The sequence below is a fragment of the Streptomyces sp. NPDC045021 genome, assembly GCF_056432645.1.
The window spans coordinates 227,730-284,784 of record NZ_JBWKIQ010000004.1; the positions used below are offsets into that span (position 1 = coordinate 227,730).

The window sequence follows — 57,055 nt, forward strand, 5'->3', positions numbered from 1 at the left end:
CGCGACCGCGCGCACCGCCCCGCCCGGCGCGGCTGATTCGATACCGTTCGGTAACTTCGTTGTACCAGAGGGTGATAAACATGCTGCGAGACTGCTCGAGCATCAGGGGGTGGGAACCGCCCGGCTGGCTGCCACACAGGCTCGAGTTGCTGTTGCGTGTCCGTACGGAGCGGCCAGCGGCCCGGTGATCCCGGTCGCCACTGGTGGACATGGCCGTCCAGCCGTGGTGGGCGCGAGGCACGTGCGCGAAAGCGCCGTCGCCGTCCGCTGGAACGATCGGAAGGGGCATCGATGTCCACCAGGGGTACCGCGGGCGTGGGGAATCAGCACATGGGTCACAGGCCATATCCCAAGCTGCCGGGCACGGCCGTGCCGGAGAGGGCCGCCTCCCCGGAGCGCCATATGCCAGGAGCGCCGCCGGGCCGGGATCGCGACGAACGGGTGGAGGAGTTACCGGGCCGTGCGCATCCGGCAGTCGACGCGGATCCCGCGTCCGCCCAGGTCGTCGGCGAGAGCGGCCGCCAGGGGGAGATGGTGGCGGTCCCGTGGTCGCACGATGAGCACGGCGGCCCCACCCCGGTGGTGCGCGGACTCGCCGAACGGCTGCTGAGACAGCTCCCACACCTCGTGGAAGAGCTCATGGATCTGACGGTCGGCCGGGGGGTACGGCACCTGGACGTCGTACCGGGAGCCGAGATACGCCGCTCCCTCCACGAGAACGTTCTCGGGTTCCTGCGGATCCTGGCGGGGAAGCCGCCCGCCAACAGTGACCCGTTGGCCGTGCCGATGGCGTGGGGACGCTACCGCGCCCAGGAGGGGGTGTCGGTGGAGTCCCTGCTCCGCGTCCACCGGCTGGCCACCCAACTGCTGTGGGAGAAGCTGTTCGACGAGGCCCGGGCCCTGTCCCCGGAGGTGCTGCAGCGACTCCTCGACGAGAGCGGGCCCGTGTGGGAGGCGCTCGACAGCTACTCGCAGGCCTTCGTCGAGGGACACCGCGTGGCGGAAGCGGACGCCCAACGCCGCAGCACCGAACGGCGCGAGACGCTGATCGACGCGCTGATCGAGGGACGGGGCGTCGAGCCGGTGGTCGCGGCCGAGGCGCAGGTGACACTCGGCCTACCGGCGCGTGGCCGGTTCGTCGTGATCGCCGTGGCCGATGAAGGGGCCCCGGGGCCGAGCGCGGAGCATGACGGCGGCGGGGACGGGAGCGGGATGCCGCGAGCACTGCGTCATGCCCTGCCTCCCCACGCGGTGATGGCGGTCTGGCGCCGGCGGACCGACCGGCACATCGGAGTGCTGGAACTGGGCAGCACCTCACTGGGGCGACTGGTCGAGGGACTTTCGGCCGGTGTGGGCCGGCGCGTGGGAATCTCCTGCGAGGTCGACAGCCTCGCCGACATCGCCACCGCCTACCACTGCGCCGAGACCGCCCTGCAGACGCTGCCCCCGGCCACGGAGGGAGTCGCGGCTTTCGACGACCACCTGCTGGAAGCCCTCGTGGTGACCAGCCCGCACGTCGCCCAGCGGCTGGCCCACCACACCTTCGGGCGGCTGCTCGACTGCCCGCAGGACGAGCGGGACCTGCTGCTCGCGACGCTGGACGCCTGGTTCCGCGGTGGCTGCTCGGCCGCCAGGGCAGCGGATGAGCTGCACTGCCATCGCAACACCGTGCTCAACCGCCTGCGCCGCATCGAGTCGCTCACCGGCAGCATGCTCGATGACGACCGGCACCAACTCGCCTGCCGGATGGCCCTTGTGGCGGTGCGCTGCCCCTGACCGTGCTGACCTGGTGCGTTGTGCTCGGTGCACAGCCTGGTCGCGGCAATCCGCAGCAGACGACCATCGACTCAGGCGCCGCCGCGGGGGACCCTGGATGCGGGGGAACACGCACACGTGGCCGGCTTCACCGCCGGTTCATGGCCCGGCTTCCAGATGAGCGGCCGACCCTCTCGGGCCGACGGTCCCGTCTGCAAAGAAGCAGTCGGAGAGGACCGCGGCGCGGCCCATGGTCCCCGATTGCGTGCTGGGAGAAATGCTGTGACAGATGTATTCGTCGACTCGTTCGTCCATGCACTGGGTGAACGGAAAGCACATGTCAGCGAGACAGGCGCCGCCGGTCGCCTGATCTCCACCTCGCAGGACCTGGAGTCGGCCGGCTTCCGCTGGCACCACGTCTGCGAGCCCACGACCGGCGCATACGACCTGGCCAAGAACGTCACGGCGCAACTCGCCGACTCCGGCCGGCTGGGCGACGTCGACGCGATCGTCTACGCGACCTGCCTGCCCGGCAACGGCAACGCCGGGGATACGGCCGAATGGGAGCGCAGCCGGGATGTGAAGCACCTCATGGACTTCCCAGCCGGCCGGCTGCAGGCCGACTTCGGACTCGCGAAGGCCGTCGTCATCGGACTCAACCAGCAGGCGTGCACAGCGATGCTGGGCTCCCTGCGGCTGGCCGGGGCGATGCTCCACGCGGAGAAGGACTGGGAGCGGGTGCTGTGCGTGACGGCCGACCGCTTCCCGGAGGGTGCGCGGTACGAGCAGGCCTACAACCTGATCTCGGACGGCGCGGCCGCCTGTGTCGTCAGCCGGACGCCCGCCGCGTTCCGCCTGGTGACAGCACATCAGATCACCAACGGCGGCCTCGGACAGGCAGGTGACGACGAGACGGTCGGCATGTACTTCGCGTACACCCACCGTCTGGTGCGCGAGACCCTGGACCGGGCCGGGATGACGGCCGCGGACCTCGACTGGGTCGTCACCCAGAACACCAACGACAAGGCATGGCAGATCCTGGCTCGGCTGCTGGGCGTGGACGCAGGGAAGGTCTTCTTCTCGTCCATGCGCGACGTGGGGCACGTCATCTCCGCCGACAACGTGATCAACCTCGCGGAACTGATCGCTTCCGGCCAGGTACGGCCCGGTCAGTATGTCGCGCTCGTGATGGCCGGATTCGGGCTGAACTGGCAGTGCGTGATTCTGCAGGCCACCGAGTCCTCCACGGCGTGAGCCGGACGGGCGCCGCGGCCGGAGCGGCCGGGAGGCGGCGGGTGATTCCGCCCCGACACCCCGTCACCGGTACGCCCATGCACCGACAGGAAACGTCAGATGAGGATCGTGTGTGAGTAGTCCATCGAAGGCCCCGAACACCCCGACCCCGAATACCCCGAATGCCCCGAAGGCCCAGCTGGCAGAGGCGATCGCCTCGCTCGGCGACACAGTGAGCAGGCTCAGCCGCCTCTCGAAGCGCTCCTACCAGAACCCCTACACCACGCTGGAGCAGTGGCCGCCGGAGGTCCGCCGCGAGGAGGAGTGGTTCACCTCCCCCGAGTACGTGAGCCTGTACGGCACTCCGTTGTGGGAGACGCTCGGCGAGCCCGCCAGGCGGCGGCTGTCCTTTCACGAGGCCGTCAACTTCTACAGTCTCAACATCCACGGCGAAAAGGGCCTGATGCAGGGCCTGGCGCAGCGGCTGTACCGCAAGGACCTGCTGGACGTGTCGGAGTACCTGCATCACTTCCTCGACGAGGAGAACAAGCACAGCATCTACTTCGGCGGCTTCTGCACCCGGTACGCGAAGGTGTACCGGAGCCGTCAACTCCCGGTGCAGGAGACCCGTCCGCAGAGCGTCGAGGACTTCCTCTTCTTCACCAAGACCATGATCTTCGAGGAGATCGTGGACCGCTACAACTGGGTGCAGGCCCGGGACACCCGGCTGCACCCCGTGGTGCGTTTCATCAACGACAACCACCACTTCGAGGAATCGCGGCACCTGGTCTTCGGCCGCCAGCTGGTAACGGCCCTGTGGGAGGCCTGCGTTCCGTCCTGGGACGACGCCACGGTCACGGACCTGCGCCGCCAGCTGGAGCAGTTCTTCGTCGTCAGCTGGCGCGAGTACTACAACCCCGACGTGTACGCCGACGCGGGGCTCGACGATCCCTGGGAGGTCGCCGAAGAGGCATGGTCCGCTCCGGGCCAGCGCGCCCACCGCCGCGAGGTGTCGACGAAGGTCATGTCCTTCCTCACCGCCGCGGGAATTCTCGACAAGGAGCCGGCCGATGCGTTCTGACCAGGAGATCCGGGACCTGCTGCGTTCCTGGGTCCTGACCAAGGCCCCCGACCTGTCCGCCGACGCGTTCACCGACCGGACGCCCCTGTTCGAGGAGCGGCACCTCCGGTCCGTGCACCTGCCCGAACTCCTCCTGCTCCTGGAACGGTTGCGCGCCGAACCGATCGAGGTGGAGGACCTGCGGCCCGGGGACTTCCGTGACATCCACACCATGGTGGACCGGTTCGGCGGCTCGGGGGTGACGCTGTGACGCCCGCCGAGGCGAGCGGAGCCGGCCCCGACCGGCTCGCCGCTCTGCACCGCATCGGCCTTTCCTGGCAGCCGTCCGGGCAGGCGGCCCTGCGCGGCCCGCTGTTGCGGCTCGCCGAGGACTGCGACCGGGCCTTCCTGCGGCTCGCCTCCCTCTGGGACGCGGAAGAGGAGCGGCACCCCGCGTCGCTGCCCGCCGAACGGCTGCAGCAGGCCGGCTACCTCCGCTCCTTCCCGCACCAGGCGGCCTTTGTGGCCCGGCTGAGCCCGGAGGAGCCGAATGTCGACGCGTTCCTCGACGGCCCCGTGACGGACGAGGACGGCCGCGTCGTGCTGTCCGGGCTCTCCCCGGTCACCGAGGTGCTGACCCCGGCGGCCTGCTATCACCTCTACAGCGGCCACCAGGACGAGGATCTCGACCGGCCGATGTACCTGACGACCCGCAACACCTGCTTTCGCCAGGAGACACACCACGTACCCCTGCGGCGGCTGAGCAGCTTCACGATGCGGGAGATCGTCTGCCTCGGCACCGCCGCCGAGACCGTGGCCTTCCTCGACGAGGCCCGGTCGGCCCTCGATCTCTTCTTCGAGCTGCTCGACCTGGACCTGGAGTGGCTCGCGGCCACCGACCCGTTCTTCCGCCCCGAGGAGAACCCGCGCCACCTGCTGCAGCGCGTCCAGCCGGTGAAGCACGAGGCGACGTACGGCGGTGACCTGGCCATCGCCTCGGTCAACCGTCACCACGACCACTTCGGGACGAGTTTCGGCCTGTCCCGCGACGGCCGGGCCGCCGATAGCTGCTGCGTGGCCTTCGGCATCGAGCGCTGGCTGTTCGCGATCAGCGACCGGCACGGCCTCGACCCGGCTTCCTGGCCCGTCCTGGAGGACGCCGCGACGACGGTCCGGGCGAAGCTGCGGGGAGGCACGGCGTGAGGGGAACCACCGTCATCACCGGCGCGGACGGATACCTGGGACGCCGGCTGGCCGCCGCTCTGCTCGACGCAGGGGACGACGACCTGATCCTGGCCGTCCGTGCCGCCTCCGAAGCCGAACTCGGCGGGAAACGGGAGCGGCTGGCCCGGGAACTGGGACCGGGCGCCGACGGCCGGACCCGGTGCGTGGCGGCGGACGTGCGCCACGACGGCCTGCTGGCCGAGGTCGATCCCGGCGTGGTCACGCGCATCGTGCACGCGGCGGCCGTCACCCGTTTCAACGTCGAGCGGGACGTCGCCGACGGCGTCAACGTGGCGGGCACCGTTCGGCTGCGGGCCTTCGCCGCCCGGTGCGAGCACCTTCAGCGGTTCACCCTGCTGTCCACGCTGTACGCCGCCGGCAGCCGTCAGGGCGACATCGCGGAGGAGCGGCTCGAACCAGCCGGCTTCGCCAACCACTACGAGTGGTCGAAGTGGGCGGCCGAGGAGCAACTCCTGGGAGCGTCCGGGGAGATGCCGGTCTCCGTACTGCGGCTGCCCACGATCGTCGCCGACGACGACAGTGGGCACGTCACCCAGTACAACGTCTTCCACAACACCCTCAAGCTCTTCCACTACGGGCTGCTCTCGCTGCTGCCGGGGGACGAGAAGACGCCGTTGTCTCTCGCGACCGCGGCCTTCACCGTCGCGGCGGTCACCCGCCTGCTCGATCCCGCGGTCGCCGAAGGTGTGTACCACGTCTGCCCCGATCCGGCGCAGACGCCGACCCTCGGCGAGCTGGTCGACACCGCCTTCACCGTCTTCGAACGCGACGCGGGCTTCCGCCGGCGCGGCCTGCTCCGGCCCGTCACCTGCGACCGGGAGAGCTTCGAGCATCTGTTGCACGCCGCCACCGGGCTACGTGCCGGGCCGATGCACCAGTCGCTCGCGTCGGTCTCTCCCTTCGCCGCACAGCTGTACCTGCCGAAGACGTTCCGCAACGAAGCGCTGCGCGCGGCCTGGCCCGACTACGCGGCCCCCGACCCTCACGCGCTGACCGAGGCCACCTGCACCCGGCTGGTCGCCTCGCGGTGGGGCCGCCTGCCCGAGGAGGCATCGTGACCCTTTCCGAGAACGACCTGTGGCTGCTCAGCTTCTACCGGTCCTCCGAGATCAACGGCGCCCTGTTCTTCGGCCGGGTCGCCCGCACCCTGCGCGGCGGCCCGCTCCAGGCGAACGTGACCCACCACTTCGCCGACGAGGCCAACCACGCGAAGTACTGGACCCGTTGCATCGAGGACCTCGGTCACCCGGCGACGAAGCTGCCCGGCGGCTACCAGGACCAGTACCTGGAGGCAGTGGGCCTGCCCGCCAATCTCATGGAGGTCATGGCGATCACCCAGGTCTTCGAGAAGCGGGTGATCACGCAGTACCGGCGCCACCTGCGGGCCGGGGACACGCATCCGCGGGTCAGGCAGACCATCGAGACGATCATGGAGGACGAACGCTGGCACGTGAAGTACGTCAGGGACGCCCTGGAGGAGATGGCAGCCCGGTACGGCCAGGAGTACATCGACTCCACCCTGGCCCGCTTCACCGCGGCCGATGAAGAGGTCTACGCGAAGACCCTCGCGGAGTACGGCGAACGCATCACGTTCCTCGGCGGCCCCGATCTGCCCTTCGAGGACCTGCCCTTCGAGGAGGACACGCCGTGACCGGCCCAGCCGCGCCCCCGGCCGGAGGCAGGACGAAGGTGCTTGCCGTATGGACCCGGCGGCCGCTGCACCCCACGTCGCTGACCGGACGGGAGAGCGCGCGGTTCGCCGCGCTCACCGGCCGGGTGCAGCGGCAGCAGTGGCTGATCTCCCGGCATGCCCTGCGGACACTGCTCGGCATTCTGGGGCTGCCCGCCGACACGACCGCGTACGCCTTCCCGCACCGCCGGCTGTCGCTCTCCCACATCCGGGGAGCAGCCGTGGCCGCGGGCCTGGCCGTCCCCGCCGGGGACGTGGCGGGCCTCGGCGTCGATCTCGAAACGGCCCGCGAGGCGCGCGCGGGGACCGCTCGCTTCTTCCTCGACGACCGCGAACGCCGCTGGCTCGACAGCGTCCCCGAACGCGCCCGCGCGGCGGAGCACGTACGGCTGTGGACGGTCAAGGAGGCGTTGTACAAGGCAGATCCCGACAACCGCCACACCGTCCTGCGTGACTACACCACCGACGACCCGGCGGCCGGATCCGGCCGTGCCCGGCGCCGGCAGCCGCACGACACCGTCTTCGGTTACACCGCCGGCCTGTTCGGCAGTGCCCGGCTCTCCGTGGCCGCGGCTTTCGACCGCCCACCGATCACCCCCGTAAGGACCGCCACCGTGCCCTCCGTCACCTTCGACGACGTCGCCCACCGCATCAGCGCGACGCTCTCCGTTCCCGTCGACACCCTCACGCCCGAGACCAACCTGCGGGATCTCGCCGCCGACAGCTTCCTTCTCGTCGAGATGGCCGTCGACCTGCAGGAGGAGTTCGACGCGATGTTCACCCAGGCCGATCTGCGGGAGGTGACCACCCTGGGGCAGTTGGCGGGGCTCGTGGGCGCGCAGCCCTGACCCGGAGCCGCTTCTCCCGCCCCGGGCGACCGCCCGGCCGGCGCGGAGGCGGCCCCGCAGAACCCCGTCCCGCGAGCCCGTGCCACCGTCCGAACCCTCCTGGCCCACCCGACCCACCGGAGTGCGCAATGTCGCAGCGTCTGAGCCAAGCCCTCCACCGGTTCCGCGGACCCTTACTGGCCCTCTGGCTGGTGGCGCTCGTCGCGGCCGCCGTCGCGGCTCTGCCGCTGGCCGACCGGCTGAGCGGCGGCGGCTGGTACGTGCCCGGATCCGACTCGCTGCGGGCGGTGCAGTCGATGCGGTCGGGATTCGTCGACCGCGGCGCCAGCAACCTCACGCTGGTGGTCACGGACGAACGGAACGTCGCCGGGAGCCCGGAGTTCGACCGCCGGATGAGCCGGGTCATGCGCGAGGTCACCGCCGACAAGCGGCTTCAGACGTCGGGAAGTTACGGCTGGCTCACCCTGTCCGGCGACTCCCGCAACGCATTCGTGGGCAAGGACCACCGGACCGCTATCACCATGGTCGGGCTGGCACTGGACGACGGGACGGCCCGTCGAGTCCTGCCCGACGTGCAGAAGGAGCTCGACCACCGCTACGCGCCCCAGGGGCTACGGGTGTCGATGGTCAGCGCCGGAACGTTCTGGGGCGAGATCAACAAGCTGAGCGCGGAAGGCCTGCAGAAGGCCGAACTCATCACGTTCCCGCTGGTGCTGCTCATCCTGCTGCTGCTCTATCGCGGGGTGGTCGCGGCGGTGGTCTCGTTCGTGGTCTCGGTGACCGCGATCGTCCTCACCTTCGGAGTAATGTCCGTACTGGCCGGGCAGTACGAGCTGTCGATCTTCGTCCAGAACGCGGCGACCATGATCGGCCTCGGTGTCAGCGTCGACTACTCGCTCTTCATCATCTCCCGCTATGTCGACGAGCTGACCGCCGGACGCGACCGCACCACGGCACTGGCGATCGCGCTGCGCACCAGCGGTAGAACCGTCCTCTTCTCCGGGCTGATCGTTGTCCTCGCCATGTCCAGCCTCTTCCTGGTGGACCTCAACGTCATACGCTCCATCGCGTTGGGCATCGTCGTCGTGGTCGCCTTCGCCACCCTGGCGAGCGTCGTGGTCCTGCCCGTCGTGCTCCACCTGATCGGCGACCGCATCCTGTGGGGACGCCTGCCCGTGCGGCGCCGGACGCAAGGGGATCACCGCCGGACGCTGGGGGAACCAGGACACCGCTGGGGGAGTGTGGCGCGCCAGATCATGCGCCGTCCCGTGCTGTTCCTGACGCTGGCGAGCGCCGCGCTGCTGGCGCTGGCCGTGCCCTCTCTCGACCTGCACACCTTCACCCCCGACGCGCGCATCGCGCCCTCCTCGTCCCCGGTGCGCCAGGGCTTCGAAGCCGTGCGCGAGCAGTTCGGGCCGGGCACGGCCTCCCCCCACCAGGTCGTCATCACCTCGCGGACCGCACTGTCCGCGGCGCCCGACGCCGGAAAGGTCGCCGCCCTACGGGACGACCTCGTCCGGCTGCCCCACGTCACCGCGGTCCGCTCCCCGCTGGACGTCCTGCGCACGGTCAGCCCCGAACGTCCGCTGGCGGGACTGGCCGCGGCCACGTTCTCGCGGTTGCCCGCGGACGCCCGCGGCACCGTCGACCACTACGTCTCCGCCGACCGCCGCACGATCGTGCTGGAGGTCATCGGGGACGACTACGCCTCCGCCGACCGGTCGCGTGCGTTGCTGGCGTCCATCCGCTCGGCCGCGGACGCGATGGACGCCCCCGGCCTGCACGCCGTGGTCGGCGGCGAGACCGCCGAAGGCACGGACGCCAACACGGCGATCGGCGACGCCCTGCCCGAAGTGGTCGCCGTGATGCTGGCCGTTCTCTACCTGATGCTGCTGGTCACCTTCCGGTCCCTGCTGCTCCCGATCAAGGCCATCGCGATCAACCTGCTGTCGCTCGGCGCGACCTACGGTGTGCTGGTCCTGGTCTTCCAACGCGGTCTGGGAGCGGCCGTCTTCGGCTTCGACCGGTCCGACCACCTCCAGAACTTCGTCCCGATCCTGCTGCTGGCGATCCTGTTCAGCCTCAGCACCGACTACGAGGTGTTCCTGCTCCGCCGCATCCGTGAGGAGCACGACGCCGGCGCGGACAACACGAGCGCCGTCGCCACCGGAATGGCCCGCACCGCACCTCTCATATCCGGGGCCGCGCTGCTGATGGTCGCGGTGTTCGGCGCCTTCGCGCTGACCGGCATCATGCCGATCCAGCAGCTCGGCCTCGGCCTCGCGCTGGCCATCGCCCTGGACGCCACCGTCATCCGGCTCATCGTGGTGCCCGCCGCCATGCGGCTGATGGGCAGCTGGAACTGGTGGCTGCCGGGCCGGCGCCGGACCGCGGCCATCCCGTCCGAAAGAGCCTCGGAACCCTCCGAGCCATCGGGCCGTGTGTGAGCCCGGACAGCACCGCTGTCGGGCAACTCCCGTACGTCCCTGTGTCATTCCTTGAAAGGACATCGACCCCGTGAACGAACCCGCCCTCTTTCTTCTTCTGTTGAACTTCGTCGTCATCGGAGCGCTCCCCAGAGTCTTCTTCCGGTCCGACGGCCGCTTCAACATGAAATGGTGGCTCACGGCGCTGCCCTTCGGCCTCAGCCCGCTGTTCGTCGCCGGGTCCGCCGCTGTCGGCTGGGAGCCGATCACCCCCGACGCGTGGCGTACGGGGCTGAACCTCGCGGCGGTGGTACTGAACGCCGGCTCCATCGCCCTGACCTTCCTGACGCTGGGCACCCACCGGATCCCCGTCGCGCTGTGGCACCAGGACAACGACGACCCGCGCCACATCGTCACCCACGGCGCCTACAGTCTGATCCGGCACCCGTTCTACGCGGCGTTCCTCCTGGCGTTCCTCAGCGGAGCCGTGCTCTTCCCGCACCCGATCACCCTGGCTCTGTTCTGCTACGGGGTCGTCGCGCTCAACGCGACCGCCGCCCGGGAGGAACAGCGGCTCAGCGGCTCGGAGTTCGGAGTGGAGTACCGGAGGTACCTCGCCCGGACGGGACGCTTCCTGCCCCGTCCCCGTAGGACCGCACCGGCGGAGACCAGCCGGGTCGGGGGCCGGCCGTGAACGTCCTTCCACCGCTCACCGCCTGGTTGACGGACCCGCACCCCGGACGGGGCGTCCGCTTTGCCGACGACTCGGGCGGCTGGACGTACGTCCCCTATCCGGAGCTGGCCGCTGCCGCCCGCCGGGTCGCCGCCGAGATGCGGTCGGCCGGTGTCCGCCCCGGCGACGTCGTGTGTCTGCTGATGCCCACCGGCCTGCCGTGCCTGACCGCACTGTTCGGCGCCTGGGCGGCGGGTGCGACGATCTCCCCCCTGCCGCCGCCCTCGTTCCAGACCGATGACGCGTACGTCGAGCACATCGCCGCCGTACTGGAACAGGCCGCACCCGCCCTGGTGGTCGCGACCGGGGAATTCGCCCCGCTGGCGGCCCGCGCGATGACCGGGGCGGGGATTGCGGGCCGTCCGTGGACGCCTCAGGAGACCGGCGCCGCGGTCGTATCCGAGGCAGCCGGGTCCGAGGGCGCGCCCCTGGCGCTGCCGGTGGTTCCGGGAGCGGAGGGCATCGCCCTGCTGCAGTTCACCTCGGGTTCCACCGGCCGGCCACGCGGTGTCCGGATCTCCTGGCGGAACCTCACGGCCAACCGTGCCCTGCAGAGCCGCCTGATCGGATGGAAGGACGGGGACGGATTCGCGTCCTGGCTGCCGCTCCACCACGACATGGGTCTGATCGGCTGCTGTCTCTTCCCGGTCGCCTCGCAGAGCGACCTGTGGCTGATGCGCCCCGAACAGTTCATCCGGGACCCGGCCCGATGGCTGGAGTGCTTCGGGCCGGGCCGGGCGGCGCACTCGGCGGCGCCTTCGTTCGCGTTCGCCTACGCGGCCCGGCGGGTCCGGCCACGGCGGCTGGACGAGCTGGATCTGTCCGGGTGGCGCAGCGTCTGCGTCGGCGCCGAGGCGGTCGACCCGGCGGCGCTCGCCGCGTTCGCCCGGTTCGCCGAACCGGCCGGGTTCTCCGCGGACGCGTATGTGCCCTCCTACGGCCTGGCGGAGAACACGCTGGCGGTGACCGGCGCCGCGGCGCCGGTCCTGATCGCGCGCCCGGACTGGGCCGCACTGCGGATGGGCCGGGCGGTGACCGTCGAGGACACCGCCCGGCTGGGTGATCGGTGCGTCGAGCCGGGGGCCGGCTGGCTCGTCGGCCACGGCTTTCCCCAGGACAGTGACGGGGTCGCCGTCCGCATCCTCGACGAGGACGGCCGGCCGGTCCCGGCCGGCCACCTCGGGGAGATCGCCGTGTCCGGCACCTCGGTGGCGCCCGGCTACCACGCAGGACGGAACGGCGGTCCGCACTCCACCCGCTTCGTCGACGGCGAGCTTCGCACCGCGGACGCCGGTTTCCTGCACGCCGGCCAGCTCTTCGTCCTGGGCCGGATGGGCGACAGCCTGAAACTCCGCGGGCGCAGCGTCTACGTCGACGATCTCGACGCGAAGGTCGCGGCCGTGGCCGGGCTGGACCGGGACCGCGCGGCGGTGGTGGCACTCAATGACCGCGGGCGGGCCGGTGTCGCGGTCTTCGTGGAGGCCGCCCTCGGCCCCTGGGCGGAGAAGGTGACCGAAATGCTGCGTGCCGAGCTCGGCCCCGAGCCCGCTCTCACCCTCGTCGCCGGCCGTCGTGGCCTCCTCAAGCGCACCACCAGCGGCAAGCTGCGCCGCCGCCATATGTGGCAACTGCTCCAGGAAGGCAGGCTCGAGGCGGTGACGACCAGGCTGTGACACGAACCCGGTGCACCGGATGCGGCTGCCGGTGGCCGCCGTGAGCCGGAAGCCGTGAGCCCGGAGCCGCTACTACGATGAGCGCCATGGGATCGCTCCTTCACCGGCTTCCGGCGGATTTCTGGACCGTCCCGTACGCCGGTTCCCGCTTCCCGGGCTCGGCGGCCGTGGCCGCCCGGCCCGGCCTCGCGGCGGGCGCCAACTGCCAGCTGTTCGCCTACGAGGTGCTCAGGCATTTCGGTCTGGCCCCGCCGGCCCTGCGCTCCAGCGACCTGTGGGACGACACGGAATCCACGGTCCGCGTCCTGGTCCCCGAGCCTCTCGACCTGCTCCTCTTCAATGCCGCTGATGATCCCTACGGTGCCCATGTCGGCGTGTGGATCGATGACGACGCCGTCGTCCACCTGTGCGCGGAGATCGGGCGCCCGGCCGTGTGGGGGCCGGCCGACTTCGCGGCGCGGAAGCGCTATCGAGTCCTGGTCGGCGCCAAGCGAGTGATGAACCCGTCTGCGGGGTCCGAAGCAGAACAAAATAGACCATAAACGGATACTCTCCCCTCGGATGGCACCAGGGACTGCTACCGATGGAGAGCGATGCCGGCGAATCAGCGCACCACCGGTGTGACCGCGTGGCAGGTCCTGCGCAATCCCAAGATCTGGGCTTTCCCGGCGATCGTCATCGGGCTCGTCGCCCTGCTGCTCTCCCTGGTCTACATGGGAGGCATCCTCAACCCCAACGGCAATCTGCATCACATGCCCATCGGCCTGGTCAACGCCGACCGGGGCGCGGTGGTGGCGGGGCAGCGGACGAATCTGGGCGAGCAGATCACCGAGGGCATCGCCGATGCGGCCAGGTCGCAGCAACAGGCCTCCTGGCGCCGACTCGACGCGGCGGCCGCGCGGGACGGACTCGCCTCCGGGAAGCTCTACGGCGTCCTTGAGGTACCGGACGGCTTCACCAAGGCCGTCGGCGCGCTGGGGGTGTCGAGCCCGCAGCCACCCGCGCGGCCGATCATGACCGTGTTGACCAACCCGGGTGCGGGCAGCCTGGCCTCCTCGTTGGCGAGCTCCATCTCCCAGCAGACGGCGCACGCGGCGTCGGCGAAGCTCGGCGCCTCACTCATCGAGCGGGTGCGTCCCGCGGGCGGCGCCACGACCAACGCCGAACGGCTTCTCCTGCAGGATCCCGTGACGGTCAAGGTCGCGGTCGGACATGCCATCGGGTCGCACAGCGGTCTGGGCCTGACCGCCTTCTACTACACCCTGCTCCTGGTCCTGTCCGGGTTCCTCGGGGCGAGCGTCATCAGCAACGGCGTCGACGTCGCTCTCGGCTACGCGGCCAGCGAGCTCGGGCCGGTGCGAACCCAGCGGCCCACGGTGCCGATCAGCCGGACCCGGACCTTCATCGTCACCTGCGTGATGTCGCTGGGGCTCTCCGCGCTGACGTCGAGTCTGATCATGCTGGCGACGGTGGCGATCCTGGGCATGGACGCATCCCATCTGCCGCTGTTGTGGATCTTCTCGTTCTGCGCGACCGCCGCGGTGGGGCTCGGGGTCCAGGCCCTGCTGGCCGCCTTCGGCGGGATCGGGCAACTGATCAGCATGTTCGTGTTCATCGCCCTCGCCCTGCCGTCCTCGGGCGCGACCATTCCGCTGCAGGCGCTGCCAAGCTTCTACCGCGTGCTGTCCGAGTTCGAACCCATGCGTCAACTCGCCGACGGCGTCAGGTCGATCATGTACTTCGGCGCCCAGGCCGACGCCGGCCTCACCCGCGCGTGGGTCATGATCGCGGTCGGAGTGGTCGCCGCCCTGGTCTTCGGCTTCGCCATGACCGGCTACTACGACCGCAAAGGCCTGCACCGCATCGTGCCCGAACACGCCTGACATCCAGTTCCGCGCACGGTGGGTGACCTATCCATTTCTCACTGAATGCCGCCATTGGTACCTGTATGACACTTGTGGTGGTGAACGGTACCTGCCGCCACGGACAAAGTAATTTCGCCCCGGCACCGCCTCCGGACCGCCCCGCTACCCCCTCCGCGCCGGCGACAGGCCCTACCGCCTGGGAAGACTCCAGCCCTGCTGCCAGGCCGAGCAGAGCGCCAAACTCCGTGGATCTTGCCGTCAACACCTGCGCGGCACAGGGTGGGCGAAGATGCGCCGGCGGCGCTGAGATAATGGCGGCGGACGGCCTCGAAATCGCGCGCTGCCTGACATCGACCCGAACCGGGCCGCTGATTCCATCGGAGACACCATGACGACCCTGACCACGGCCCCGGTCACCGCCGCCGTCGCTGTCCCGGCCGAGGTCGCCTGATGGGCGCGCTGGAGCCCGTCGCCCTGGTGTTGGACGGCTACCTCGAGGACGCCCCCACCCCGGTACGCGGTGATGAGAGCGGGTCGACAGCGGCGTTCCGTCTGATCCATTCCCCCACGGACCACGCCGCGGACGAGATGCTGCTGCCCTGCCTGGTGACCGACCGGACCCTGGCCAGGACCGCCTTGAACGAACTGGAAGAGGGCGACCTGCTGCGGGTGGAAGGCTTGCTGATGCTGCCTTCCGGCACTTCCGACGGCGTGCTGCGCCTGCAGGTGGAAACCATTGAGGTCCTGTCCGCGGCCCCGGTACGCGAGATCGAGCCCGACACGGTCGAGCGCCACGGCCCGTATGTCATCGTCAACGGCACCACGCACAGTACCGGCGCCGACCCGGTCCAGATGTGGACCGACGCCGGCGCCTGGGTCGGCATCGCGCCCGGGCCCGCCGCCGTGCAGGACGTGATCACCGCTTACGAGGCCCGCACCAACGGCACCTGACGCGCACGAGCCTGAAGTCGGTGGCGTCGGCTCTCACCTCGACGGCCAGGACGCTGATTCCGGCAGCATGGGGGATCTTCGTGCGAGCAGGCCGGCCAGTCGGCCGACGGGGTACCGAGTGTGTGGCCCGATGGGCAGTGCTTCCGCGAAGGCAGGATGGCTGAGCCGGAAGGCGCCGCCTACCGGTACGAGTACGCCCACACAGACCGCACTGACGAGGATCTGCAGGTCGGCTGCCGCGGAGTAGCTCACCGCCCGGCCGATCAGGATGCGGGGATCACCTGCGAGAGGGTCCCCGAAGTGGTCACAGATGGTCTGTTCCACTCGTGACAGATGTTCCCAGGTCGCAGCGATCTCCTGCTCGAGACGCTCCCGATGCGTCAGCCACCACAGCGGCTTGGTCGGCAGGAACAGGCCGAGGTAGTACCGGACTCCGACGCTGGGACCGAGGCCCAGCAGCGCCACACTCACCAGGACCGTCACGGCGACCGAGGGCGACAGTGTCATCCCGCCCAGAATGATTGCCGCGGCCGCGCCGAACGAAAGCGTGAGCAGACAGGACCAGCGTGCGTCGTCGGCGAACATGGCGGGTGCCGTCACGCATTGGGTGTCGTCGACCGGCTGCGTCAGCTTGTGGGAGACGGTCAGGTATGCGGCGCACAACCACCCGCCGATGACAGCGGCGACGGTCCCCGTACCTGTGGTCAGGTAGTCGGAATCGTGTGGTATCCGGGACACAGCGAGGCTGCTGAGAATGACGCCGGCTGCCAGCGCCGCCGCAGTGGCCAACAGGTTCGGCGGATCCGAGCCCATCGACGAGGACGGGCGCACGGCCTGCCCAGGGGCGGGCGGTGGGCGGCGTGCTCCCGACTCCGGGCGACGCCTCCGGTACGCCGGCCGCGGGCGCCCCCGGCGGAACAGCGCCCGTACGAACAGGGGCAGAGCCACCAGGAGGAACGCCGCAGCCCAGCCCGCAACGACTACGACGATCATCAGCGCCACCACCGCGAACATCGCGGCGGGCCGGGGCGAGGTCGGAGCGATCGCGGTCGGGGCGATGAGCAGCGGATCATTGGCTCGGGGAGCCGCACGTGTAAGTACCGCGTGCAGGGCCGCCAGACCGATCGGCGCAGGCCCGCCGGTTGCCTCCTGTGCCCCGTACCGGACCGCGAGATGGTGCTTCACCAGGTGGGCGCGCAGAGCGGCGGCGTCGGGGAACTGTTCGCGGTCCAGGAGCGTGTCGGGGGAGGCGTAGGCGTGCAGGTAGCGGCGGCGTGCGGTGGCCGCGAGGAACGGCGTCGCGCAGACCTCCTGCAAGGACACCGTGCGAGGGTCGCCGGCGTGCAGCGCGTCGATGACGTTCTGCCAGGAGCGGCCCTGGCGGGCTGCCCCCGCAGGCAGGAACGCGGCGAGTTCGGTTGCGCCCAGCGGCTGCACATGCACCGCGGCGGAGCGGCTGACCACGGTGCGGGATCGTTCGACCACCTCCGTGTAGGCGCTCATCCGGCTGGTCAGAACGACCGGCCGGCGGGGGTCGAACGCGTTGACCTCCTCCACCACTTCCACGCGTCGATCGAAGCTCAGGTCGTGCAGACCGTCGAGGATCGGGAGCAGCAGATGGTGCTCGTTGAGGTGCTGCACCGCCTCGGGGCCGAAAGCACGAGCGGCGTGATGGTCGATCCATTCCTGGAGCGGCCCACCGGTCCACGTCATCAGGGGCAGCAGCAACGGAACGGGTCGCAGGGCGTTTTCGGCTCGCTCCACCAGGCCCAGGCCCAGCCTGCGGACCAGATTGCTCGCGCCCGCCCCGGCAGACCCGAGCACGATCAGCCGACCGGAGGCAACGGTCTGGTAGATGTCCGTGATGTCGGCGCCGCGCCCGCCCAGCGACGGCACCGAGGCGTCGGAATGCCCGCTGATCACGTTCCAGTCGTCCTGGAGGTGGGCGCCGGCGGCGCTCCAGCGGACGTCGATCCAGGGAGCGTTGCGTCCGTCCTCGCCCATCGGATCCTGCGGCACAAGCCGGCGGCGTGCGGCGGCCCGGACCGCGGCGTACCACTCGGGGACCGGCGTGGTCTCCGTCGGTGCTGAGCTGCGCTCGGCTGCGTCCTCGGCCCGCTTCCAGCGTGCGCTCCACACCTGCTCGATCTCGTTTTGCGGAATACCGGCCGCCTGCAGGATGTCTTGAACGCGGTTCCAGGGCGGCAGTGCGCGCCCCCGGGTGTCCCGCGACAGGGTGCCCGGGGCGTATCCGGCCCGTCCGGCCACCTGACGCTGGCTCATCCCACTGGTCCTGACTGCGTCACCGAGCAGTTGGGCGAACTCGGCCACCAGAGCGTGCGGTGCCGGGCCGGGGGCGCCACCCGACGGTGCGGCAGCCTTGTCCGTGCCGGCGTTCTTCACGGCGCGATGCGCGCGCTCCCAGCGTTCGCGCCATTCGGGCTCGTCGGCCTGGGCGTCGCAGGCGCGGGCGTAGGCCCATGTCACCTCCCAGGACGGCAGCCGGCGACCTGCGGCGGCCGTGGACAGTGTGGTGGGAGAGAAGGTCACCGCCTCGGCGAGACCGGCCAACGTCAGTCCCGCCGAGCCCCGCACGGACCGAAGGGTCCGTGCGAGGTCGACGAGCGCGGGGACGCCGTCCTCGGGAAGCGGGGCTTCCCCGCGGGGCATTACCGGATCCTTGTGCGGAACGCCTGCGGGGCTCCGAGGAGCCGGCCGGCGATTTCCGCGCCGGCGCCGCCGACGACGATGGCGATTCCGGCCGCGGCCTGCGCGTCCTGACCGGTGGCGCTCAGCACAACGGTGAACAGCACGATCACGATCAGGACGACGATGCGTCCTGGCGTTCCGGCGATGCCGGTACGCGGTGGCGGGTTGGTTCTCATGGCAGAGACCTCCGAGATGTACGAGCCCGGACAACGTGCCGTGACCGACCAGCAGTTGGCGCTGCAATGAGCAGAAGGTGACGGCGTATCAAGGATGCCTATTCCCGGCCTCCGGAGGAGGCGTTCCCGCCCGTTGGAATGCCCCTGATGACCGTTTCGTTCGCGGTCGGAAGAACCACGCCCCGCGTGCAACGGCAGAACAACGACCGCACAATGCCGAACCTCGCAGGTCAACCGGCCGGAAGTCGCGCCGTGCGCAGCCCGCCCCGTCGACGTGGCAAACAACCGCGCGCGCTCCCACAATGGATGCCGAGGCAGAAAGTACGAACAACTGCCGCAGGCAGTCTCCGACCCACGAGCCCGGACGGCAGCCACCGACCGCCCCGTTGGCGCGGGGCGGTCCACCCGGCGTCGGGCGCCGCCGACCGGTCAGAGGCCGAAGGCGCCGCCTTCGACGAGGATGAGCAGCCCGATGGCGATCAGCACCAGGGGCAGCAGAACGTGCCCCCACCGTGCGAGCGCCCTGGCGATGACCGGCCGGGTGGCGAAGAACCTGCCGCCGAGGCACCACACCCCGACCAGGATCAGGAAGACGACGGCGTACACGCTCATGCCGGCGACACCGGCGGTGGCGAAGACGGGGACGTACACGCCGATGTTGTCGCCACCGTTCGCGAACGTGACCGCTGCCACCTCCCACGGGCCGGGCCCCGCGTCCCCGGCGTCGCTCTCCTCCTGCTCTGCACTGTTGTTGCGCCTGCGCCACGCCTGCCAGGCGGCCTTGAGGCCCAGGGCCAGCGGCAGCACACCGAGATAGGGGATGGCGGACTCGGGCAGGAACGTCGCACCGAACGCCGCCGCGACGGCAACGGCCAGGATGCCCGCGAAGCCGAGGTACTGCCCCAGCACGATGCGCCGGCCCGAACCCCGGTCCCCGGCTCCCTGAGCGAAGAACAGCGACAGGATCACGATGTCGTCGATGTTGGTCACGGCGAACAGACCGGCCGCCTGCCCGATGATCGCCAGATCCACTGCCCGCGCCCCCGCTTCGCCTCGTCCTGTGCAAGGGGCGACGTTACCCGCTCTCCTGCGTGCCGCGCAGATGGGCACTCGCCGGCTCGCGAACCCGGTTCTGGCTGAAGCCGCGCCCATGGCCCGCAGTCCCGGCACGCCGTATGCCGGCGCCGGGAGTGCGGGATCGGCTCGTTACTTGAATGCCGCGGCGTGGCGCTCGGCCCAGGCGGCGAAGGTGGCCGGCGCGCGGCCGAGAATCGCCTCGACGTCGGGGCTGAGCCGCTGCTCGGCGGGGAGTGGCGTGCCCAGGATCGCCAGGGTGCCTTCCACCACTGGTTCCGGCATGACCTGGAGCATCTGCTCGCGGGCCTCCTGCCGTGTCTGTTCGATGAACTGGACCGGCTCGCCCAGCGCGTGAGCGATCGCCCGAGCCCGCTCGCGGGGGGTGATCAGTGCCGGGCCGGTCAGCTCGTAGGTGCGGCCGATGTGCTCGTCGGCGCGGAGCACGGTGGCTGCGACGTCGGCGATGTCTGCGGGGTCGATGGGCGGCAGCCCGGTGTCTCCGAACGGTGCGGGAGCGATCCGCCGGGAGCGGATCGGCTCGGCCCACGCGTAGGCGTTGGTGTGGAAACCGCCGGGCCGCAGCACCGTCCAGTCCAGTCCCGAGCCGCGCACGGCCTCCTCGAAGAGGGCCGGGTGCCGGTACACGTCCGGGCGGGTGCCGGCGCCCTGGGACGACAGCAGGATCACTCGGCGGACCCCGCCGGCTTTTGCCGCGTCCAGGAGGGCGTGCGGATCATCGCCGGCCACCAGCAGGAACAGCGCGTCCGCGCCGTCCAGGACCGGCCGCATGCTGTCGGGGTCTGCGAGGTCCGCCACAACGGCCCGGACTCCGTGGGGAACGTCGGTGTCGGTGATCCGGCGCGAGACCGCGGTCACCTGCTCACCCGCATCGGCCAGCCGCTGCACGAGCATCTGTCCCACATTGCCGGTCGCACCCGTTACTACGATCATTTTCGTCTCCACTGGAGTGAGTTAGTTGGCTAACTGAAAAGGGACTGTAGCGGGATGGGCGATGGCTGTCTACTATTAGTCAGGTGACTAACTCAGAGCGGGCTGTGGGCAGCCCGGACCGCCCCAGGGCGGGCAAGCGGCAGCGCCTGATGGCCGCCGCCGCCCAGGTGCTGCACGAACAGGGCGTGGAGAAGACCACGATCGCCGACATCGCCGGCGTCGCGGACGTGCCCGTCGGCAACGTGTACTACTACTTCAAGACCAAGGACCAGCTGGTCGAGGCCGCGATCGAAGCGCACGCCCAGCGACTCCACGAGCTGATCGCCGTGCTCGACCAGATCCCCGAACCCAAGGAACGCCTCAAGGCACTGCTACGTGGCTGGGCCGACGAGCGCGACCTCGCGGTCCAGTACGGCTGCCCCTTCGGCACCCTGGCCTCCGAGCTCGACAAGCGTGCCGACGGCCTCGACCGCTCGGCCGCCACCGTCATGCACCTGCTCATCGACTGGATCGACCGGCAGCTCCAGGACCTCGGCCACGCCGACTCCCACGACCTCGCCCTGACACTCTTCGGCGCCTACCAGGGCATGTCGCTGCTCACCAACACCTTCCGCGATCCCGAGATCATGACCGGCCAGCTCAAGCGCCTGGAGACCTGGCTCGACTCCCTCGAACCGGACCCCGTCTGATCCCGGCTCGGGCATCACGTGGAGGCGGATGAACCGTCGCGCCGGCGAGGCAGGAGCGCGTCGGCCCGGTCGCGGGCCACCAGGCCGAGCAGTACAGCGGCGACGAACGTGCCGCCGACCTCGCCGATCAGCTTGGTGTCCGCGGTCTGCACACCCACGGTGGCGTACACCAGCACCAGCAGGATGCCCAGCAGTCGGGCGGGGACGGCGAAGGGCGGAACGGTGCCGATGGCGGTCGTCCGGTCGGTCCATGGCGACCTCCCGGCTGGCGCGCGGCGACGCCCGCATTACGCGTCCAGGCCGCCGTCGATGCGTTGGAGGAGGCCGAGCAGGGTGGCGCGGTCGGTGGGGGAGAGTGCGGAGTAGCAGTCGGCGAGGACTTCGTCGGCGATGCGGTGTCCTGCGTTGAGGACCTCCTCGCCGGCCGGGGTGAGGTAGTGCTCGATGCGTCGGCCCTGGCCAGGAAGGCGTTCGATGAGGCCGACAGCCACCAGCCGGCCGGCGAGCGTTCCGAACGCCTGCTCGCTCTGGAAGGTCGCCACCGCCAGTGCGCGGGCCGGCGCTCCGGGTGTGCGGCTGATCGCGCGCAGCGCGTCCCACTGGGCCAGCGTCGTACCGGCGGCGGCGAGCCGGCTTTCGAGCGCCCGGTGCTGCTTGTACTGGGCCTGCTTGACCGCTCTTCCAAGGACCTGCAGTTCATCGGGCATGAACCCATTCTAGAGCATGACCAAGCTTGTTTATATAAACATGTTTAGTTAGGGTGTGGGCATGACCACAGACCACACGGTTGCCGTGTACCCGGACCTGTCCCTGACCATGACCGAGGCCGGAAGCGGCCGGCCCTGCCTGATCCTGCACGGCGGCGGGGGACCGGCCACGGTCGCCGGACTCGCAGGTCACCTGGCGCAGACCACGCGCACCATCACACCCACGCATCCCGGCTGGAACGGCACTCCTCGCCCCTCGTGGCTGACCGGTATCGACGATCTCGCGCTCGCCTACCTGCACTGCCTCCACGATCTGGAGCTGAGTGACGTGCTGGTGATCGGCTCCTCGCTCGGTGGCTGGACTGCCGCCGAAATGGCCGTGCGGGACACCGCGGGACTCATCACCGGGCTTGTCCTGATCGACCCGGCCGGCGTCCACGTCGAGGCCGAGCCGATCACCGACTTCTTCGCCCTCGACGCTCGCGGCGTCGCCGAGTACGCCTGGCACGACTCGGCCCGCTTCTACGTCGACCCCGCCGATGTCCCCGCCGAGCAGCTCGCCCTCCGGGAGGCCGGCCAGGCCACCATGCGAGTCATCGCGGGCGACCCCTATATGCACGACCCCAAGCTTCTCCGCCGCCTGCAGCGCGTTGACGTCCCCACCCTCCTGCTGTGGGGAGAAAGCGACCGCATCGTCACTCCCGCCTACGGTGCGGCTTTCGCCGACGCCTTCGGCAACGGCCGACTCCAGGTCATCCCCGAAGCCGGCCACCTGCCGCAGATAGAACAGCCGGCAGCCACTTTCGCCCTGATCGACTCCTATCTTCGCCAGGAGAGCGCGGCCTCCGACGACGGCCGCTGACCGTAGAGGACCAGGCACCTTTCCACCGGCTGCACCGGCCACCCACAGGCGCGCCCACCGGTTCCGTCCCGCCAGAGACCGCTGACACCCTGCCCGCCCCCGCCCCAACCCTGCCGCCTGCGTCGTCGCGGGTCGGGGCGAGGTGGGGGCGGGCCGTTTTTATGGCCCCGGGACCCCGTATGACGTGAGCCCGGGCACAGGACGTACGTCACGTCCGACGCCGCTTAGTGGACGATTTGTTCCATTTGGTCGGGCTGCGCACAGCCCCGGACAGGACCCTCCGACCCTCCGTACTAAGACGAGTAGTACGCGGGGTCTTTGCCATCGCTGACGCACCGCGTTAACCATGGTTCGAGTCGCACCGATGAGCGCAGCGCCCACTCGACGTATCAGCGAGAACGGGCCCGCCACCTGGTCCTCACGCCGCCACCGAGGCCGGCCGTCCCCTGACACCGTCTGGAAGAGGTTCATCCCGCATGCCCGCACCCACCCAGTTCTCCACCCTGCGCGCCTTCCGCCCCACCAAGCGCCACAAGATCTCCGCCGTCGCACTCGCCGCCGCCGGCTGCACCACGGCCCTCGCGCTGGCCGGTACCGCCACTCAGAGCACCGTCGCCGCCCCCTCCACGGACGTCGCGAAGGTCTCCTCCGTCAGCCAGTCCGGGGCTCAGGTCAACGGCCTCACCAAGCAGCTCGTCACCCCGCCGCTCGCGGGCCACGTCTACCAGGAGCAGCACGCGGCCAAGCCCGCCGCGAACCGCTCGACCGACCGCTCCTTCCCGGCGTACGTCAAGCAGCACGCGGCCAAGCCGGCCGCGAACCGCTCGACCCCCCGCAAGGCCATCGTCCACAAGCCCGTCGCCGTGGCGGCTCCCAAGTACGCGAACAACCTGGACGGCTGGATCCGCGAGTCGCTGGACATCATGAAGAAGAAGGGCATCCCCGGTAGCTACGAGGGCCTGCACCGCAACATCATGCGCGAGTCGAGCGGCAACCCGAACGCCGTCAACGACTGGGACATCAACGCGATCAACGGCATCCCGTCAAAGGGTCTCCTCCAGGTCATCCAGCCGACCTTCGACACCTACCACGTCAAGGGCACTTCCAAGAGCCTCACCGACCCGGTCGCCAACATCACCGCCGCCGCCAACTACGCGGCCCACCGGTACGGTTCGATCGACAACGTGAACTCCGCCTACTGATTCACCCCACTCGGCCGGCCAAGGCCGGCAGGGTCCGATCATTCGGGCCCGGACGAGGGGCAGTTGGCGGGACCGCTATCCCGTGAGCGACTGGGTGCCGAGCACAGCGAGGAGCGCGAGCCGTTCGGCGTCCTGAGTGTCGGGCTCGGCCGTGTAGATCATGATTCGCAGGTCGCTGCCCGCCACGCTGAGCACGTCGCAATCCAGCGTCAGAGCACCCACCTGCGGGTGATCGATGGTCTTGCGTGCGGCTTGGTGCCGGCCGACGGCCCCGGAATCCCACAGCTCGGCGAACCGGTCGCTCTTCGCGCGCAACTCCGCGATCAGACGCCGCAGTCGCTGGTCCGCGGGATACCGGCTCGCTGCCGCACGCAGCGCGGCGACCTGCGAGGCCTCGAGCGCGCGCTGGGACTGCGGTGTGTGGCGGACGCGGCTGCCGGAGCCGAGGAAGGTGCGCCACACCGCGTTGCGCTCGCTGCCGTGATGCTCACCCATCAGTGCCGCGTACAGCGGGTTGGCCAGCAGCAGTGTCCACGCCGCGTCGGAGACCGCGACGGGCGTCCCGTTCAGCCGGTCCAGCATCCGCTGAACGCTCGGAGTGATGTACGCGGGCACCGTGCCCTGCCCCGGCGGTACGAGCCCCGCGACATGGAACAGATGGTCGCGCTCGGCCGCGGACAGGCGTAGCGCCCGGCCCAGAGCCTCGACGACCTGCTCCGACGGGTTGCTCGCCCGACCCTGCTCGAGGCGGGTGACGTAGTCGACCGAGATCCCGGCCAGCAGGGCGAGCTCCTCGCGGCGCAGCCCGGCCGCGCGCCGATGGCCGCCGACGGGTAGCCCGGCCGCCTCAGGAGAGACCCGGTCGCGCCAGCGCCGCACCGTATTCCCGAATTCCGTGGTCGCCATGACTCCACTGTGCACTGCCGCGCGCGGATCTTCCTGGTACTGGCAGTCCCAGGAAGACGGGACTCCTGGCTGTCCGTGCGGCCGTGCCGCAGCGTGGAGGCATGACAACAACTCTGATCACCGGAGCGAACAAGGGTCTCGGTTTCGAGACGGCCCGCAGGCTCATCGCCGCGGGCCACACCGTCTACATCGGAAGCCGCGACGCCGAACGCGGGCGCCGGGCCGGCGAGCGGTCGGGGGCGCGGGTGGTCCAACTCGACGTCACCGACGACTCTTCCGTACAGGCCGCGGTGAAGGCCATCGAGGCCGACGGCGGGTTGGACGTACTGATCAACAACGCCGGCATCCAGCACGAGATGAGTGAGACCAACGTCGTGATCGGCGCGGCGGATCTGACCGCTGAAGCGGTGCGGAAGACGTTCGATACGAACGTCGTCGGTGTGGTGCGCGTCACCCACGCCTTTCTCCCGTTGCTGCGGCGTTCCGCCGCCCCGGTCGTGGTCAACGTCAGCAGCGGCCTGGCGTCGCTGACCCGGGTCACCACGCCTGGCCCCCTGACGTATGCCTACCCGGGCGTCGCCTACCCGGCGTCGAAGGCCGCGGTCAACATGATCACCGTGCAGTACGCGAAGGCGTTCCCGAACATGCGGATCAACGCGGTGGAACCGGGATTCACCAAGACCGACCTGAACGCGAACACCGGCATCCAGACCGTCGAGCAGGGCGCCGAGATCATCGTCCGCATGGCGCAGGTGGGCCCTGACGGCCCCACCGGGGGTTACTTCGACGCCGAAGGCACCCTTCCCTGGTAATCCGAACCGGGCGCCGTTCGGTCTGTCCGGCGTGTCGGGCCGGTGGCCCGAACGTCAGCTTCTGGTCAGGCAGAACGGATGCCCGGCCGGGTCGGCGAAGACCCGCCACCTGTCGCCGCCCGGTTGGTACTCGGGCTTGACCGCGCCCAACTCCAGCAGCAGGGCCTCGGCCTCGTCGAGGTCATCGACGGCGAAGTCGAGATGGAGCTGTTGCGGCGAGGCCTGCTCGGGCCAGCTGGGCGCCCGGTAGTCGTCAACCCGTTGAAAGCCGATGAAGAGTCCGTCCTGGCGCCTGAGTCCGGCGAAGTCACCGTCGGATCCCTCGGCGAATGCGAGCCCGGTGGCCTGGTGATAGAACGCGGCCAGCGCCTGCGGATCGGAGCAGTCGAGTGTTATCGCCGTCAGCTTCATCAGCGGGGGCATGGCATCTCCGTCACGATCATCACGCACTCGGGCAGGTTGGCGTCACACCCTACTGATCAACTCTGCACGTCGCCGACCGACAAGGCGGTGACTTTGCCTTCAGAGGTGGGGTGCTGTGGACTTGTCAGTCCCTGGGAGCGCGGGCGAAGGAGGGCGTCGCCGATGGTCGTCCCTGAATGCCCGTGCTGCGAGCGGAAGTTGACCGCACTGGAGGTCATGCTCCGCCGAAATCGCCGGGGCGGTGGCGGGCCGGCGCCGAGGTCGGAACTGTGGTGGCTCTGAGGCAAGGGTGATCGCTAGCCATGCGGGCTGCAGTGCACGGAAGAGCTCAGATCTCGCTCAGCACCGCCTGGATCACGTGGCGGGCGTTGTGCGCCATCGCCGGGTTCGTTCTGCGGTAGTAGGGGAGGGCGATCAACGCCTGCGAGAGCGTCCGGCCCCGGCCGCGGTTCCAGGTCGCGTCGTCCACGCCGAGCGCGTCGCGGAAGACCTCCCGGCCGTCGGCCGGCAGCAGATTCCACGCCGGGAACAGATCGCAGGCCGGATCGCCCACTCCCATGCACCCGAAGTCGATCACCGAGGTCAGCCTGCCGCCGCCCACCAGCAGATTGCCCGGCATCAGATCGCCGTGCAGCCACACCGGCGGCCCGTCCCAGGCCGGTGCCCGCAGCGCGTCCTCCCACACGGCAGCCACGGCATCACAGTCGACGCCCTCCTCTGGGATTCCGCGCAGTTCCTCGATCGCCGCCCGGGTCGACGCGTCGAGCGAGCCGACCGGCCCACCGCGGTGAGCCGCCGGCGCCCCCGGCAGGGTGACGCTCCGCATCGCCGCCACGAACTCGGCCAGATCCTTGGCCAACAGCACGGGCTCGCTCAGCGCGCCCGCCTCGGGGTTCTGTCCGTCCAGCCACCGATACACCGACCACGGCCACGGATAACCCTCGGCGGGCTGTCCTGCCCCGAGCACCTCAGGGATGGCAACAGTGGGCAGCCGGGGCGCGAGGCGGGGCAGCCAATCCTGCTCCATCGATACGTCGTTCGCACCGCCCTTCACCAGCGGCAGCCGTACGACCATGCCCGCACCCAACCGATACATGGCGTTGACCGTGCCGCCGGACGGAAACCGCTCCACTGCCAACCCCGCCCACTGCGGGAACTGCCCGGCGATCAACCGCCGTACAAGGTCGTCGTCGATGGGGTGCAGGTCCGGATGCATCTGCCCTGTGCTCATGGGGCGCCATCCGATCGTCGGACGCATGCCGGCGTCAAGAGCTTTTCGGCGCTTGGTGCGGCCGGCACATGGGGCGGTTCGGATCGGTGGAAATCGGGTGGCCCTTCAGACAGGGCTGAATGTCATGGCCCGGTTGAGCAGGGCGGCTTACGTTCGTGGGAGGAGCCCTCATTCGGCAGGTTGGGCCGCTGATTCGGCTGCCTGGCGGCTCAGTGGGTGCCGACTGGAAACTGAGAGCCGGGACCCACCGTTGGCCTGCTGCCTTCGCCTTCCGGATGAAGTGGGGAACCACCTTCATCCTGGACGCCAGGAGCAGCGCGCCTACAAGCTGAGGGCATCCTCCGAGTTGTTCATCCACGCAGTCACGGAGTTCTTGTCGGGCGAGACGTACAGGCCGGGAGTCGAAGCCTTGAGCGGCGTCTGCTTCAGATCGGACTCGGTGTTCATCGTCATCGCGATCGAGTTGACGGTCTTGCCCTTGCCGTCCTTGGTGCCGCCCATGAGACCGGCGTAGGCCGACTCGCCCGGCTTCAGCCTGAGTGCCTTCTCGATGCTTGGGGCCGCGCCCCGCTCCGTGGCTGTTCCGTCCAGATCACCGAAGGTCACCACCGGAAAGTCCAGTGCCTTGCACGCCTTGGTGCCCTTGTTGGTGATCTTCAGCAGGTAGCTGCTGGTCGTGGGCTCCGCCAGGGTCGCGGTGAACTTCAGGTCGTACGTGCTGCACGGGAAGACGTCGTAGTCGGGGTCGGACGACGAGCCGCCGGTGCCGCCGGATGAACCCTTGCCCGGCTTCGCAGCCGGCTTCGCCGGCTTCGACGGCGTTGCGGCCTTCGACGGCGTCGCGGATGTCGTCGGGCTCGCGGTCGGTCCCTTGCCCCCGCCGGCCGCGTCGTCCTCGGCGGGCCCGCAGGCGGTCAGGGCCAGTGCGGATACGGCGACGAGGACGACGGCGGCTCTGTGAACGGTGCTCATGTGGTGTTCCCCCCGAATGAGTAGCGCGAAGTCCGCTGGGCTGAGCACAAGCCTCCCGTAGAAACTTCACAGCTTGGTGACGGAGATTTGCCGAAACCACCACGGTTGCCGACGGTAGCCGACCGGTCTAGTAAAGGATGGTCGACCGGTCGTACACTCGCTCCATGGGACGGACCAGCGACGCCAGGGAGAAGATCCTCAGAGCCGCGCAATCGCTCATCGAGCTGCGCGGTTACTCGGCCTTGGGTGTGGCCGAGATCTGCAAGACAGCCGGTGTCCCCAAGGGCAGCTTCTACTACTTCTTCGAATCCAAGGAAGCCCTCGCGCTGGCCGTGATCGACGAGCACTGGACCGGCCAGAAGGGCACCTGGACGCGCATCCTGAACAGCGACGCGGAACCACTGGAACGGCTGCGCCGCCTGTTCGAGGACACGGAGGCCGGCCAGCGCGCCGGACAGCAGAGTTGCGGCACCGTCTCAGGCTGCCTGTTCGGGAACCTCACCCTGGAGTTGAGCAACCAGACCGAGGCCATCCGCACGCGACTGCAGGAGATCTTCGACGCTCAGGTCGAGATGGTCGACTCCGTGGTCACCGAGGCTCTCGAGCGCAAGGAGGTCACCGTGGCCGATACCCGGGAAGCCGCCCGTTCCGTGGTGGCCCAGCTCGAGGGCCAGGTGCTGTTCGCCAAGCTCTACAACAACACCCACCGGCTCGGCCCCCTGTGGGCGAACTGCCTGGCCCTGCTCGGTGCTCGTGCGCCGCGGGAGGCCGTGGCCGGCGTCTGACGCCCGCCCACCGCGTGGCGCGGTGGACGGTACGTGGAGCGTAAGACCCAGCGGACCCGGCGGACCGATCAGGCGGATCAGTCGCATCAGACGGATCTGACCGTCAGAAACGGTCGACGTCGACGACCGCCTCGGCGAAGGACTCGGGGGCTTCCTGCGGCGCGTTGTGGCCGATGCCCTTCAGCGTCCGGTGGTCGTATGCGCCCGTGAAGTGGCTGCGATAGCCGACGCCGTCGCCGGGGGCGTGAAGGGATCAACTCGCCGTCAAGGGTGATGGTGGGCGTCGAGATGGCGGGGCTCTGCGCGAGTCGCCTCTCGAGGTGGTCGAATCGCGGTTCGCCCGGCCTCGAACAGTACAAGCACGATTTCGCGAAGCTCATCTGGAAGAACGTCTCCCCGTCCGCCCACGTCCCGCGTACCGGGCGCTACGTCCTCGTCACTGGCCCCGCCAGATGTTGTCGAAGGCCGCGTCTTCGATCTTTCGCCGTTGCCGTACGGCTTCCAGTTCCGTCACCGCGTCATGGACGGCGGCCAGCACGGTCACGACCGCGTCATCGGCGAGGTTCGCGACCTCTTCAGTCGGCTCGTCCTGGATGCCCACGGCGGCCGCGAGGCCGGCGAGGACGGGCTCGCCCGACGTCCAGCGCTCAGTCGCGTGGCGACGGGCCGGTGAGTCGGTCAGCGTCGTCGCGCCGGTTCGGAGGGGAATCCAATGGTGGCGCGGCCGAGTGGCATGTCCTTCCGCCTCCAGGGCAGCGCGATAGGCCGAGGCCAGCCCACGGCCCCGGCGCCACAGCCAGTCCTCCACGGACTCGTACGGCGGCTGGCGGACGAGTGACGACGCCGCCTCGTCCAACAGGCGGTCATCCATGGCGCTCTGCAGGCTGGGCAGGATGCGGTCGTCGTCCAGGGTGGCGGCCTCGGCGCCGGTGAGGTCGATCAGCTCGGCTCCTGCGAGAGCCAGTGACAGTTCGCCCTGCTCGACGGGACGGCTGGACTTGACGTCCATGGTGGTGATCAACAGGTCCCACGCGGTGGTCATGACGGGCTCCACATCAGAGGCATCGGTGGCGATACGGTGCCGGGGGGCCGGCCCGGCATGAGGGGCGAGAGCGGTTGGATGACCGCTGCTGCGCTCCTCACGCACTGAGTCTGCCCGGGTCCGGGGTGGTTTCGCCGGTGCAGACCGTCGCACCGGGTCGGCATGTCGCATTACCGCCAACCGGTGCGGCCGGGGATCTGGCCGCAGCCGCGGGGGTGTGCGCGCACGGGGTGTGCCGTTACGGCGTGGCGTCGGTCCGGCCCGGGTCGTTGGGGTGCGACTCGAGCGCGGTGACGGTGAGCGTCATCCACGGGCGCAGCGGCAGCGTACCGAGCACCTTCTCGTGGAGCTCGTCCTCGTCGGCGGCCCGCCAGATGCCGATGCTGCGCAACTCGCCGACCGGGCGCCACAGCCGCGCCAGGTTGCCGGTGGCGGCCAGTTCCCGGGCGCGGACGGCTTCGGCGGCGCGCCGCCGGTCGACCTCCTGGGGGCTGGTGCCCTCGGGGACGGTGGTGGTGATCTCGACCAGGAACTCTCGCATGGCCCTGTTCCGCTCGGTGGGACGTCCGGCGAGGACCGGAACGCCACAGGTGGTCATGGTGACGTGTGTCTTCCGACATGGTCCGCCCCCACCAGGGGAGACGCCACGACCGGCTGTCTCTCTGCTGGGAGGCGTGGGCTCTCACCGGCGTAGCATGACGACCATGGAGCTGCGCCAACTGCGGTACTTCGTGGCCGTTGCCGAGGAGCTGAACTTCGGCCGGGCCGCCGGGCGCCTGCTGATCGCGGGCCCCTCCCTGTCGCAGCAGATCAAGGCGCTCGAACGCGACCTGGGGGTGCGGCTGTTCGATCGTGACCGCCGCTCGGTGTCTCTCACCCCGGCCGGTTCGGCCCTGCTCCCGCCCACTCGCGCCCTGCTGGAACGCGCCGATGACCTCCAGCGGCGCGCCGGTCGGTTGTCCGGGTCGGAACCGGTTCGGCTCGGTTACGTCAACTGGCTCCCGCCCGACCTGACGGCTCGCGCCGCGGCGGTGGCCCAACTCCACATCGACGCGTGGATCGCGCCTTCGCACACCCAGGCCGCCCGGGTCGGGGACGGCAGCCTGGACCTCGCGGTGTGCTGGGTGCGGGCCGAGGACCTGAAACAACGTGGCCTGCACGCCCGGCTCCTCGGCACCGACCGGTTGTACGCCGTCGCCACGGGCGACGACACGAGCAATGTGGCCGCTCGGGACACCGCTGTCCTCCTCGACAACGACACCACCTCCTGGTCGTCCTGGAACACCTACGCCGAGCTACTGGCCCGGGACACCGGGGCCCAGGCGGTACGTGTCTCCGACGGCGGCATCACCGGACCCGCGTTCTTCGACCATGTCCGCCGCAGCAGCCGTCCGCTCATCAACTCCCCCAAGGGCCAGACCACCCCGCTCCCGCCCGACCTGGTCCAACGCCCGGTCGTCGCACCGGAGATCTACTGGACCTGGTCCCTGGTCCGGCGTGAAAGCGAGGAGCGCCCTGCGGTCCTCTCACTCGTCAACGCCCTCTGCGACGGTGTGGGCGACCTCGGCATCGACACCCCGGACGCCTGGCTGCCCGACGGCGACCCCTACAAGCACTAGTTTCCGCAGCGCCAGACGGCCTCGCCACAGGCTCCGGCCCTTCCGCGGCACCGCCCTTCCAGCCCTGTCCCGCTGACATGGGCTGGAAGGCTGCGCCTACGAACAGGGAGGAAACCGGTCCCGTCCCGGACCCTGTTGGCCTTTGACCTCATCTCGGCGAGCCACCTAGGCTCCGATTAGTCGACCGGTCGGCTAGTCCGGATCGGCCGAGAGACCCCACCTCATATCGGAGAAGGTCATCATGAGCACTCACGACCGGAAGGTCGCAGTCATCACCGGCGCCTCGCAGGGCATCGGCGCCGGCCTCGTCGACGCCTACCGCAAGCTCGGCTACGCCGCCGTCGCCACCTCGCGCACGATCGCTCCCTCCAACGACGCGGGCATCCTGACCATCCAGGGCGACATCGCCGACCCCGCCACGGCCGAACGCGTCATAGCCGCCGGCGTCGAGCGATTCGGCCGCATCGACACCCTGGTCAACAACGCCGGGATCTTCACGGCCAAGCCCTTCACCGACTACACCCGGGACGACTACGCCGCCGTGACCGGCGTGAATCTCGGCGGCTTCTTCCGCATCACCCAGCTGGCCATCGAGCAGATGCTCGCCCAGGGCGGCGGCCATATCGTCAACGTCACGACCAGTCTGGTCGACAACGCCGACTCCAACGTCCCCTCCGTGCTTGCCTCGTTGACCAAGGGCGGCCTGCAATCCGCCACGAAGTCCCTCGCCATCGAGTACGCCACGCGCAACATCCGTACCAACGCCGTCTCGCCAGGCACCATCAAGACTCCCATGCACCCCGAGGAGGCCTATGAAGCCCTCGCCGCCCTGCATCCGGTCGGCCGGATGGGCGAGCCGAGCGACATCGTCGAGGCCGTGATCTACCTGGAGAACGCGCCGTTCGTCACCGGCGAGATCCTCCACGTCGACGGCGGCATGAGCGCCGGCCACTGATTCCACCGAGTAGGAGACCTCTGATGACCAGCACGACAGACAGTGAAGTGATCCTGCGCGGCGTCCTCGACCAGTGGAAGGCCGCCGTCGACAAGCACGAACCGCAGCAGGTCGCTTCCCTGTTCACCGAAGACGCGATCTTCCAGGGACTGCACCCCTACAGCGTGGGAAGGCCGGGCGTCGCCGCGTACTACGACTCCCAGCCCATCGGGCTGACGGCCGTCTATCGGATTCTCGAAACCAGGCGTCCCGCCGACGACCTCGTACTGGGTTACCTGGACGTCGACTTCTCGTTCATCGACCGACCCACCCTCAGCGTCAACCTCGGCGTACTGGTGCAGCGCATCGCGGAGAGCTGGTACATCAGCCACTACCAGGTCTCCCAGCTCGACTAGGGCCTGCGGCGCAGCCGGTCGGGCTCAGGCCGTCCGGGCATCGAAGGAGGCGAACATGTCCACCAGCGGCTGCGGGGCGCGGTCGTTGAAGATGACGTCAAGGCCTTCCGCGGACTGCTGAGCCGTCTGCTCGCTGCGGGGGAAGAGGACGTCCTCGTAGGCGGCGAGCGCTGTCTCGACGTCATCCGGATACGTGGCCAGGCAGCGCCCCAGATCCGCGCCGTCGATCATGGCGAGGTTGGCGCCCTCGCCGGCGAACGGGGACATCAGATGGGCCGCGTCGCCGAGCAGGGTCACGCCCGCTACCCGCTTCCAGGAGTGGCCGATGGGCAGGGCATGGATCAGCCGGGGGATGAGTGGGCCGTCCGCGTCGGCGACCAGCTGTCGCAGCGCGGGCGCCCAGTCGCCGAAGTGCTCCAGGACGGCTGCCTTGGCGGCGGCCGAGTCGGTGAAGTCGATGGTGGACAGCCAGTCCTCGGCGGCACGCCGCGCGGTGTAGATGTGCAGGCTGCCGTCGGTCTCCCGGTGGCCGAGGAAGCCCTTGTCGTCGCCCAGCGCGAAGAACATGCCGCCGCCGATCAGCTGCGCTGCGTCGGGGTGGCGGGCGTCGGCGTCCAGGAGGTCCACCTCGACGAAGGCGATCCCGGTGTACGCGGGGGTCGCGTCGGAGAGCAGGTGGCGGGTGCGGGACCACGCGCCGTCGGCGCCGATGAGAAGGCCGGTGGTGAACTGGGTTCCGTCGGCGAGGGTGACCTCGTGCCGTCCGTCGCCCAGCGAGCGGGTCGAGGTGACCTTGGCGTCCCAGCGGACGGTGCCCTCAGGGAGGGAGCCGAGGAGCAGGTCGCGCAGGTCGCCGCGGTCGATCTCGGGCCGGCCGTTGGTGCCGTCGTCGGCTTCGTCGCGCACCAGGTTGGCGTGTTTGTCGAGGACGCGGGTGGCCTCGCCGCCTCGGTGGACCTTGGCGAGGAACGCCGCGTGCAGGTGCGCGGCGTGCAGTGCGGCCTGCCCGGTCTCCTCGTGGATGTCGAGCATGCCGCCCTGGGTGCGGGTGTGGGAGGAGGCGTCGGAGTCGAAGACGGCTGTGTCGATGCCGTGGACGTGCAGGACGCGGGCGAGGGTGAGGCCGCCGAGGCCGGCGCCGATGATGGCGATGGGGTGGTGGGGAAGGGTGCTCATGGTGAGTCTCGCTTCTCGTTGGGGCGGGGCGGCGCCGGATGGGCGGACGGGTCAGGGCGCGGTACGCGCAGTGGTGAGGGTGCCGTTGATCACGCTGTGGAAGATCCAGTTGAGACGCTGCTCGGGTGTTCCGGAGACGAGGTCGTGGGCGAGCGCGGCGATGCGCGGATGCGTGTCGGGGGAGGCCTCCCGCAGTGCGGTGACGAGGGCGTTGTGTTCGTCCGCACTGTCGACGGCGTGCGAGCGGGTGGAGTGTTCGGCGGCGGTCGCGGTGGCCACCTGGAGCAGCACGTCCACTCCCCAGGCGGCCCGCGGGCCGGGCACGCGGCCTTCGTGCAACAGGGTGAGGACGGCCTCGACCAGAGCCAGGTAGTTGGGTCCTGAAGGCCGGGCGACCAGGGCGGAGTGGGCCAGTGCCGAATTCTCGAAGAGCATGCGGGTGTAGGCGGTGAGCACCTGCGTCAGCCGGTCGCGCCAGTCGCCCTCGCCGATGGCGGGCGAAAGGTCGATGGAGCCCAGCAGCTCGTCCAGGATCGCCGCGTGCAGTTCGGCCGTGTTGGCCACGTACACGTAGAGCGAGGCAGGGCCCGTGTCGAGCTCCTGGGCGAGGCGTCGCATGGTGACGCGCTGCAGTCCTTCGGTTTCCATGAGGCGGACCGCGGTGTCCACGATGCCTTCGAAGGTGAGGGCGGGCTTGGCGGGCCGCTCGCGGCGGCTGCGGGGGGAGGGGGTTCGCGGCGTCACTGGACCAATATAACGAACATGTTCGTTACGAACAAGTTCGTTTACGCCGTTTGGCGCGCCCGCGCCTTCCCCGAAGCCCGGAAGCCGACGATCCCGGGCTGGACCGCCGGCTGACGCGTCATCCGCGGTGTTGCGTTGCCCGGACGCTTTCGACTACTCCGCGACCCGTGAGAACGACATCCGCCAGTTGTGGATCCAGGTCACGCCCTCGTCCCACGAGAAGGCCTGCTCCCAGGTGGCGGTGTCCGCGTCGAGGACAGTCCAGTCGAACCGGACCCTGACCGCCTTCCCTCCGACGACATCCTCGCCGTGGAATACCCCGCGCCCGTCCTCGAATCGCCCGGAGACCGGCGGGTCCAGGTGCCCGGGGGCGGCATCCGACGCCCACCAGATCCTCCACACACCTGCCTCGGGGTCGAACAGGCGCAACGACATCCCCTCGTAGGAGCTGCCGTCGGGCATCCGCGGCACGGAGAAGGTGTCGACGTTGCCGAGGCCCCCCAGCGTCGTGCGCATCCAGCCGACGGCCTCGAACTCCACCCATTGGTCGCACTCGGGGTCGGCCATGTCGGCGAGCTTGCGGTTGTTGATCCGCCAGCTGCCGACCAGGAAGTCGAAGTCGTGGCGGGCATCGTCCATCGTGTTCGTCATGGCCCCATTTTCGGGATCATCACTGACATCTTCTGTCAGTGGACACCCGCAGGCTGCCCCCTCACCCGATGCCGGGGTGGGAGGAGGTCACCGGTTCGCCGCGGGTGGCGCCTGGAGGCGACGCCCGGAGGCTGGGCCCGGACGCCGGGTCCGGAGGTGGCGTTCGCCGCGGCGAACCGGTGTTGTGTCAGCTGTCGATGCGGTGCTGGGTCCAGAACGAGGTCAGGTCCGTGGTCGTGGCCGCTTGGGCGGCTGCCTTGAACTCGGACGTGGTCGAGACGCCGTACCAGTGCGAAGTGGCGTAGTCCTTGAGGAGCTTCGCCATGACGCTGTCACCGAGGACGCGCCGCAGGTCGTGCAGGGCGCACTTGCCATAGCCGTAGACGACGGTGGAGTACCGGGACGAATGGGCGTCCCAGTAGGCCATGGAGTTGGTGATCTTCTCCGCCGTCGAGGACCACGAGACGCTGCTCCAGCAGTTGGTGCCGGTCTTGTTCTGCGCCAGGTCGGTGGCGTAGTCGGTGAACGCCTCATCGAGCCACGGGTTGTTGTACTCGTCGTCGCCGACGATGCCGTACCACCACTGGTGCCCGATCTCATGGGTGAGCGCCGTGGTGCTGACCAGGTCGAGGACGAACCCGGGGTATTCCATGCCGCCGAACCAGAAGTTGTTGTCGATCACCGCGTCCAGTTCGCCGTACGGGTAGGCGCCGAACCTGGCTGCGTGGGTGTCCACGGCGGTCTTCGCGGTGGTGAGCATCGACTGGGCGTTGGTTGAGCTGATGCCCGAGACGGAGTAGATGTTGACCGGGGTGCCGGAGGTGGAGGTGCCGGAGATCTTGCTGAACGGGCCGGCCGCCCAGGCGAAGTCACGGACCTTGGACGCGGTTGCCGTGGTGATCGTGCGTCCGCTGGAGCCGGGGGTGTCGACCGAGCCGCCGGTGGCCGGCACCAGCAGGGTGCTCGGGTGGTCCAGGGTCACCTTGAAGTCGGCGGCCAGGGAGTAGAACGACTCGCCGTTGTTGGTGTACGGGTCGAGGTGCCAGCCTGCCGCGTCCCTGATCGCGAGTACCGGCAGGGCGTTGCCGATCATGCTGAAGGCACCGTCGTAGCCGAAGCGGTCGGCGCCGCTGGGCACGGTAATGCCCAGGTCGTAGCCGATCGTGGCGGTCTGACCCTGGGTCAGTGGCGCCGGCAGGTCGATCTTGAGGGCCGTGCAGCCGACCGAGAGGGCGCCCGCGGTGCCACCGGTGACGTTGCTGACCGTGATCGGCATGGCGGAGCAGGTGCCGTGGTAGTTGTCCCACAGCCTCAGGTACACCTCGCTGAGCGCGGTGGACGAGGCGTTGGTGAACGTCGCACTCTCGTGTCCGGTCCAGGCGGTGCCGCTCGTGTTGCTGCTCAGGGTGACGGTGTACGAGGGCGCGGCCGGGGTGCGGGTGGAGTCCGGGGGCGGGGTCGTACCACCGGAGGTGTCGAGGGCGACGTCGTCGACGACGAAGCTCGTCTGGAGGCTGGAGTCCTCCGTGCCGGTGAAGGCGACGTTCACGCTCTGGCCCGCGAACGCCGACACGTCGAACGACTTCTGCACGTACCCGGTGTTCTTGTCGAGGTTCGAGTACGTGGCCAGCGTCGTGGTGCCGATCTTCGCCGTCAACTTGTCGTACTTCGTGGACGAGGTCGTCTCGGCGGTGTCGATGTGCAGCCAGAAGGTGAGGGTGGCGGTGCTGCATCCGGACGGGATCGTGACGCTCTGGGAGAGCGTGTCGGTGTGCGTACTGCCGACTCCGTTCAGCCAGGCGAAGTGGGTGCCGCCGTGGGCGCTCTGACCGGCGCGGTTGGTGATCACGCTGGTCGACGACTGGGTCCACGGTGAAGTGCCGCTTTCGAAGCCACCGTTGGTGACCACCTGGGCCGGGGTGCAGGCGGCGGCCAGGGGGGCCGTGGCCGGCGCGGCGGCCGCCGGGGTGGCGGGGATCGAGGCAGCGGCCAACGCGGCGACGGCGAACACGGTCGCGGCGAGGGCCTTGTGGGGGGAGGGTCTCACACGAAACTCCTTTGAGGCGGCCGGGATTCCGGCCTGCTCGGTGGCCGCCCGGCCGGCTTGGGTGCGCCGGAGGGAAGCCGCGGGCTGTGCGCGTTGCTTGCACGATCGTTGAGGTGAGATTTCTGCTGTCGCCCTGGGGTCAGGGCGACAACTCCGGGAAGCTTGGCAGATGTGACCGGAGCATGCCATTGGGCGTAGGTAAAGTGTTCGTGCTCAGGACACGCCTCGGTGTCCGTCCACGGCATCTGGAGTGGCTACATGCGCGTACCACGGCCGCCACTCGCCCCGCCGGTCGTCGCGGTGACACCTGGGCGTGACGAAGTCGTCCTACGAGCCATCCGGCTCTGGATACACACCACTTGGGTTCGTGCTTCGCGCTGATCGCGGCCGGAGCGGCCGGAGCGGCCGCGGTGTCTGTGGTGGCCGGTCTTCGTCGGCCGCCTGGCCGATGGTCAGTGCGGTCGGCGCAGTCCTGCGATGAGGAGCTCGACCAGTCGACGCGCGTCGTAGCGGGGATCACTGTCCGCACCGATGCAGAGATTCCCGACGCCGCGCATGAGCTCGTAGGCCTTCAGGTCGGATCGAACCTCACCGGAACGGGCTGCGGCGTCGAGCAGTTGGGTGCACACGGGCACGAGGCGGTCGAGGAAGTAGGCGTGCAGTGTCTCGAAGCCGGCGCTGTCGGGCTGCAGCACGGCGGCGAGTCCGTGCTTGGTGACCAGGAAGTCGACGAAGAGGTTGATCCATTGCCCCAGTGCGGCGTGCGGAGTCGCGCTGGTCGCCAGCAGGGCCGGACCGGCCTCGGCGCAGGCCTCGACCTGGTGCCGGTAGACGGCGATGATCAGATCCGCTCGCGTCGGGAAATGGCGGTAGATCGTGCCCATCCCGACGCCGGCCTGGGCCGCGATGTCGCGTACCGGCGCCTCCACGCCCGACGTGACGAAGACAGCGGCGGCCGCGTCGAGCAGGGTCTCGTTGTTGCGGCGGGCGTCCGCCCGCTTGGGCCGGGCTCCCTGCCCTGCGCCCTCGTCGCTGTCGTTCACCGCGTCGCTCCCGCCGCTACCGAGCCTGCCAAAACGGAACGTTCCGCATCATTACCGGAGCAAGGTTCCGCTTGCACATGATGCCAGAGCTGAGCCCCGCCACCAAACCACGCATCGACACCGCCGACGAGTACAGCGGCGGCGAATCGGAAGAGCTGGTCGGCGAAGTTGTCCGCGTGCAACGCCCTTGGGGCCATCCGAGCCCAGCCCGTTCATTCCGCCTGGTCGGATCTGAGCTCGTCGACGCCGTGACCTGCTGCTCTCTGTCCTGGCCGGCTCGCTGGGGGCTGGGGCCGGTGTGGTTCCTCGGGAAGGAGCCGGGGGAAGCCCTTGCGGTCCCGAAGGGCGATGTGGAGGTGGGAGGCGGTGTGTTCGATGACCAGGATGGCGGCGTCATCGAGAGGTGGCCCCCCGATGTGGGCGATCAGGTCGCGATGGATGCGGTCCAGCAGGGCATCGGGGCCACTCGGGCCCGATACGGCGTGGCGGAGGCCGCAGGAGAACCCGTTGCGCTGTCTCCGCGACCGAGCGTGCCAGGCTCAACGCGCGTTCTCGCCGCTCGCGAATGCAGCGCAGGCCACCAGGCTGGAGAGCGCGGTGAGGGCGATGATCTGCGCGATGTGGTTGGTGGTGGTCAGTCCGCCGTGGAACACGGCGATGAGTACCTGGGCCGCCACCGCGAGGGCCCCGGCCACCGCGGTGAGCCGTGTCCCGGCGAGGGAGGCGGTGAGGGCGGGCGCGATCACCAGCAGCGGGCCCAGATGGACATCGGTCGGGGCGCGAAGGTCGACCACGGTGATCACGACGATCAGTGCGAGCGGGATCGCCACCAGCCAGCGGCTCAGTGGCTCCTCCAGCAGGCGGTTCCCCGACCAGCGCCGGACACTCATGAACCCATTATCGGTTCCCTTCCCCCTGCCGCATGGGGATAGCCCTTGGCGCCGTGCGGCCTGGGCGGTGGCGGCGGAGCCTGCGCTGGCCGAGGATGGATAGGGACGCCGCGAGCGATCGCCAGCTCTGGGGGCTGGGAGATCGCCATGCCCGTTCACAAGGTCCGACCCGACGTCAGCGTCCTGGGCGACAGCCTCGAAGTTCCCGGGATCGGACACATCCCCGTCAACGCCTTCGTGCTGCACGCCGCCGAGCCCGTCGTCGTGGACACCGGGCTCGGGCTGCCCGACCGGAACTTCCTGGAGACCCTCGGTTCGGTGCTGGATCCCGCCGATGTGCGGTGGATCTGGCTCACGCACCCCGACCGGGATCACACCGGCGGGATCTTCGATCTGCTGGCCGCGGCGCCCGAGGCGCGTGTCGTGACCACGTTCGTGGGCGTCGGGATCATGTCCTGTGAGCGGCCCTTGCCGATGGACCGGCTGTACCTGCTCAACCCGGGGCAGTCGCTGGATGTCGGCGACCGCAAGCTCACGGGGTTCCGGCCACCGCTGTTCGACAACCCGGCCACGGTCGGCTTCTTCGACGACCTGTCCGGAGTGTGCTTCAGCTCCGACTGTTTCGGCGGCCCGATGCCCAGCGTGGAGCTGGCGGAAGCCGCGGATGTCGGCATGGTCGGCGCCGAGGATCTGCGGGCCGCTCAGTTGCTGTGGGCAACCGTGGACAGCCCATGGGTGCAGAACGTCGATGAGCGGCGGTTCCTCGAGACATTCCAGCCGCTGCGCGACTGGGATCCGGAACTCGTCCTGTCCACGCATCTGCCGCCGGCCCCGGGGATCATCGAGCGGATGATCGACACGCTGGGCTCCGCAGCCGGTTCGGCGCCCTTCATAGGGCCGGATCAGGCGGCGTTGGAGCAGATGCTCGCCGGGTTCGAGCCGGTCGGTGGCTGATTGAGGGCAGGCCATTGCGGAGCGATGTCGAGGACGCGGAGCCCAGCAAGGCCAAGCCGACCCTCGCGGCTCGTCCTCCGTAGCGCCGCAACTCGCCCTCGTCGGCGGCCCGGCCGTCGTCGCCGGCGCGGGCGCGATGCTGGTCGTACGGCGCAGCAGGAACGGCTCGGCCGTCTGAGGTATCTCTGACGACCGCCACGGAGCGGGGCCCGCATCCCTGGGATGCGGGCCCTTCTGCATGCTCCGGTGCGGAGTGCGGAGTGCGGAGTGCGAGGGCATTCGGGTGAAGCCGAAGCGGCTGGTGGCGCTGGGCTGTCCGGCCGTGCCCGAGCCGGGTGCCCGGTCCGGTCGCAGGCAGGCAGCGCCTTGCGGAAATGTCCGCGGATCGGCGGTTGACTTCGGCGCGGGTCCGGACCAGTAGGGCCCGCAGCAGTTCGGCTTGCTCGCTGGTGCCCGTCGACCTTTCCCTCAACACTGATCACTACAGGTGCCAACACCTGACCCGGTAGCGGCGAGACCGGGTACGTCGCGCCGCCCAACATCTACGCCTACCCACCACGTTCAGAGGAGAACTCGTGACGCCATCCCCGCAGCAGCCCGCCGGCCGCTCGGCCCTCGGCCGGAGAAGCGCCCTTGTCGCGGCAGGCCTGCCCATCGCCGTCGTGGCGCTCCTTGCCACCGCCGCCGGGCCCGCGGCGGCCGCCACCGCCGGCTCACCCGGTGTGGGCGACCCGTACTTCCCGTTGGCGGGCAACGGGGGCTACCACGTCCATCACTACGACCTCACCCTCGGTTATGACCCGAAGTCCCGCCATCTCGACGGCCGGGCCGTCATCACCGCGCGTTCCACCCAGCAGCTGTCCCGCTTCAACCTCGATCTGAACGGGTTGAAGGTCACGAGCATCACGGTCAACCAGGCCGCCGCGTCCTTCCGCCGCGACGGACAGGAACTCGTGGTCACCCCGAAGAGCTCCATCGCGAAGGACCGGGAGTTCCGCACCACCATCAGCTACGCGGGCATACCCGAGCCCGTCACTGACCCGGATGGCTCCCTGGACGGGTGGATCCCCACCGACGACGGAGCCTTCGTCGCAGGGGAACCGCAAGGTGCCATGACGTGGTTCCCCGCCAACAACCACCCGAAGGACAAGGCGACCTACGACTTCACCGTCACCGTCCCGCAGGGGAGCGCCGCCGTGGCCAACGGTGTCCTTCTCGGGCAGACGACCGCCGGCGGACGCACCACGTTCCGCTGGCGCGAGTCCGAGCCGATGGCCGCGTACCTCGCCACCGCGACCGTGGGCAAGTTCAACGTCGAGCAGTACACCACCACGGACGGCCTCAAGGTCTACAACGCCGTCGACCCTCGTGAGGCGGCCGCGTCGGCCCCCGTGCTCAAGAAGCTGGCGTCGGTCCTGGAATGGGAGAGCAAGCTCTTCGGCCCCTATCCCTTCCGGAGCGCGGGAGCCATCGTGGACCGCGCGCCGCAGGTCGGATACGCGCTGGAGACCCAGACCCGGCCCGTTTACGACAGGGCACCGGACCTGAGCACCCTGGTCCATGAGAGCGCGCACCAGTGGTTCGGAGACTCCGTCTCCATCACCACGTGGAAGGACATCTGGCTCAACGAGGGCTTCGCGACCTACGCCGAATGGCTGTACGACGAGCAGCACGGTGGTGACAGCGCACAGAAGACCTTCGACGCCCTGTACGCCACCCCGGCCAGCAGCGAGCTGTGGTCGTTCCCGCCCGCCGACCCCGGCAGCGGAGAGCACATCTTCGAGGCACCCGTGTACTCACGCGGCGCCATGGCGCTGCACAAGCTGCGCCAGGCAGTCGGCGACAGGACGTTCTTCCGTATCGTGCGCGCGTGGGCAACCGACCACCGCGACGGTCACGGAACCACCGCTCAGTTCATCCGTCTCGCGGAGGTGCAGTCCGGCAAGCAACTCGACGGGCTGTTCCACACATGGATCGGCACGAAGGGCAAGCCGGCCCAGCCCTGACATGAGGCGCCCGGTGGCCGCGGGCTGTCCGGTTCGGCCGTTCGGCCGCACGGTCCGGCAGCAACTGCGACAGACCCCGCATGCCATGCGCCTCGACGATGGGCCCCGCGCTCCCATGGCGCGGGGCCCATCGGGCCGGGCTCAGGCCGGGGCGGTGAAGGTGTAGCTTCCGGCGGGAAGCCGGTAGGCCGCGCCGCCCTGGGTGTATCCGAAGGGCACAGCCTGGGCGGGCGCGGTTACCGAGGCCGCCGAGCCGGCCGGCACCCGGACGGTCGCCGACGTGCCGGCGGGCACGGTGACCTTGAGGGTGAACACCCCGCCGGAGACGGACCAGTCGCTGACCGCCTGCCCGTACGGCGTCTCGTACGCGGATCGTGCCGAGGTCAGCCCTCCGCCGGGCCTGGGGGCGACGAGCAGCGTCCGGTAGCCGGGGGACGCCGGGCCGAGGCCGCCGACCTGGCGGTAGAGGAAGTCGCCGACCGAGCCGAGCCCGTAGTGGTTGAACGAGTTCATCCCGGCGTCCTGGAGACTTCCATCGGTCCGGATGCCGTCCCAGCGCTCCCAGATGGTGGTCGCGCCCCTGCTGAGCATGTATCCCCAGCCGGGATAGCCGGGCTGGAGCAGGATCTGGTAGGCGATGTCGGCCCGGCCGTGGTCCGTGAGGACCGGCAGCAGGTCCTTCACGCCGAGGAATCCCACGGACAGATGTCCGCCGGAAGCGGCGACCTTCGACACCAGCTTGTCGACGAGGGACTGCACCCGGTTCTCCGGGACCAGCCCGAAGGCCAGCGCCAGCACGTACCCGGTCTGGGTGTTGCCGGACACCGTCCCGTTGGCGGCGACGAAGTAGTTCGTGAAAGCGGCGGCGACCTGGTCGGCAAGGGTGCCGTAGGTGGCGGCCTCCGCGGTGCGCCCGGTGGCCCGCGCCATCCTCGACACGAGCCGTGCCGCCCAGGCGAAGAATGCCGTGGAGATGACGTTACGGGCGGTGTCGTCGTTGACGTTGAGCCAGTCGCCGAAACCACCCTGGTCACGGATCAGGTTCGCGTCGGCCGTCGATCGCAGGTACTCCACCCACCGGACCATCGCCGCGAAGTGCTCGTCGACGACGCGCACATCACCCGTGCGCTGCCACAGGGTGTACGGGACGATGACGCCCGCGTCCCCCCATCCGGCGACGCCCGAGCCGTCCTGCGTGTCCGGTGCGGTGTTCGTGAACGATCCGTCGGCGTGCTGGGCGTCCGTCAGGTCGTCGGTGTACTTGTTGAGGAATGACGACATGTCGATGTTGTACGTCGAGGTGTCGATGAAGGCGGCGATGTCCCCGGTCCAGCCGAGCCGTTCGTTGCGGCTCGGGCAGTCGGTGGGGACCGCGAGCATGTTGGACCGCTGGCCCCACACGATCGCCTGCTGCACCTGGTTGACCAGCGTGCTGGACGTGGTCAGGGTGCCCAACTGGGCGGCGGACGTCCAGGCGGTACGACCGGTGATGGTGGACGTCGTCGGGGTGCCGGGGAAGCCGGTCACTTCGACGTATCGGTAGCCGTGCAGCGTGAACCGCGGCTCGTAGGTCTCCGTTCCGGTGCCCGTAAGGGTGTACCGGTCGGTTCCCAGGCCAGCCACCCGCAGGTTGTCGGTGTAGAGCGTGCCGTCCGCGTTGAGGATCTCGCCGTGCCGCAGCGTCACGACGGTGCCCGCCGGCCCGGACACCCGCAACTGGTCCCACCCGGTGGCGTTCTGCCCGAGGTCGAAAATCCACACACCGGGCTTCGGCTGGGTGAGGGCGACGGGGATACGGTCGTGCTGCACCCGGACGCCCTCGTCGACCTGTGACACCAGGTTCGGGAGCGCAGCCGAGCGCACCGTGACGGCACTCCAGGCGCCATCGTCGAAGCCGGCGCCGTCCCATCCCGCGACGGCTGCCCGGGCGTCGTACTCCTCGCCCATCTGCAGGTCGTCGACGCGGATCGGGCCGGGCGCGTACTTCCAGCTGCTGTCGGTGGCCACGAGCGCGGTCGTACCATCGGTGTACGTCAGGTGCAGTTGCGCCGAATACCAGGGCTGCGCTCCGTAGAAGTGCGGCCCGTGCCAGCCGATCTGGCCGGAATACCAGCCGTTGCCCAGCCACGCGCCGAGCGCGTTGGCGCCCTGCACGATCTGGCCGGTCACGTCGTATGCCTTGTACTGCAGGCGCTTGGTGTAGTCCGTCCAGCCGGGCGCGAGCGCGTCGTTGCCGACCTTGGCGCCGTTGAGCCGGGTCTCGTGCAGCCCCAGGGCCGTCGTGAACAGCCGAGCCCTGGCCACCGGCTTGGAGACCGTGAAGCCCTTGCGGAGGAGTGGGGACGGTTTGGCCTGCGGTATCGCCACACCGGACCCCCAGGGCCCGCTCCCGTACGCGGCCACCGCTTTGGCCTGCACCCAGGCGGAGTCGTTGAAGCCGGGCTGCTCCCAGCCGGCCGGTCCTGTCTGCGCGGCCTTCCAGGTGGCGTCGGTGTTGACGACCGGGCTCCCGGTCGCGGTCAGTTGGGCGATCATGCCCGCCGGTGACTGGCTGGTGTTCTGCGTCGACACCGCGATCGTGTTGGATCCGGCGTGCAGTCGACCCGTGAGATCGACGACGGAGGCCTGCTGCCAGGCGGTGGCGGCGCTGACCTGGGTGCCGTTGACCCACACCGTGGCGGTGTCGTCGCCGGAGACGACGAGGGTGGCGGCCGAGGGTGCGGAGGCGAGCGTGATGGTCTTGCGGAAGTAGCGGGTCGCGGCCGGTACGCCGGAGGCCGGGTCGCCCTCCGGATACCAGATCCAGGTGGCGCCGTTCAGTCCGGCGGTGGAGGGGGGCTGGCCGATGAAGGCGCCCTTCCACTCGCTGGCCGGGGCGAGCAGGCCGGTTTCGAAGTTCCGTACGGCGCCCCACGCGCAGACGCGTCCTTGGGTGTCCCAGATCTTCACCCGCCAGTAGTAGCGGGTCCGCGAGGCCAGTGCCGGGCCGCCGTACACGACGTCGACGGACTGACCGCTGGGGGAGCGGCCACTGTCCCAGACATCGCCGGTTCCGGCATCGGCCAGTGCGGCGGAGGTGGCGACGATGACCTGGTAGGCGCCCTGTGCCTGCCCGCCGGACCCGGTGAGTTTCCATCCGAACCGGGGCCGGGCGGCGTCCAGTCCGATCGGGTCGGTGCGGCGCTCGGTGGTGGCGGAGGCGACGCTCAGCGGTGAGGCGGCCGCCGGGTCGGGCGCTGCGACACGGCTTCCCCACGGGCCCGACCCGTAGGCTCCGAGGTCGGCGACGGCCGGCCAGGAGGTGTCATTGAACCCGGGCTGTTCCCAGTCGGCCGCCGCGGTCTGTGACGTCTTCCAGGATCCGTCGGTGACGAGGTCGACGCCGGTGCCTCCGGCCACGGCGTGCACCCTCCCGATGAGTCCGGCCGGACCGGTGGAGGTGTTGCGCGCCACGACCGCGAGGGTGTTCGCTCCCGGGACCAGTGCGGACTGCAGGTCGACGTAGAGCGCCTGGGCCCATGAGTCGACGACCCGGGGCGAGGAGGCCAGTGGGGTGCCGTTGAGCCATACGTCCACGGTGTCGTCGCCGGTGACGACGAACTGCGCTTCGGTGACAGCACCCGCCGGGACGGTGAACGTCCGACGGAAGTACCGGTCTCCGGCCGGGGCGGAGCTCGCGGGGTTGCCCTCTGGGAACCACACCCAGTGAGCGCCGGTGAGTCCGACGGGCAGTGCGGTTGCGGCAGTTGGCGCGGCGCTCGCGGAGGTGGCCGACAGGGCGGGGAATCCCGCCGCCGCGAGTGCGGCTCCGCCGAGCCCCCACTTCAGAATCACTCGTCGGTCGTGCCCGGAGGGGGACGGCTCGTCCAGGGGCATGGCTACTCCCACCTAGGAATGAATCGATTCATTCGGCGGGATGCTACGGCGTCCACCCCCACGCCGTCCAGGGATTCGACAGCCGCCCCCACGGCGCGACCTGAACCCGGCAACCCGAGGCCGATTCCCCTTGTGGTCCGGTTTCTCCGGCTCCGGCACGGTGGTCAACCGCCGTGATCTGCAAGGTTGTTGCCGCGTGGGACGCCTGCTACCGGTTCATTGGGCACGTGCCACGGGTTCTGTCGCGCGGAGGCGTCGGCCGCGGTGCGGGCGGCGGCCAAGGCCGCGGTCTCACGTATCCGAGGACGGTGCCGACGGCCGAAGTGTGCGGGCCAGGCGGTCGATTGCGGCACTGTTCACGGGTGCTGTTCCGGTGAGGGTGCCGATCAGTGCCTGGGCAAGGACGGTCGCGGTGCCGATCCGCGCGTCTTCCCGCTCGTCGCCGGTCACCTTCCCGATCACGGCGTCCCGCACCGACTGCGAGATGTCGAGGCCCCCGAACAACTCGGGGAAGGACAACGCCATCAGGCACACACCCACATTGGCGGAGAGGATCGACTGGCCGGCCAGTTCGGGGCTCGTACGCAGCCGCCCGGCATCACGACAGCGCTCCACGACCGACAGGAGCAGCGCCTGCGCTTCCTTGATCGCCTGTGGCTTGTTGTCTCCCGTCGGCGTGAACATCAGCCGGTACAGGTGAGGGTTGCGGATCGCGAACGCGACATGGCTGTCCCAGGCCGTGCGCAGGTCCGCGACCGGATCGTCGGTGAGGGGGTTCCGCCTCTTGTTGGCGAGAAAGCGCTGGAAACCGACGTCGGCCACCGCGGTGAGCAGGCCGTTCTTGTCGCCGAACTGGCGGTAGATCTCCGGCATGCCGACGCCGGCGCGGTCACAGATGGCCCGGGTCGAGATCGCCAGTGCGTCCTTGGTGGCGAGCAGTTCCGCGGTGGCTTCCAGGATGCGCTCTCGTGCCGTTGACATGGCTCCCATGATACCAGCGCTAACACATCGAGCCTGGAGCAATCCGGGGCAGGGGAGCGCAATCGCAGCCATTCGTTATCGATGATTACGCGATGTGTTAGCGTTGAAAACATCTTGGGGGCCGGGCCCGTCCCCAAGGTGCCCGACTGTTTGTAGCGAGAGAGCTGGTACTCCCCATGAGCCGTTCGACGTTCCACCGCGTCGCCTCAGCCACCGTCGCAGCCACCACGAGCGTTTCCCTCCTGTCCGCCTGTGGCGGCGAAGCCACCGCCGACCGCGCACAGGCCACGCCGGCTGCCGGCTCCCCGTCCGCTGCTGCCGCCGCGTTCACCGTCACGCACATAGGCGGACCGACCGCGATCCTGGAGGTCGCCGGCTCGCGCATCCTGCTCGACCCGACCTTCGACGAGCCCAAGACGTACAAGAGCGGCCTGGAGAAGACCCACGCTCCCGCTTTCGGCACCGACAAGATCGGCAGGATCGACGCCGTACTGCTCTCGCACGACCAGCACGACGACAACCTCGACGACAAGGGCCGCGAGCTGCTCAAGGACGTGCCCGCCGTGTTCTCCACTCCCGGCGCGCACAAGCGTCTCGGTGATCACGTCACGGGCATGAAGAGCTGGACCTCCAAGGATCTGACGACCTCCCGCGGCACCATCAAGGTCACCGCGGTGCCCGCCCTGCACGGCCCCGATGGAGTCGACCGTGGCGAGGACGGCGAGGTCACCGGATTCGTCCTCAGCGGCAAGGGCGTCCCCACCACGTACATCTCCGGTGACAACGCCTCGGTCACGGTCGCCAAGCAGGTCGGTGATCGCATCAAGAAGGAGATCGGCCCGATCGACACGGTCGTCCTGTTCGGCGGTGCTGCCCGTACCCCCGCGATCCTCGACAACGCCCCGCTGACCCTCACCTCCAAGAACGCGGCCCAGGTGGCGAAGGACCTCGATCCCCGCAAGGTCGTCCCGGTGCACACCGACAGCTGGAACATCTACTCCGAAGACCTCAAGTCACTCGTGAGGGCGTTCCAGGAACAGGGCATCGCCGGGAAGCTCGTCGACCTGACGCCGGCGGGCGACAAGAAGGACCTCTCGTAAGGGCTGTACGCCCCCACTCCCCATCACCCGGACCCGCTGCACCACAGAGCCGGGCCCGTCTCTCCCCGACTGGAAAAGGATTCCCCATGACAGCCTCCACCACCCTGCGTGACGTGATCGGCCTTCCCCAGGAGCTGCCGCTTCTGAGCGAGTCGGTCCTGATCATGATCGACTTTCAGAACACCTACCGCACCGGCGTCATGCGGCTCGACGATGCCGATAAGGCTGTGGCCGCCGGCGCCCGCCTCCTCGCAGCCGCCCGCGCCGCGGGCGCCCCGGTCGTCCACGTCGTGAACGACGGCGGCGAGGGTACGCCGTACGACATTCGAGCCGAGATCGGCTCGATCAGCGACGAAGTCGCCCCGATTGACGGCGAGAAGGTGGTCGTCAAGCAGTTCCCCAATGCTTTCCACGGCACAGAACTCGAGGCCACCCTGAAGGAACTCGGAGCCGGGAGCGAGCTGGTCGTCGCCGGGTTCATGACGCACATGTGTGTCCTGTTCACCGCGCAGGGCGCCTTCAACCTCGGCTACCGCCCGACCGTTGTCGCCGAGGCCACCGCGACCCGCTCCCTGGCGGCGCCGGACGGCACCGTCCTTCCATCACACGCGCTGCAGATCGCGAGCCTGACCACGGTCTCCGACCTGTTCGGTACGGTCGCCCGCTCTGTCGACGATCTCAAGACCTCAGCGTCGGCCAACTGACCCGCTGGGCGACGGCCGAGGCCGCAGCCGATGTGGCTGCGGCCCCGGCCCGCCCGTGGTCCGTACGGCGGCACGGCGTTGTTGCGGCCCCGCCGGGCGGAGTGATTCTCAGAGTCTGACGAGCTGACTCTCCTTGCGCGGGGTGGTCGGCCGCATCCTCGTTACATCGTCACCTTCCTTGCCGGTGGTGTTGGGGCACACGAAGCCAGGGCGGGCGGTGCGAAGTCCGAAGTACGTCTCAGGCACCACCAGGGCGAGCAGGACAAGGAGCGAGACCTGCCAGCCCCCGGTGATGCTGTGAAGCTCTCCCACCGCCAGCGGCCCGAGGCCCGCCAGCAGATAGCCAATGGTCTGCGCCATACCGGACAGGCGCGCGGCGACCAACGGGGACGGCGAGCGCAGGCTCAGCAAGGTGATGGCCAGCGGGAACGCACTCCCGGTGGCGAGTCCGAGCACGCATACCCACAGCCAGCCGGAGCCCGGCGCCAGGAGCAGTCCGCCCAGGCCCGCCATCGTCAGTGCGGCCACGACAAGGACCAGCGGCCGCTGGTCACGCAGTCGGACAGCGAGCAGCGGGACGGCGAACCCCAGTGGAATCCCGATGATCAGCATGACCGAGACCATCATTCCGGCCTCGTCGTCGGCGAACCCGTTGTCCCGCATGATCGCGGGCAGCCAGGACACCAGCACGTAGAACACCAGCGACACCAGACCCAGGAAGGCCGCCACCGACCAGGCCAACGCCGAATGCAGCAGCGACCCCGTGTCGAACCCCGCCATGTTCGGAGCCTGGCGCACTCGTTCACCGGGGCGCCCGCGACGCCCGCGACGCCCACGCACCGCCCACACCAGCGCCGCGATCAGGGAGGGAACTGCCCACACCGCAAAGGCCACTCGCCACCCCGCGGCGTGCTCCAGAGGGACGGCCAGACCTGCGGCGAACGCGCCGCTGCCCGCCATCAGCATCATCGCCAGCCCGGTGACGGCCCCCATCCGCCCGGGGAACCGGTGCTTGATGATCGCCGGCAGGAGCACGTTGCCGGCGGCGATACCCGTCCCCGCCAGAACCGTCCCGGTGAACAGGGCCACCGGGGACGGGACCACGCGCAGCAGGATCCCCGCCGTAATCAGAACGAGCGATCCTGCCACCGCCGCTTCGGTGCCCAACCGGCGGGCAACGGGGGACGCGAGAGAGGCGAAGACACCCAGGCACAGCACGGGCAGGGTGGTCAGAACGCTCGCCTCCGCCGGGCTGAGCGCGAACCTGTCTTTCAGTTCGGTGAGTACGGGAGCGACCCCGGTGATGGCCGCCCGCAGGTTGATCGCCAGCAGCACCACACCCAACAGCGCCCAGATCCGGGCTGTGCGGGTGCTGCGTTCGGAAGTAGTCATGTCACATGTCCCCCCGGTTGTGAACGCAGGCGGCTTCCCCGTCCGAGAGACGGCGATCCGTACCGTCCCGAACGAGGAAGCCGCTCGTCACAACTAGACCGCCGCTGTCTTCCGCTGGACCGGGCAGGCCGACGCCGCCGTCGTCGTGGCGAAGGCAGTGCGCACCCCGGAAGTCCCCCCTTGCTGCTTCAGGATTTCGTCCGAGAGCAGATCTTCCTTGCCCTTGAGAGCGTCCGCGACTTTCTGATCGGTCGGGAACACCATCTCAGCGGCGATATTGTCCTGCACGATCCGGGCGAGATTGTCGAGAGCGACGAAGATGGGGTCCTTCGGAATCTCGACGGTCGGCAGATCGATCAGATGGGTGGCGACCTTGGCCGCATTCATGCACGGCTTGATGATGATGGAAGCCTGATTCAGCTCGGACGTCGTCCAGATCGACAGCACGACCGTGTACAGGTCCTTCCATGCCTCTTCGCCGATCTGGGCCCGCCACCGCTTCATGAGGCCTGTCACACCGGAGATCTGGGCATCGGCCGCGTACTTCATGTTCGTTCGGATGCTGGGGTACACCCTGCCCGAGAAGACCTCGAACGACGCCATGTCGAAGGTTCTGCTGCGTATGGAATCAGCGATGAAAGTGAGCGCCTCATCGAGGATCTTCCCGCACGAACTCGTCAGCTCCTGCGGCAGGTTCGCCTTGTTGAGCTGCTGGCGGGCGGTGGTGAGGGTGGCGGCGAAGCCCTGCAGCGGGCTGATCCAGCCGTCCGTCTGCGGTCCCTTGAACGCGACCATCTCCAGGTCGTGCGGGTCGACACGGGCAGCGTTGGGGAGGTTGGGGACCTTGGCGCTCAGGTATGGGGCGATGGTCGAGTAGATCCCCAGCGGCACATGGCTGATCGACTTCGCCAGCTCGAACACCTCGGCAACGGGGTTGACGGCTTCCTGCTGGACTCCGTCGCGTATGAGGGTGAACTTGCCGCCCTTGGCGTCGTTCTGGACGACGATGACGGGGCTCAGACGCTTGATCAGTTCGGACTTGAGCGCGGCGTAGTTTGTTCGCATGCCGACGTTGACGGCGCGAATCGCGTCGCGCGCCTGCAGTTCGGCGTCCGTCGCGGCCGCGGCTACGTTCGCGGTGGTTGCGGATGCCGGCTGGGAGCTGCCGAGGAGCGTAACGGAACTGATGGCGGAAACGCCGCCGAGAAACCCTCTACGTGTGGCCATCTTCTGTCTCTCTGTCTTCGTTCGAAAAGTGTGTGTGCAGTCATTGCGTGGGTGCTGTTCTGTGGGGGGTTCATTGCGTGGGGACCATTCTGTGAGGGATCAGAAAGGTGGGCGGGCGGATGTCTTCTCCAGCCCGCGCATTACTCTAGATCGCGAACGGGCCGACGGACATTGGCAGATGGCACAGCGTTCGCGATCTCGGTGTGTGCAAACTCAGGTCAGGGACTTCTCGGAGGGAACAACGACCCCGTAAAGGTCGGCGATCGTCGCGAGCGCACTGTGGTGGATCTGGCAGGCGTGCAGGTCGGTGCCCCCCGACGGCAAGGACCGCGTCGCGCACGCGTCGGCCACTACCGTGGGCCGGTTGCCGCGAAGGAACGCACCCTGCGCGGTGAACGCCACGCACATGTGCGTCATGAACCCCGCGACGATGACGTCCTTGTTGCCGGCGGCATCGACGTGCTGGTCGAGATCGGTGTCGAGGAACGCGTTCGGGGCCTTCTTGACGACGACCGGCTCGCCCTCGATCGGCGCCACGCTCGGGTGGATCTGGCCGATCTCCGCCCGGATGTCGTACGGGGTGCCCTCGCCGCCGTCGTTGATGACGTGGACAACCTTCGTACCGGCCGCCCGAGCCCTGCGCAGCAGCGCCGCAGCGGAGTCGAGTGCGGCCCGCCAGCCGTCCAGTTCCATCACGCCACCGACGTAGGTGTTCTGATAGTCGATCAGGATCAGGGTCGCGTCGGCCAGGGACGCGGGCGTGTCGTCGAAGCCGTTGAGTTCGCGCAGGGTCGTCGTAGACATGGGGGTACCACCTCAGGTTTCGTGCCAGGTTTTCGCAGCCCGCATCGGTGCGGTGAGCTGCGAGGAGAACGCTAGCCCGACCTATGCGTGTCAACAATGGCGTCTAACATGCAGATATGGACATCGCTGTTGAGCCCATGGGCACCGTCGGACGACTGATCGTGATCGTCCTCTTCGACGGCGTCGACCTGCTCGACGTCACCGGACCGCCGGAAGTGTTCTCCCTGGTACAGCGCGAGACGGACGACGCTACGGGCTATCAGGTCGTCCTGGCGGCCGAGACGTTGGATCCGGTGACCACGTCGGCCGGGGTGCGCCTCCTCCCCGACATCACCTTCCGCGAGGCATCCACGAGGAGCATCGACACGCTGCTGGTGCCCGGCTCCGTCAAGGTCGACAGTGAGCGCCGCGTACACGCCCTCACCGACCCGATCGTGGTCGACTGGGTGAGGACACTCGCCACCAGGACACGTAGGGTCACCTCCGTCTGCGTCGGAGCGCACATCCTGGCGGCCGCCGGGCTGCTCGACGGCAAGCGCGCCACCACCCACTGGTCGACCGCACAGCAACTCGCCGCCGACCACCCGATGATCGAGGTCGATGCCGACCCGATCTTCATCCGGGAAGGCAACGTGTGGACCGGCGCCGGGATCAGCGCCTGCCTGGACCTGTCGCTCGCCCTGGTCGCCGACGACTTCGGCGAGGCCATCGCGCTGCGCGTCGCCCGCCAGCTCGTGATGTATCTGAAACGGCCGAGTGGGCAGAGCCAGTTCAGCGTTCCCCTGGAGCCGGCCTCCACGACACGGCGCATCGAGGACCTGCGTCACTACATCATGCGTAACATCGCTGATCAGCTCACCCTCTCGGACATCGCCGCGCACGCCCATGTCAGCGAGCGGCAGCTCGTCCGGATCTTCAAGGCCGAGCTCGGCATGACCCCGGCCGCCTACGTCGAGTCGGCCCGCGTCGAGTTGGCGCGCAACCAACTCGAGTCCACCGATGTCACTCTCGAACGGATCGTGACCACCTGCGGGTTCGGCACGACCGACACCCTCATCCGGGCGTTCCGCCGAAAACTCGACACGACACCGACGGAGTATCGACGTCGGTTCCGGGCCGTCGCCGGCTGAGAAAGGAGACCGCGGCGCACTGCGGGCAGCGGTCTGGACCGCTGCCCGCAGATGTCGCCACCCCAACGCGGGGGAGCGGACGGGGTCAGTACTTGGTGGTGACCGTTACACCGTTGAAGGCGGTCCTCGCGTACAGGCTGAGGTACCGGTACCCGGCGGTGGTGTTGGTGACGGTGATGCTCTCAGCGTTCCCGGCGTTGGTCGAGCGAGCCGAGTAGGCCGTGGTGGTCGCCCACCCGTTGGGGTTGTAGTAGAGGTCGGCATTGCCGGTGCCGCCGGTCGTTGTGATGTTCAGCGTCGTGGTCCCGGCCGGCAGGTAGAGGTACAGGTAGTCCAGGTTGCCCGCCGTGGCCGACCGGCCGGAGCGGGAGCAGTTCTTGCCCATGAGGCGGAGGTCGGCGCCCGCGCAGGTCGGCAGGGCGCCGCTGACGGTGACGGACTTGGCGGTGGTGGAGGTCAGGCCCTTGGCGTCGGTGACGGTCAGGGTGATCGTGTACGTGCCGGCGGCGGTGTAGGTCTTGGAGGGGTTGGTGGCCGTGGAGGTGGTGCCGTCGCCGAGGTTCCACGAGCGTGCGGTGATGGTGCTTCCGGTGTCGGTGGACCTGTCCGTCAGGTTCACCGTCAGGCCGGAGACAGCGGCGTCGAAGGCCGCGGTCGGTCCGCTGCTCGATCCGCCGCAGGCACCGGCCGCGCAGGCGTCGAGCCAGGTGTTGAAGTCTGCGTCGTAGCGGGTGCCGATGCCGGTGCTGTAGACCGCGTAGGCGCCGTTGTAGTCGCCGGTGCGGAACTTGGCGAGCATGTTCTGGACGTCGGCGGGGTGCTTCTCGATCATGTACCGGACGGCCAGGTAGCCCCACGGGTAGGTGCGGTCCAGGCTGCTGTTGTCGTAGGTGCTCTGCCAGAGCGTGCTCAGTGGGAAGGTGTGCTGTCCTGCATCGGCTATCGCCTCGGTGTCGGGGATGTTGCGGTAGCTGTAGGAGACGTACTCGGCGAAGCCCTCGATCCACCAGATGTCCGGGACGCCCTGTCCGGCGGTGAAGTCGCCGTACATGTCGTAGCGTCCGTCGAGGTAGTGCGTGTATTCGTGGTTGAGGTTCCAGATGTCCCCGGGGAAGCCGTCGTTGACGCTCTTCACGTAGGACAGGAACCGGGCCTGGTTGCCCGGAGTGGCGGGGTCGCCCTCCAGGTACTCGCCTCCGTTGTCGGTGCTGTTGCCGAAGATCCAGCCCGAGTAGACCTGGTAGTCCTTGGGACTCGCGAACGTCACGATCTGGATGTTCGTGTTGTTGTCGTTGGCGACCGGGCCGCTGTCCTTGACGATGCCGTGGAAGTAGGCGTCCTGGCCCTTGAGGCTGGTGCACGCGGCGGTCAGGGCGGCGTTGGTCAGGGACTGGGCGCGGAAGGTGTGCCCGGCGTCGCACGGGTACGTGATCGGCAGCGATGCGGTGGTCAGTTGGGCCGTGAAGTTGCACGTGCCGTAGTACGAACACTGGGCCTGGTCGTGGGCATCGGTCATGCCGCCGACCCCGACCCACAGCGGTGCGGTCGTTCCGGTGATCGCCGAGGCGCCCAGCAGGCCCTTCGCCAGCGGCCGTACCTTGGCCTGGAGCGCGGGAGTGTCGAGGAAGCGCGCCATCTCGGTGCCGGCGTTGGCGTCCAGCCAGAACCAGCTGCCGTTCAGTATGTCCCGGTGGTTCAGCGCGAACGCGCTCAGCGTGTCGATGATGCTCGGGTCGGCGGTGACCGCGCTGATGTACGCGGGGTTCCAGTGCCCGCGGAAGATCGGGGTGAACACGTCGTTGACGGCCGCGTCCATGCTCCAGTAGGCGTCGTAGGAGCTGTTGTAGGCGTTGAGCACCCTCTTGTAGGTGCTCAGGTAGCGGCCCTGCTCGTTGGCACTGTCCGTCAGGATCAGCACCTCGCCCAGGACATCGCCGTTGGCCGAGCTGACGTCCAGGAAGTGGGGGGACGCCACGAAGGTGTCCAGCGCACCCTCGGAGGCTGCGGCCAGGGTCGGGCCGTAGGGTCCGACGTCGGACGAGTGGTACGACTGCACGTAGTACCCGGCGCGCAGGAACAGCACGAGCTGCCACACGCTGCTCGAGTTGTCACCGGGATAGGTCCGCGCCGTGTTCTGGAAGGCGTTGGCGATGGTGACCATCTGCGCTTCGCGGAAGGCGTTGCGGGCGTTGGTACCGGTGAGGGCGAACAGGGTGTTGATGCAGTCCATGGTCGAGGCCTGGACGAACGCCACCAGCGCGGATCCGGAGCGGCTGCCGAAGTCGGCCGGCGTGCAGGACGCCGCCGCAACGCTCGTTCTCCCCTTCGGTGGGGCCTTCGACGGGGCCTGCGAGGGCACCGGGCTCTGCGGCGGAAGGTGGGCTGCGTCGATCGTGTGGCGCTGGACGTCGGCGCGGTCCGACACGTCGGCGCTCGAGCCGAACGGCGGTGGCACCTTCGCGGACTGCGTGGCCGGTCCTTGCCGGGTGGCCGCTGCTGCGGCTCGGCCCGGATGGACCAGCATGCCTATGCCCAGGCACAGTGCGAGGGCAAGTATCAGGAATCCGGTGAGACTTCGTCGTAACGGTTGGGTGTTCACGTGCCGCCTCCCAGCGGTGTGAAGGCCGCGCTGAAGTGCACGGCGAGGGGGGAAACCGCGGGCCTCGCTGTGTCATTTGTCATGGACACAGCTCGCGCGCAATAACATTGCACATGTCACATCGCAGGAGAAGAGGTAAGGGTAAATCCAAGGCAATTTCTGGGGTCGCAGGGCTGAAGCGGAGCCGCGGGGCGGGGCTCCCCCGAGCTCGGCTTCACCATCGACGTCGCTGTCCACCGGCAGCACCTGCCAGCCGGCGACGGGATGACCTACGCCGGGCGCGTCAGCTCACGCGCCGCGGCAGAGCAGACCAGGGCCCTCGGTGTGACCTTCAAGGCAGGACGAAGAGGCGCCGACAAGGAGGTCCGCCGGCATGACCGAGGTGGTGGTCAGCGGGACTTGGTCTGAGTGACGCGCCACAGGCGGCGGGGCAGGTCGCCCTCCTCGAAGGGGTGGACCTCGGCCAGGTTCCAGCCGTCGGAGAGGGCATCGACCAGATCGCGGGGGAAGAAGTGGACCGCGAAGCCGCCGTGCTCCCAGATGTCGTCGCCGTGTCCGATGCCGGCCCCGTAGTGGGCATCGCCAGTGTGGCGCACGGTGTAGACGAAGGTGCCGCCCGGCCGCAGGACCCGCTCGACCTCGGCCACCAGGGCGTGGATCTTCCTCGTGGACAGCGCCATGCACAGCAGCATGTGCGCGAAGACGGCGTCGGCGCAGGCGTCGGCGAGCGGCAGTGGCT

At 69.3% G+C, this 57,055-nt stretch carries 51 protein-coding genes and 1 pseudogene (1 of these 52 running past the window's edge); 27 read left to right on the plus strand and 25 right to left on the minus strand.

Annotation, left to right across the window (positions count from 1 at the left end):
• Positions 1-330 precede the first annotated feature (330 nt).
• The 14 genes from AC07DC_RS15150 to AC07DC_RS15215 all read left to right on the plus strand — a co-directional run bounded on the left by AC07DC_RS15150 (position 331) and on the right by AC07DC_RS15215 (position 15,479).
• The gene (locus AC07DC_RS15150; protein ID WP_478914836.1) at positions 331-1,776 is read left to right on the plus strand and encodes a PucR family transcriptional regulator; all 1,446 of its coding nucleotides are present in this window, start codon (positions 331-333) and stop codon (positions 1,774-1,776) included.
• Positions 1,777-2,037: 261 nt separating this feature from the next.
• Positions 2,038-3,009 carry a 3-oxoacyl-[acyl-carrier-protein] synthase III C-terminal domain-containing protein gene (locus tag AC07DC_RS15155; protein WP_478914837.1) on the plus strand — a complete coding sequence of 324 codons (972 nt, stop codon included), beginning with the start codon at positions 2,038-2,040 and terminating at the stop codon, positions 3,007-3,009.
• Between the two features lie 112 nt (positions 3,010-3,121).
• Positions 3,122-4,069 carry a diiron oxygenase gene (locus AC07DC_RS15160; protein ID WP_478914838.1) on the plus strand — a complete coding sequence of 316 codons (948 nt, stop codon included), beginning with the start codon at positions 3,122-3,124 and terminating at the stop codon, positions 4,067-4,069.
• A complete protein-coding gene (locus tag AC07DC_RS15165; protein ID WP_478914839.1) occupies positions 4,059-4,319 on the plus strand; it encodes a hypothetical protein in 261 nt (86 codons plus the stop codon). The genes AC07DC_RS15160 and AC07DC_RS15165 overlap by 11 nt, the downstream gene beginning before the upstream one ends.
• Positions 4,316-5,251, plus strand: coding sequence for a class-II aminoacyl-tRNA synthetase family protein (locus AC07DC_RS15170; protein WP_478914840.1), 936 nt, complete (start codon positions 4,316-4,318; stop codon positions 5,249-5,251). Before AC07DC_RS15165 ends, AC07DC_RS15170 begins: the two co-directional genes overlap by 4 nt.
• Positions 5,248-6,351 carry an SDR family oxidoreductase gene (locus tag AC07DC_RS15175; RefSeq protein ID WP_478914841.1) on the plus strand — a complete coding sequence of 368 codons (1,104 nt, stop codon included), beginning with the start codon at positions 5,248-5,250 and terminating at the stop codon, positions 6,349-6,351. Before AC07DC_RS15170 ends, AC07DC_RS15175 begins: the two co-directional genes overlap by 4 nt.
• Complete coding sequence (locus AC07DC_RS15180) at positions 6,348-6,944, plus strand: ferritin-like domain-containing protein (RefSeq protein WP_478914842.1); 597 nt, start codon at positions 6,348-6,350, stop codon at positions 6,942-6,944. The genes AC07DC_RS15175 and AC07DC_RS15180 overlap by 4 nt, the downstream gene beginning before the upstream one ends.
• Positions 6,941-7,831, plus strand: a complete 891-nt coding sequence (locus tag AC07DC_RS15185) for a 4'-phosphopantetheinyl transferase superfamily protein (RefSeq protein WP_478914843.1) — start codon at positions 6,941-6,943, stop codon at positions 7,829-7,831. The genes AC07DC_RS15180 and AC07DC_RS15185 overlap by 4 nt, the downstream gene beginning before the upstream one ends.
• 128 nt (positions 7,832-7,959) lie before the next feature.
• A complete protein-coding gene (locus AC07DC_RS15190; protein ID WP_478914844.1) occupies positions 7,960-10,278 on the plus strand; it encodes an MMPL family transporter in 2,319 nt (772 codons plus the stop codon).
• Between the two features lie 70 nt (positions 10,279-10,348).
• Entirely contained in the window at positions 10,349-10,951 is a 603-nt protein-coding gene (locus AC07DC_RS15195; RefSeq protein ID WP_478914845.1) for a methyltransferase family protein, read from the plus strand.
• The gene (locus tag AC07DC_RS15200; protein WP_478914846.1) at positions 10,948-12,663 is read left to right on the plus strand and encodes an AMP-binding protein; all 1,716 of its coding nucleotides are present in this window, start codon (positions 10,948-10,950) and stop codon (positions 12,661-12,663) included. Before AC07DC_RS15195 ends, AC07DC_RS15200 begins: the two co-directional genes overlap by 4 nt.
• Before the next feature lie 86 nt (positions 12,664-12,749).
• A complete protein-coding gene (locus AC07DC_RS15205; protein WP_478914847.1) occupies positions 12,750-13,205 on the plus strand; it encodes a hydrolase in 456 nt (151 codons plus the stop codon).
• Between the two features lie 51 nt (positions 13,206-13,256).
• The gene (locus AC07DC_RS15210; RefSeq protein WP_478914848.1) at positions 13,257-14,546 is read left to right on the plus strand and encodes a YhgE/Pip domain-containing protein; all 1,290 of its coding nucleotides are present in this window, start codon (positions 13,257-13,259) and stop codon (positions 14,544-14,546) included.
• A gap of 432 nt (positions 14,547-14,978) precedes the next feature.
• Positions 14,979-15,479 (plus strand): hypothetical protein, encoded by a 501-nt coding sequence (locus AC07DC_RS15215; RefSeq protein ID WP_478914849.1) that lies wholly within the window; start codon positions 14,979-14,981, stop codon positions 15,477-15,479.
• Between the two features lie 33 nt (positions 15,480-15,512).
• Here AC07DC_RS15215 and AC07DC_RS15220 read toward each other — a convergent pair whose 3' ends face one another.
• The 4 genes from AC07DC_RS15220 to AC07DC_RS15235 form a co-directional block, all read right to left on the minus strand.
• A complete protein-coding gene (locus AC07DC_RS15220) occupies positions 15,513-18,149 on the minus strand; it encodes a helix-turn-helix domain-containing protein (RefSeq protein ID WP_478914850.1) in 2,637 nt (878 codons plus the stop codon).
• A complete protein-coding gene (locus AC07DC_RS15225; protein WP_478914851.1) occupies positions 18,149-18,364 on the minus strand; it encodes a hypothetical protein in 216 nt (71 codons plus the stop codon). The genes AC07DC_RS15220 and AC07DC_RS15225 overlap by 1 nt, the downstream gene beginning before the upstream one ends.
• 429 nt (positions 18,365-18,793) lie before the next feature.
• Positions 18,794-19,396: a cadmium resistance transporter gene (locus tag AC07DC_RS15230; protein ID WP_478914852.1), complete on the minus strand. Its 603-nt coding sequence runs from the start codon at positions 19,394-19,396 to the stop codon at positions 18,794-18,796.
• Between the two features lie 174 nt (positions 19,397-19,570).
• The gene (locus AC07DC_RS15235) at positions 19,571-20,392 is read right to left on the minus strand and encodes an SDR family oxidoreductase (protein WP_478914853.1); all 822 of its coding nucleotides are present in this window, start codon (positions 20,390-20,392) and stop codon (positions 19,571-19,573) included.
• Between the two features lie 83 nt (positions 20,393-20,475).
• Here AC07DC_RS15235 and AC07DC_RS15240 point away from each other — a divergent pair, with 83 nt between their 5' ends.
• Entirely contained in the window at positions 20,476-21,081 is a 606-nt protein-coding gene (locus tag AC07DC_RS15240; protein WP_478914854.1) for a TetR/AcrR family transcriptional regulator, read from the plus strand.
• A gap of 14 nt (positions 21,082-21,095) precedes the next feature.
• On the opposite strand, the gene AC07DC_RS15245 is transcribed toward AC07DC_RS15240, so the two are convergent.
• Both AC07DC_RS15245 and AC07DC_RS15250 read right to left on the minus strand, forming a co-directional pair.
• Positions 21,096-21,251 carry a hypothetical protein gene (locus AC07DC_RS15245; RefSeq protein ID WP_478914855.1) on the minus strand — a complete coding sequence of 52 codons (156 nt, stop codon included), beginning with the start codon at positions 21,249-21,251 and terminating at the stop codon, positions 21,096-21,098.
• A gap of 117 nt (positions 21,252-21,368) precedes the next feature.
• Positions 21,369-21,788, minus strand: a complete 420-nt coding sequence (locus tag AC07DC_RS15250) for a MarR family winged helix-turn-helix transcriptional regulator (protein WP_478914856.1) — start codon at positions 21,786-21,788, stop codon at positions 21,369-21,371.
• Between the two features lie 61 nt (positions 21,789-21,849).
• Here AC07DC_RS15250 and AC07DC_RS15255 point away from each other — a divergent pair, with 61 nt between their 5' ends.
• Together AC07DC_RS15255 and AC07DC_RS15260 are read left to right on the plus strand one after the other, a co-directional pair.
• On the plus strand, positions 21,850-22,650 hold the full coding sequence (locus tag AC07DC_RS15255; protein ID WP_478914857.1) for an alpha/beta fold hydrolase: 801 nt from the start codon (positions 21,850-21,852) through the stop codon (positions 22,648-22,650).
• A 476-nt stretch (positions 22,651-23,126) separates the two neighbouring features.
• The gene (locus tag AC07DC_RS15260) at positions 23,127-23,852 is read left to right on the plus strand and encodes a transglycosylase SLT domain-containing protein (RefSeq protein ID WP_478914858.1); all 726 of its coding nucleotides are present in this window, start codon (positions 23,127-23,129) and stop codon (positions 23,850-23,852) included.
• A gap of 75 nt (positions 23,853-23,927) precedes the next feature.
• On the opposite strand, the gene AC07DC_RS15265 is transcribed toward AC07DC_RS15260, so the two are convergent.
• A complete protein-coding gene (locus AC07DC_RS15265; RefSeq protein ID WP_478914859.1) occupies positions 23,928-24,758 on the minus strand; it encodes a helix-turn-helix transcriptional regulator in 831 nt (276 codons plus the stop codon).
• A 101-nt stretch (positions 24,759-24,859) separates the two neighbouring features.
• On the opposite strand from AC07DC_RS15265, the gene AC07DC_RS15270 reads away from it, so the two are divergent.
• Positions 24,860-25,570 (plus strand): SDR family NAD(P)-dependent oxidoreductase, encoded by a 711-nt coding sequence (locus AC07DC_RS15270; RefSeq protein ID WP_478914860.1) that lies wholly within the window; start codon positions 24,860-24,862, stop codon positions 25,568-25,570.
• Between the two features lie 54 nt (positions 25,571-25,624).
• Here AC07DC_RS15270 and AC07DC_RS15275 read toward each other — a convergent pair whose 3' ends face one another.
• From AC07DC_RS15275 to AC07DC_RS15285, 3 genes are all read right to left on the minus strand, one after another.
• Positions 25,625-25,993, minus strand: a complete 369-nt coding sequence (locus AC07DC_RS15275) for a VOC family protein (RefSeq protein WP_478914861.1) — start codon at positions 25,991-25,993, stop codon at positions 25,625-25,627.
• 328 nt (positions 25,994-26,321) lie between these two features.
• Positions 26,322-27,224 carry an aminoglycoside phosphotransferase family protein gene (locus tag AC07DC_RS15280; RefSeq protein WP_478914862.1) on the minus strand — a complete coding sequence of 301 codons (903 nt, stop codon included), beginning with the start codon at positions 27,222-27,224 and terminating at the stop codon, positions 26,322-26,324.
• Between the two features lie 321 nt (positions 27,225-27,545).
• On the minus strand, positions 27,546-28,196 hold the full coding sequence (locus tag AC07DC_RS15285) for a DUF4232 domain-containing protein (protein WP_478914863.1): 651 nt from the start codon (positions 28,194-28,196) through the stop codon (positions 27,546-27,548).
• Between the two features lie 164 nt (positions 28,197-28,360).
• Between AC07DC_RS15285 and AC07DC_RS15290 the strand changes: the two genes are divergently transcribed.
• A complete protein-coding gene (locus AC07DC_RS15290) occupies positions 28,361-28,981 on the plus strand; it encodes a TetR/AcrR family transcriptional regulator (RefSeq protein WP_478914864.1) in 621 nt (206 codons plus the stop codon).
• 436 nt (positions 28,982-29,417) lie between these two features.
• Here the strand turns inward: AC07DC_RS15290 and AC07DC_RS15295 are convergent, their stop codons facing one another.
• Both AC07DC_RS15295 and AC07DC_RS15300 read right to left on the minus strand, forming a co-directional pair.
• A complete protein-coding gene (locus AC07DC_RS15295) occupies positions 29,418-30,023 on the minus strand; it encodes a GOLPH3/VPS74 family protein (RefSeq protein WP_478914865.1) in 606 nt (201 codons plus the stop codon).
• Positions 30,024-30,261: 238 nt separating this feature from the next.
• Positions 30,262-30,564, minus strand: coding sequence for a muconolactone Delta-isomerase family protein (locus AC07DC_RS15300; RefSeq protein ID WP_478914866.1), 303 nt, complete (start codon positions 30,562-30,564; stop codon positions 30,262-30,264).
• Positions 30,565-30,718: 154 nt separating this feature from the next.
• Between AC07DC_RS15300 and AC07DC_RS15305 the strand changes: the two genes are divergently transcribed.
• The 3 genes from AC07DC_RS15305 (at position 30,719) to AC07DC_RS15315 (ending at position 32,992) form a co-directional block, all read left to right on the plus strand.
• On the plus strand, positions 30,719-31,642 hold the full coding sequence (locus tag AC07DC_RS15305) for a LysR family transcriptional regulator (RefSeq protein ID WP_478914867.1): 924 nt from the start codon (positions 30,719-30,721) through the stop codon (positions 31,640-31,642).
• Between the two features lie 241 nt (positions 31,643-31,883).
• Positions 31,884-32,597 (plus strand): SDR family NAD(P)-dependent oxidoreductase, encoded by a 714-nt coding sequence (locus AC07DC_RS15310; protein ID WP_478914868.1) that lies wholly within the window; start codon positions 31,884-31,886, stop codon positions 32,595-32,597.
• Between the two features lie 23 nt (positions 32,598-32,620).
• The gene (locus AC07DC_RS15315; RefSeq protein WP_478914869.1) at positions 32,621-32,992 is read left to right on the plus strand and encodes a YybH family protein; all 372 of its coding nucleotides are present in this window, start codon (positions 32,621-32,623) and stop codon (positions 32,990-32,992) included.
• Positions 32,993-33,016: 24 nt separating this feature from the next.
• Here the strand turns inward: AC07DC_RS15315 and AC07DC_RS15320 are convergent, their stop codons facing one another.
• The 6 genes and pseudogenes from AC07DC_RS15320 to AC07DC_RS15345 all read right to left on the minus strand — a co-directional run.
• Positions 33,017-34,168 carry an FAD-dependent oxidoreductase gene (locus AC07DC_RS15320; RefSeq protein WP_478914870.1) on the minus strand — a complete coding sequence of 384 codons (1,152 nt, stop codon included), beginning with the start codon at positions 34,166-34,168 and terminating at the stop codon, positions 33,017-33,019.
• A 51-nt stretch (positions 34,169-34,219) separates the two neighbouring features.
• On the minus strand, positions 34,220-34,912 hold the full coding sequence (locus tag AC07DC_RS15325) for a TetR/AcrR family transcriptional regulator (protein WP_478914871.1): 693 nt from the start codon (positions 34,910-34,912) through the stop codon (positions 34,220-34,222).
• Positions 34,913-35,065: 153 nt separating this feature from the next.
• On the minus strand, positions 35,066-35,563 hold the full coding sequence (locus tag AC07DC_RS15330) for a hypothetical protein (protein ID WP_478914872.1): 498 nt from the start codon (positions 35,561-35,563) through the stop codon (positions 35,066-35,068).
• Between the two features lie 187 nt (positions 35,564-35,750).
• Positions 35,751-37,610, minus strand: a complete 1,860-nt coding sequence (locus AC07DC_RS15335) for a M1 family metallopeptidase (RefSeq protein ID WP_478914873.1) — start codon at positions 37,608-37,610, stop codon at positions 35,751-35,753.
• 452 nt (positions 37,611-38,062) lie between these two features.
• The gene (locus AC07DC_RS15340; protein WP_478914874.1) at positions 38,063-38,653 is read right to left on the minus strand and encodes a TetR/AcrR family transcriptional regulator; all 591 of its coding nucleotides are present in this window, start codon (positions 38,651-38,653) and stop codon (positions 38,063-38,065) included.
• Positions 38,654-39,124: 471 nt separating this feature from the next.
• Positions 39,125-39,543, minus strand: a pseudogene (locus AC07DC_RS15345) (serine/threonine-protein phosphatase); the annotation flags it as partial.
• A gap of 147 nt (positions 39,544-39,690) precedes the next feature.
• On the opposite strand from AC07DC_RS15345, the gene AC07DC_RS15350 reads away from it, so the two are divergent.
• On the plus strand, positions 39,691-40,497 hold the full coding sequence (locus AC07DC_RS15350) for an MBL fold metallo-hydrolase (RefSeq protein WP_478914875.1): 807 nt from the start codon (positions 39,691-39,693) through the stop codon (positions 40,495-40,497).
• A 575-nt stretch (positions 40,498-41,072) separates the two neighbouring features.
• Complete coding sequence (locus AC07DC_RS15355; protein ID WP_478914876.1) at positions 41,073-42,503, plus strand: M1 family metallopeptidase; 1,431 nt, start codon at positions 41,073-41,075, stop codon at positions 42,501-42,503.
• Between the two features lie 141 nt (positions 42,504-42,644).
• Here AC07DC_RS15355 and AC07DC_RS15360 read toward each other — a convergent pair whose 3' ends face one another.
• Entirely contained in the window at positions 42,645-46,379 is a 3,735-nt protein-coding gene (locus AC07DC_RS15360; protein WP_478914877.1) for a family 78 glycoside hydrolase catalytic domain, read from the minus strand.
• 291 nt (positions 46,380-46,670) lie between these two features.
• The gene (locus AC07DC_RS15365; protein ID WP_478914878.1) at positions 46,671-47,360 is read right to left on the minus strand and encodes a TetR/AcrR family transcriptional regulator; all 690 of its coding nucleotides are present in this window, start codon (positions 47,358-47,360) and stop codon (positions 46,671-46,673) included.
• Positions 47,361-47,536: 176 nt separating this feature from the next.
• Between AC07DC_RS15365 and AC07DC_RS15370 the strand changes: the two genes are divergently transcribed.
• The gene (locus AC07DC_RS15370; RefSeq protein ID WP_478914879.1) at positions 47,537-48,460 is read left to right on the plus strand and encodes an MBL fold metallo-hydrolase; all 924 of its coding nucleotides are present in this window, start codon (positions 47,537-47,539) and stop codon (positions 48,458-48,460) included.
• Between the two features lie 86 nt (positions 48,461-48,546).
• Positions 48,547-49,164 carry an isochorismatase family protein gene (locus AC07DC_RS15375; RefSeq protein ID WP_478914880.1) on the plus strand — a complete coding sequence of 206 codons (618 nt, stop codon included), beginning with the start codon at positions 48,547-48,549 and terminating at the stop codon, positions 49,162-49,164.
• A 108-nt stretch (positions 49,165-49,272) separates the two neighbouring features.
• On the opposite strand, the gene AC07DC_RS15380 is transcribed toward AC07DC_RS15375, so the two are convergent.
• The 3 genes from AC07DC_RS15380 to AC07DC_RS15390 all read right to left on the minus strand — a co-directional run bounded on the left by AC07DC_RS15380 (position 49,273) and on the right by AC07DC_RS15390 (position 52,587).
• A complete protein-coding gene (locus AC07DC_RS15380) occupies positions 49,273-50,556 on the minus strand; it encodes a CynX/NimT family MFS transporter (protein ID WP_478914881.1) in 1,284 nt (427 codons plus the stop codon).
• Positions 50,557-50,649: 93 nt separating this feature from the next.
• Positions 50,650-51,783 carry a hypothetical protein gene (locus AC07DC_RS15385; protein ID WP_478914882.1) on the minus strand — a complete coding sequence of 378 codons (1,134 nt, stop codon included), beginning with the start codon at positions 51,781-51,783 and terminating at the stop codon, positions 50,650-50,652.
• A 213-nt stretch (positions 51,784-51,996) separates the two neighbouring features.
• Positions 51,997-52,587 (minus strand): isochorismatase family protein, encoded by a 591-nt coding sequence (locus AC07DC_RS15390; protein WP_478914883.1) that lies wholly within the window; start codon positions 52,585-52,587, stop codon positions 51,997-51,999.
• A gap of 137 nt (positions 52,588-52,724) precedes the next feature.
• Here AC07DC_RS15390 and AC07DC_RS15395 point away from each other — a divergent pair, with 137 nt between their 5' ends.
• Positions 52,725-53,717 (plus strand): GlxA family transcriptional regulator, encoded by a 993-nt coding sequence (locus AC07DC_RS15395; RefSeq protein WP_478915138.1) that lies wholly within the window; start codon positions 52,725-52,727, stop codon positions 53,715-53,717.
• An 85-nt stretch (positions 53,718-53,802) separates the two neighbouring features.
• Here AC07DC_RS15395 and AC07DC_RS15400 read toward each other — a convergent pair whose 3' ends face one another.
• Together AC07DC_RS15400 and AC07DC_RS15405 are read right to left on the minus strand one after the other, a co-directional pair.
• Positions 53,803-56,316: a collagenase gene (locus tag AC07DC_RS15400; RefSeq protein ID WP_478914884.1), complete on the minus strand. Its 2,514-nt coding sequence runs from the start codon at positions 56,314-56,316 to the stop codon at positions 53,803-53,805.
• A 389-nt stretch (positions 56,317-56,705) separates the two neighbouring features.
• Positions 56,706-57,055 carry the 3' portion of a class I SAM-dependent methyltransferase gene (locus AC07DC_RS15405; protein WP_478914885.1) on the minus strand. Its footprint extends 316 nt past the window's final position, so the window shows 350 of its 666 coding nt (coding positions 317-666); the start codon falls outside the window, past its right edge; it ends in the stop codon at positions 56,706-56,708.

Excerpts from the sequence above, each read along its gene's own strand:
- AC07DC_RS15250 (WP_478914856.1), bottom strand. The coding sequence starts at position 21,788 with ATGCCCGATGAACTGCAGGTCCTTGGAAGAGCGGTCAAGCAGGCCCAG.
- AC07DC_RS15365 (WP_478914878.1), bottom strand. The coding sequence starts at position 47,360 with ATGTCAACGGCACGAGAGCGCATCCTGGAAGCCACCGCGGAACTGCTC.
- AC07DC_RS15280 (WP_478914862.1), bottom strand. The coding sequence starts at position 27,224 with ATGAGCACAGGGCAGATGCATCCGGACCTGCACCCCATCGACGACGAC.
- AC07DC_RS15205 (WP_478914847.1), top strand. The coding sequence starts at position 12,750 with ATGGGATCGCTCCTTCACCGGCTTCCGGCGGATTTCTGGACCGTCCCG.
- AC07DC_RS15390 (WP_478914883.1), bottom strand. The coding sequence starts at position 52,587 with ATGTCTACGACGACCCTGCGCGAACTCAACGGCTTCGACGACACGCCC.
- AC07DC_RS15330 (WP_478914872.1), bottom strand. The coding sequence starts at position 35,563 with ATGACGAACACGATGGACGATGCCCGCCACGACTTCGACTTCCTGGTC.
- AC07DC_RS15350 (WP_478914875.1), top strand. The coding sequence starts at position 39,691 with ATGCCCGTTCACAAGGTCCGACCCGACGTCAGCGTCCTGGGCGACAGC.
- AC07DC_RS15385 (WP_478914882.1), bottom strand. The coding sequence starts at position 51,783 with ATGGCCACACGTAGAGGGTTTCTCGGCGGCGTTTCCGCCATCAGTTCC.
- AC07DC_RS15295 (WP_478914865.1), bottom strand. The coding sequence starts at position 30,023 with ATGACCACCGCGTGGGACCTGTTGATCACCACCATGGACGTCAAGTCC.
- AC07DC_RS15270 (WP_478914860.1), top strand. The coding sequence starts at position 24,860 with ATGACAACAACTCTGATCACCGGAGCGAACAAGGGTCTCGGTTTCGAG.
- AC07DC_RS15300 (WP_478914866.1), bottom strand. The coding sequence starts at position 30,564 with ATGCGAGAGTTCCTGGTCGAGATCACCACCACCGTCCCCGAGGGCACC.
- AC07DC_RS15310 (WP_478914868.1), top strand. The coding sequence starts at position 31,884 with ATGAGCACTCACGACCGGAAGGTCGCAGTCATCACCGGCGCCTCGCAG.
- AC07DC_RS15380 (WP_478914881.1), bottom strand. The coding sequence starts at position 50,556 with ATGACTACTTCCGAACGCAGCACCCGCACAGCCCGGATCTGGGCGCTG.
- AC07DC_RS15260 (WP_478914858.1), top strand. The coding sequence starts at position 23,127 with ATGCCCGCACCCACCCAGTTCTCCACCCTGCGCGCCTTCCGCCCCACC.
- AC07DC_RS15290 (WP_478914864.1), top strand. The coding sequence starts at position 28,361 with ATGGGACGGACCAGCGACGCCAGGGAGAAGATCCTCAGAGCCGCGCAA.
- AC07DC_RS15220 (WP_478914850.1), bottom strand. The coding sequence starts at position 18,149 with ATGCCCCGCGGGGAAGCCCCGCTTCCCGAGGACGGCGTCCCCGCGCTC.
- AC07DC_RS15275 (WP_478914861.1), bottom strand. The coding sequence starts at position 25,993 with ATGCCCCCGCTGATGAAGCTGACGGCGATAACACTCGACTGCTCCGAT.
- AC07DC_RS15395 (WP_478915138.1), top strand. The coding sequence starts at position 52,725 with ATGGGCACCGTCGGACGACTGATCGTGATCGTCCTCTTCGACGGCGTC.
- AC07DC_RS15315 (WP_478914869.1), top strand. The coding sequence starts at position 32,621 with ATGACCAGCACGACAGACAGTGAAGTGATCCTGCGCGGCGTCCTCGAC.
- AC07DC_RS15150 (WP_478914836.1), top strand. The coding sequence starts at position 331 with ATGGGTCACAGGCCATATCCCAAGCTGCCGGGCACGGCCGTGCCGGAG.
- AC07DC_RS15305 (WP_478914867.1), top strand. The coding sequence starts at position 30,719 with ATGACGACCATGGAGCTGCGCCAACTGCGGTACTTCGTGGCCGTTGCC.
- AC07DC_RS15165 (WP_478914839.1), top strand. The coding sequence starts at position 4,059 with ATGCGTTCTGACCAGGAGATCCGGGACCTGCTGCGTTCCTGGGTCCTG.
- AC07DC_RS15190 (WP_478914844.1), top strand. The coding sequence starts at position 7,960 with ATGTCGCAGCGTCTGAGCCAAGCCCTCCACCGGTTCCGCGGACCCTTA.
- AC07DC_RS15375 (WP_478914880.1), top strand. The coding sequence starts at position 48,547 with ATGACAGCCTCCACCACCCTGCGTGACGTGATCGGCCTTCCCCAGGAG.
- AC07DC_RS15255 (WP_478914857.1), top strand. The coding sequence starts at position 21,850 with ATGACCACAGACCACACGGTTGCCGTGTACCCGGACCTGTCCCTGACC.
- AC07DC_RS15265 (WP_478914859.1), bottom strand. The coding sequence starts at position 24,758 with ATGGCGACCACGGAATTCGGGAATACGGTGCGGCGCTGGCGCGACCGG.
- AC07DC_RS15320 (WP_478914870.1), bottom strand. The coding sequence starts at position 34,168 with ATGAGCACCCTTCCCCACCACCCCATCGCCATCATCGGCGCCGGCCTC.
- AC07DC_RS15225 (WP_478914851.1), bottom strand. The coding sequence starts at position 18,364 with ATGAGAACCAACCCGCCACCGCGTACCGGCATCGCCGGAACGCCAGGA.
- AC07DC_RS15285 (WP_478914863.1), bottom strand. The coding sequence starts at position 28,196 with ATGAGCACCGTTCACAGAGCCGCCGTCGTCCTCGTCGCCGTATCCGCA.
- AC07DC_RS15360 (WP_478914877.1), bottom strand. The coding sequence starts at position 46,379 with ATGCCCCTGGACGAGCCGTCCCCCTCCGGGCACGACCGACGAGTGATT.
- AC07DC_RS15235 (WP_478914853.1), bottom strand. The coding sequence starts at position 20,392 with ATGATCGTAGTAACGGGTGCGACCGGCAATGTGGGACAGATGCTCGTG.
- AC07DC_RS15210 (WP_478914848.1), top strand. The coding sequence starts at position 13,257 with ATGCCGGCGAATCAGCGCACCACCGGTGTGACCGCGTGGCAGGTCCTG.
- AC07DC_RS15215 (WP_478914849.1), top strand. The coding sequence starts at position 14,979 with ATGGGCGCGCTGGAGCCCGTCGCCCTGGTGTTGGACGGCTACCTCGAG.
- AC07DC_RS15370 (WP_478914879.1), top strand. The coding sequence starts at position 47,537 with ATGAGCCGTTCGACGTTCCACCGCGTCGCCTCAGCCACCGTCGCAGCC.